The following is a 44,090-nucleotide window of genomic DNA, read 5'->3' on the forward strand; positions in this document are numbered from 1 at the left end:
TGGCGTTCGGTCCGACGCGTCTGCTGGACAGTAGGGACGGCAGCGGGACGCCGAAGGTCGGGGCCAACTCGACGACCCGGGTGCAGGTGGCGGGTGCGAACGGCGTTCCGGCGGGTGCGACGGCCGCGGTGCTGAACGTCACGGTGACGGACACCACCGGTGCCGGGCACGTGACGGTGTACGCGGACGGCTCGTCCTCGGTGCCGACCACGTCGAACGTCAACTACGTGGCGGGGCAGACGGTTCCGAACATGGTGGTGGCGCCGGTCGGCGCCGGCGGGTACGTGGACGTGGTCAACACCGGTCCTTCGCTGGACCTGGTGGTGGACATCACCGGGTACTTCGTGCGGTCGTCGGCCGCCGGGTACACGCCGCTGTCGCCCTCGCGTCTGGTGGACACCCGCTACGGCACGGGTGCGCCGCAGTCGCCGGTGGGTGCCGGGCAGTCGCTGCCGGTGCAGATCGCCGGTGCGGCGGGCGGTCAGCTGCCCGCCTCGGGCATCACGGCGGTGGCGCTGAACGTCACCGTGACCAACCCGGGCACCGCCGGTCACCTGACGGTGTACCCGGGCGGCCAGCAGGCGCCGAACGCGTCGAACCTGAACTTCACGGCGGGGCAGACGGTCGCCAACTCGGTCGTCGTCCCCGTCGGTTCGGACGGTACGGTCCAGGTGCTGAACGCGGCCGGGAGTTCGTCGGACGTGATCGTGGACGTGGTCGGCTACTACAGCCCCACCGGCAGGAGCGCCTACCTGCCGGTCACCCCGACGCGCCTGCTGGACACCCGTGACACCACCAAGTGGCAGTACGGCCCGCTCAACCCCTGGAGCTACGTCTACATGCCGGTGTCGTCGGGCCAGCCCGACATCACCGCGTTCGCGCTGAACGCGACGATGACCGACACCACGTCGGACGGCCACCTGAGCGTCGCCCCCGACCCGAACACCCTGGCCGCCTACCAGGGGAACTACGCCTCGAAGCTGTCGCCGCCGCCGGTGTCCTCGCTGAACTGGACGGCCGGGGGGACGGTTCCGAACCTGGTCCAGGCGCCGACGGGTGCCAACGGCATCATCGATTTCTGGAACGCGGCCGGCGGCACCAGCGACTTGATCGTCGACATGTTCGGCTTCTACCAGAACGACTGAGCAGGGTCGGGGACTGGAACGGTGGCTACCGCTCCGTTTCCAGTCCCCGCCTCTTCGGACCGGCCGTGCAGTCCTCCCGCACGCGGCTTTCCGACATCGTTCACCGGCTGGCATGCGCCGTCGCCCAGTGCACGTTCCCGACCAGGCGGTAGGGCCCGAGCCGGCTGATCCGATCGCGGACCGCCTGGGCCGGAACCCGTGGCTCGCCTCGGTGCACTGCGCCTCGAAGACCGGCTCCAGGACCGGCCCGGGCGTCCGGCCCTACCCGGCGAAGATACCGAGAGCGTTGGGGATCCGTCGTTCCTGGCCGTGGTCGAGGTGGTTGCGCACCGTGAGGTCGCCGGTGGCGGGGTCGCGGGCGACCAGTGTGGCGGAGGCGCCGCCGTCCAGGTAGACCCCGTCCGAGCAACCGAGATCGCTCACCACTCGGGCGAGTTCCGTCAGCGTCAGGCCGGTGGAGGCGCCCTCGCGCCCGTCCGTGGACAGCAGCGTCAGCGTGCGGCCGCCGTCCGCGAGACCGATCGCGCTGCGCGGCTCGATGTCGGTGGAGTCCAACCCCGCCAGCGCGCCTCCGCCTCGCAGCAGGGGGTTGTGAACTGCTGTGGCTTGAGGTCGTTTTGGTGCCCATAGGTGTCCATGAGTTTGTTGTCGATGACGGATTGTTGAATCGGTGGGACGACTGTCGGTGGTGTGTGTGAGGGTGGTGGCACTGACGGGGAGGGGGATGACGTGACCGGGCCGAAGAGGAAGCTCCGGCGGATCGACGCGCCGTTCGTTTCCCTTGGCCCGTCGGGTGTGACGGCCCGTGACCGTCTCAAGGGCCTCACGCCCGAGGATGAGGAGGTGCTGCGGCTGGTCGGCGGGCACATGGGGGCTCTGGCGTCGAGGGACCTGAAGGCGCGCTGCGCGGACGGCCTGGAGCACGGTAAGGAGACGTGGGCCGCGCGCAAACGTGACCTGACCGTGGAGTCATCGTCGCGCTGGGCCGGGAGCGTCACCAAGGCCACGCATGACCAGTGGGCGCTGGCCCGGCGTGGGCAGGCCGCGTACCTGGACTCGTTGGACACGGGCATCCGAATGCTGCGCCACCGGCTGTCGCTGCCGGTCGGGGAGAAGGGTACCAAGCGCGCACCCGGCGGCTACCGTTCCACGCACGAGTGGTTCGTCAAGTCCCGGCGGCTCGCAACGCTGGAGGAGCGGTCCCCCGTGTCGGCTCCGGTCTTCTTGTCGGCCTTGATCACGAGACTACGGGCGGCCGGCCCGGCAGGCCTGAGCACGGATACTCAGATCCGGGCCCAGGCGGTGCGCGGCTCCCCCACCGGGCAGTTGCCCCGGCTACCGGCGGCGTGGGCCTGGCAGGGCACTGCGGTCTTCTTCGTCGTCATGGCGCCACCCTGGCCGAGGCCTGCTGTGGACGGCCGGCGCTGTCGACAGGGCAGCGGCCCAGCCGGTGACCTCCGGGTTCGGGCTTCGAGTCCGCCTAGGAGCATCGGCCCAAGAACTCAGCGCATGGACATCGCGTCCACGTAGACGGACGACTGGCCGTTCGCCCCGGCGGCCGGGACGAAGTCGACGCCGAGTTCGCAGACCTTGGTGAGGTCGGGGATGCGGGCCAGGTTGAAGTACAGCTGGGTGCCGTTGGCGTCGACCGGGTAGGTGCCGCTGTCGTACCAGTCGCAGTTGGCACCGGCCTTCACGTACAGCTTCGCCTTGGTGCCCGCGGCCTGGTTGCCCCAGGGGGCGGTGCGGGCGGTCGCGGTGAGGGTCAGGTTGCCGGTCAGGTCGACCGGGGTGGCGTAGTGGCGCAGCAGGAAGGCCTCGCCGCTCTCCAACTGGACGTCGGCCTTGAGGGAGTGGGTGCCCTGGGCGGCCCACTCGGTGACCGACCAGGGGCCGTTCTTGATCTGCCAGCCGCCCCAGCCGTCCGGTCCGGTCTCGAAGTCGCCGAGCGTGCTCGCAGGGGTGGTGGCGGTCAGGTTGTCGACGTACACCGAGCTCTGGCCGGAGGCACCCGGCGCGGGGGCGAAGCGGACCCCGATCTCCTCGACGTCGGTGAGGTCGGCCACGCCCGCGAGCGACATGGTCAGCACGGCGCCGTCCGGGCCGACCACGGTGGAACCGCTGTCGTACCAGGTCTTGTTGGCGCCGCTCCGCAGGTAGAGCTTGGCGGTCGTGCCGGCGGCCTGGTTGCCCCAAGGGGCAGTGCGGGCGTCGACGGAGAGCGTGCTGTAGGCGCTGAGGTCCTGCCGCGCGACCTTGTTGAGATAGATCTCCGGCTGGGTCAGGTCGACATCGGCCTTGAGCGAGTAACTCTGCTGGGAGGCCCACTCGTTCACCGTCCATGGGCCGTTCGAGGTCTGCCAGCCGCCCCAGCCGTCCAGCCCGTTCTCGAAGCCCTCGAGCACCGTGCCCGGCGCCGGCGGGCGCGGCGGCCCGGCCGGGTCGGTCTTGGCGGCCAGGTCGATCCTGCCCAGGTCGACCGTCCACCGGTCGTTCATCAGCGCCGAGGCGCCGAGTTGCACCGTGGGGCTCCACTTGTCGTTCCAGGCCAGGAAATACGTGGTGGCCGGGAACCGGGTGCGGATCGCGTCGGCCCAGCGGCCGTAGTCGTAACTGGCGGGCGCGGGCACGTTGGTGGTGGGGTCGTTCGGCGGGCCGATCTCGGCGAAGGCGAACGGCTTGTGCAGCGCGGTCAGTTCGCCGTACCCCTGCGCGGCGGCCGGGTCGGTCGGGTAGCAGTCGAGGCCTACCACGTCGGTGTACGCGTCGCCGGGGTAGTACGCGGTGCGGTCGCCGGTGCCGCAGAGCGGGGAGTAGACCCAGAGCAGGTTGTGCAGGCCCTTGGTCTGGGTGAGGTAGCGGTAGGTGTACTGCCAGACGGAGATGTACGTGGCCCGGTCCTGGCCGCTCCACCAGAAGGCGCCCGCACCGGAGGTGTTCATCTCGTGGAACGGGCGGAACAGGACGGGGACACCGGCGCCGTTCAGGTCGGCCAGGCCCGTGGCGATCTGGTCGAGGGTCTGTTGCCAGGCGGCGCCGACGGTGGTGGTCGGGTCGGTGAGCTGCTGGAAGTTGTCCAGGTGGGTGTAGAGGCCTTGGAGTCCTGGCTGAGCCGGGTTCGGCATGTGGGCGCTGACGGAGACCAGGCCGCCCTTGGCCGACCAGTTCTTCAGGTCGGCGTTGCAGGAGGAGTCGATGGTCGAGCTGCCCCTCGAGCCGTAGTCGCAGGCGATCAGCCCGGGGTACTGGCCGGTCTGGGTCTTCAGGTCCTCGGTCTGGGCGAGCGAGAAGGCGGACCCGCTGTAGCCGCCGAACAGGCCGGAGACCACCCGGTTGCCGGCCCGCCCCGGCAGGTGCGACAGCCAGTCGAACACCCGGCCGGTGGCCGCAGTGGCCTGCGGATCGGATGGAGCGGCGGTGGCCGCCGAGGCGGCCGGGGCGGCTACGACCAGGGGAGCCAGCAGGAGTGCCGATATCAGTGCGGCGCGAGCTTTCTGAAACATGATCAGACCGTAACGTGCTCTGCTGTCGCGGGCGCCGAGGCCCCGGCGGAGCCCCGCAGCACCGTCTGCCAGGCTCGCCGGGGCCGGGAGGGACGCCGGGGCTCCCGGGACGGCACCGGGTTCCTGGAAACACGGCTCGGGATCGGAGTGGGCTCGTGCCCACAAGGCCCGGGTCCGCGCCGGGGATGGTGGAGGCGTCCTGGTCTCTCACGAGCCGCTGCGCTGCCGGTCGGGAGTCCCGCTGGTGCGGGCTTGTCGGGCCGGCCGTGCGAAAGGGCCGGTGGTGCGGTCCACCGGCCCTCTGTGATGCCAGGTCAGTCCGTTGTCACCCGGTCTGCGCCAGTTCGCGCACGTCGTGCCAGTCACGTTCGATTGCCGCCACCCGTTCGTCCCTCCACGTGGACGGGGGCACCGCACGGTGGTTGCGGAGTTCCCGTACGAGCAGCATGGCCCGGTTCACAGTGAAGGCGGCGCGGACGGACGGGGGTCCGGCGGCCACGAGTTCCTCGATCTGTGGACGGGCTTCCGGGGTGGCCGCGAGGACGATCCAGAGCACCGCCAGGTCGTGTCCTGGGAGGTAGTGGCCCGCGTGCTCCCAGTCGATCACTGTGACCCGTCCGTCGGGCCCGACCACGAAGTTGGTCGGCAGGGGGTCTCCGTGGCCTGGTACGAGGACGGTGCCGGCCCGGTGGAACAGGTCGGTCAGGGCCTGGTGTTCCTGCGGGGTGGTCAGGCCCTGGCGGTGGTCCCGGTCCAGGCGTGCGAGGTAGTCGAGGGTGCGGGTGAACGCCCCTGCGGGGGGACTCCATCGGCCGAGGTCGGTCATGGCCGTCAGCATGGCGGTGACGTGTGCGGGGTCCAGCGCTTGTGGCGGGAACCGGTCGCGGCCCGGGGCGGGCGAACGGCCTCGGACGTGCTCGACGACCAGCACGTGGTGCCGGTCGTCCACGGCGATGAGGCCGGGGACCGGCACTGGCGGTGGTGTCTCGGCGAAGGTCCGGTAGGCCTCGATCTCCGCGCTGAACTTCTCGGCCCAGAGTGGTTCTCGGGCGGTCAGCAGCTTCGCGACGGCCGGTCCGTCCTCGCAGTCCCCCGCGATGAGCAGGGACTTGTCGGTTCGGGACAGGAATGCCGTGGGGCGGAAGTCCGGTCGTAGCCGGATGATCGGTGCGGCGGCGCCGGTGAGTTCGTCGGGCACGGAGCTCCTTGCTGTTCCAGGCGCGGAGCCGCCGGGTGTTCCGGGCCGGTTCCACGCGCAGCGGGGCGGTTTCCCCGGTGCGCTCCGAGAACGCCCCGGCCGTGCCGCCTGGTGCCCGTGCCTGCTGCTGGATCGAGCGGGGCGCCGGTGCTCCGAGGAGGGAGCAAGCGAACGCCGTACCGCCACCTGCCGCGCCAACGCCCGTTCCCGCGACGGGGACACGAGCGCTTCCACATCGGTCACGGATGCCGAGGAAGCTCACGTGTTGGACAGCCGGTTCCGGAAGCCCGAACAAAACCCCTTGCACAATGGTCAAGAAGTGTTGACCATTAGGGGCATGGCTACCGATGATCTTCCCGAGACGTTCCACGTCACCACTGACGAGCAGCTACGCGCCGTCTCCAATCTCACGCGTCACCGGATCATGGCCGTGCTCCGCTTCGAGCCCGCGACGATCACGCAGATCGCCGAGCGAGTGGGCCTTGCGAAGGGGAGTTCCAGCTACCACGTACGGCTGCTCGAACGGGCCGGCCTGGTGAAGGTGGTGCGAACGCGGAAGGTACGGGGAGTCAACGAGCGGTACTACGCGATGGCCGCGCGGGCGATCACGCTGCCGGATCCGGGCGAGGGCGGGCCGGATGTGCTGATGCGGCACGCGGTGGCGGACCTGGAGGCGTCGCCGGTGGATGGCGAGCGGCACGTGCGGATGGCGCATCTGCGGCTCACCGAGGAGCAGTTCGCGGAGCTGGGGGCGCGGCTGCAGGCACTGGCGGACGAGTACCGGGAGCTGTCCGATCCGTCGCTGCCGGACGCGTCACTCGTCTTCGCACTGTTCCACCCGGCAACGCGCGGGCAGGCCGCAGGGGGCGCCAAGTGACCTCGGACGTTCGGAAGTTGCCGACCGGGTTCGGACGGCTGTGGACCGCGCAGACGGTGTCCTCGCTCGGTGACGGGGTGTCGCATGCCGCGCTGCCGCTGCTCGCGTTGACGTTGACGCGGGATCCGATGGCGCTCGCTGTCGTCACGGCCACCGGAACGCTGCCGTGGCTGCTCTTCGGGGTGCTCGGCGGTGCGCTGGTGGACCGCTGGGACCGTCGGCGCACGATGTGGGTCACGGACGCGGCGCGTGCGGTGCTGCTCGCGATACCGGCGGCAGCGGCCGCGCTCGACGTGCTGAGCATTCCCCTGCTCGCGGCCGTCGCCTTCCTGCTCGGCCTCGGCGGACTCTTCTTCGACACGGCCGCCACGGCCTATCTGCCGGATCTGCTCGGCCGCGACCCCGCACGCCTGGAGCGCGCCAACTCCCGCCTGCGCGGCACCCAGACCGCCGCGTCCGGCTTCGCGGGGCCGCCTGCGGGCAGTGCCCTGCTCGCGCTCGGGCGGGCGTTTCCGCTTCTCGCCGACGCGGTGTCGTTCGCGCTCTCCGCACTGCTCGTACGGTCGCTGCCCGCCATGCCCCGGCCCGTACCGGAGGTCCGTGAGTCGCTGCTGCGGCAGGCGCGGACCGGCGCCTCGTACGTCTTCCGGGACCGGTTGCTGCTCGGGCTCGCGCTGCGCCCGGCGGTCGGGAACATCGCCTTCCTCGCCGTGGAGACCGTCCTCGCCCTCTTCACGCACGACCGCCTCGGCATCGGCACCTTCGGCTTCGGCCTGCTCCTCACGGTGGAGGCCACCGGCGGTCTGCTCGGCGCGGGCATCGCCTCCTTCCTCGGCCGACGACTCGGCACCGGCACCGCGCTGACCTGCACGGCCGCAGTCGAGGGACTCGCCATCCTGGGCCTGGCCGGCGCCCCGAACCCGTACGTCGCCGGCCTCGCGCTCGCCGTCTGCGGAGTGGGCATGGGCGCCACGATGGTGCTCAGCCCCTCCCTCCGACAGGCGATCGTCCCCGCCCGCCTGATGGGCCGGGTCGCCTCCACCTCCCGCATGCTCGCCATGTGCGCCGCCCCGTTCGGCGCCTTCCTCGGCGGCTGGCTGGCCACCGCCTACGACGTTCGCACCCCGCTCTACACCGCTGCCGGCCTCCTCCTCACCATGACCGCCGTCACGTCGACCATGACCAGCAACCGCCGGGTCGAGGCGGCGTTGCGTGCCGCCGCCCCGGCCGGTGATCCGGACCACCCGGAATCCGGGGATCTCGTTCAGGAGGGTGCCTCCGTCATCGGCGTGGGATGAGTACGCCTGCGCAGCGGAGTCCGGCCTCGGTGAGCGCGGCCAGGCGGGCCGAGACCGGGGCCTGGTCCCCGCGGTGGTCGCTGATCAGCCGGTACTGGGCGGAGGCCTTGGTCCAGGCCCGCCGGCCGGCGGGGTTTCCCAGCAGCGCGGGGTTGGCGAGGTGGTGGTCCGCCATGGCGGTCGCGAGCTCCTCGATCCTCGGGTTGTCCCGCTCCCGGGCCTCGGCCTCCTGGCCGCGCTCGGCCGGATCGATGAACTCGGGCTCCTCGAGCCGGAGTTCGAGCTGGGCCAGGAAGCCGTCGAAGCCCTCCGGTACCAACACCCGGGCGTTCAGCCCGTCGGCTGCGCCGGATCGGCCTGCCCGCCGCCGAACACCTCGCTGACGAGCCGTTGTTGGGCGGCCTGGAAGGCCGGTGCTATGGACATGTCGGCGTCGTCCACGTAGGTCAGCCCGGCGGTCATGGTCGTGCGGCCGTCGGGCGTGCCGTACATCAGCGCCGCCGAGCCGATGGTGGCTCCGTTGTGGTGGAAGACGGTGCCGCCGCCCGGGCCCAGGTCCTGGGCGAACACCCCCAGGCCGTAGCCGATCGTGGCCTCCGGGGTACGCATCTCGGCCAGCAGTCCGGCCGGCAGGAGCCTGCCGCCCATCAGCGCGGAGAAGTACGTGTGCAGGTCCTTGGTGGTCGAGATCATGTCGCCGCCGGCCGACACCCAGGAGGGGTTGTGGCGGGTGACATCGACCGTCCTCTCCTGCCCGGCGTCCTCGTAGCGGTAGTAGCCGTGGTTGTGAGGTGCGGGGACCTCCGGCGAGTCGCCCGGCGCCACGGTGCCGGTCATCCCCAGCGGCCCCAGGATCAGCCGCCGCAGCTCCTCGGCGAACGAACGGCCGGTGACGCTCTCGATCACCAGCCGGGCCAGCACGTAGTTGGTGTTGGAGTAGCTCCAGCCCGCCCCCGGCGCGAACCGCGCCGGCCTGGACAGCGACAGCCGCACCAGCTCCTCGGGCGGGTAGGTGTGGAATCGCTTGTCCACCCACTCCTTGCCCCGCCAGGGGACGCCGAGCGCGACCGTCCCGTCCTCGTAGAGCTCGCCGGTGTGGCTGAAGATCCCGCTGGTGTGTTGCAGAAGCATGCGCACCGTGATCCGCCGGTCCAGTCCGAACTCGGGCAGGTGGTCATCGGCCGGGGTGTCCAGGCCGATCCTGCCCTCGGCCACCAGCGCGAGCACCGCGGTCGCGACGAAGCTCTTGGTGCTGCTGCCGATGCGGAAGTGTCCGTCGGTCAGCGGTTCGGCGCCGCGGCCGAGCTCGCGCGCCCCGGCGCTGCCGACCCACTCGCCGTGCTCGTCGTTCACCCGCAGCTGCACGCCGAGAACACCGGACTCGACGATCTCCTCGATCGCCTTCCGCAGCTCCGGGCGATTCTGCTCCTGACCGGCAAGGGTGATGGACATGTCTGCTCCTTCAGATCTGCTGTGCCCGCATCGGCGTCGGGCCGTTGCGACGAGCTTTCAGCCTGACCCAAGGTCAACCTCAACCGTGTTCCAGCTCACAGCGTGACGGCGGCCGCGAAGACGCCTCACTCTTGATCTGCGGTGTCCGGATCGCGCGGGGGCCGCAGTCCCCCGGGCACCACCGGCCGCCCCGGGCCCGAACCGACAGGTCCCCGATGGCCTGCCGGCGGTTCGCCGGCGCGGTGGGTCCGGCGTCGGTGACGACCGGGGCGACCGGCGGGTGTCCGGCGCGGGTGTGACCCAGGTAGGCGCGGCGCCACCGGTGCACCGTCCGGTCGGCGGCTTCCTCGCCCGAGGTTGGCCGGCTTCGCCGCGAGCTTGTCCGCCCGCGCGCGATGCGGAACACGGTGCTGTCCTTCCCCGCGTGGGGGGCTTGTCCTGGCAGCCTGTCAGGACAAGGCCCCGTCGACGGCGCTTGGTCGGAGCGACCGGTACCGCCGATGGCCGGCACCACCGCGATCGGGGCGGTCGTGCACCCGCCGGCCACCGCCATCGAGGAGGGCCCGGGCCTGTCCTCGATGAGCGGCGTGCCGGCCGGTACCGCCTACCCTCCACTGGTCTGGCGGCGGGGGCGCCCCGCGACTAGCGCAGATGCCGGGCGAAGAACCCGGCCGCGTCCTCCCCCGCGAACTGCGGGACGCCCGTGTGCCCGCCCATATTGGCGTGCAGCGTCTTCTCCTGGGAGCCGAAGGCGTCGAACAGATCCAGGGCCGCCTGCCGGTCGTTCCCTTCGTCGTCCCACTGCAGCAGGACGTGCAGCGGAATGGTGACCCGGCGGGCCTCCTCGAACATGACGGCGGGCACGAAGCTCCCGGCGAAGAAGCCGGCGGCCACGATACGGGGATCGACCACCGCCAACCGGATGCCGATGGAGATCACTCCCCCCGAGTACCCGACCGGGCCGCCGATCTCGGGCAGCGACAGGAGGGCGTCCAGGGCCGCCTGCCATTCCGGGACCGACTTTTCGACGAGCGGGAGGATGAGGGCGTCGATGATCTCGTCGCCGACCGGCTCGCCGGCCTCCATGGCCCGGCGCAGGTCGGCGCGGGCCTGTTCGGCGGCGGCCCAACGGGGCCGGTCACCGTTCCCGGGGAGCTCGATGGTGGCCGCGGCGAAGCCGTCCGCCGTGCAGCGTCGGGCCCGGGCGACCAGCCGGGGGTACGTCTTGCGCAGTCCGAGCGGGGGGTGGCCGAGCAGGATCAGCGGCACCGGTGCGGACGCGGATGCGGATTCAGGCGTCCACAGGATGCCGGGGATCTCGCCGAGGGTGAACTCGCGCTCGAGGACGTCGTCGTCGAGGCGCTGTTCAGAAGTGAATTGCATGGTCGTGCCTTTCGGGAGTGCACTGGAACGGCGCTCCCGGACGACGACCTATCGCCCGACCGTGACCCCGGAGGAGAGCACCCATGTCGATACGTTCACGGGTACCACCTCCTCGTTCTCTCGCACGGCCTCTGGAAGGCTAGCAGACCGGCCTTCGATGACACAGGCTTGCGTCCGCCAAGGCTCGGTGGCACCGGACAACCGGTGTCCTGTGTCATGAGATCTCGGCCGTTGCGATCTTGACCGCAGGTTTCGATCTCATCCGGTCGAGACTTCTGCTTCGCCGCGCCCGGTCGCCGGGCCTTGGGTCTCGCCGAACCTCGTCGGTGCGGTGAACGTCGGATCGTTGCCGGTCAGATCGCAGCTGGCCGCCCAGAGACGTGCCGCGGTCGTGGTGTCGGCCAGGTGGTTCCAGAGGGGTTCGATCCTGGGCGAACCGCGCAGTCCGAACGCTCGGGGACCCAGCAGCTGGCCGCCGCGCACCCCTGGGTCGAGCACGGCCCGGACCGCGGGCCACGCGGCAGCGTCCTTGCCCTGGACGACAAGGCCGAGCGGCAGGCGGCTCAGCCGCTCGCCGGTGGTCCGGACGTGGAACGGCGGACGCGAAGGGGTGAGGGAGTCGAGCGCGCCACCGGGGTGGACGAGCACGCTCAGCGTCGTGCTGCCGGCGGCACGCAGGCGGCGGTCGAGTTCGAGAGCGAAGAGCATCTGGGCCAGCTTGGAGCGCGAATAGGCGCGCTTGGGCCGGTAGTCGTGCACGCTCTGGAGATCGTCGAGGTCCAGGCGTTCGGACTTGGCCGCGAAGCTGCCAGTGGTGACGATCCGGCTCCCCGGGGTCGCCATGAGCAGAGGGGCCAGGTGGTGGGTCAGCGCGAAGTGCCCAAGGTGGTTGGTCGCGAACATCAGCTCGTGGCCGTCCCTGGTCTGACGGCGCGGCGGGTGGTCGAGCGCCACCCCGGCGTTGTGGACAACCGCGTCGAGGCGGTCCAGCCCGAGCGCGTCCACGGACGCCTTGAGCGAGGCGGGATCGGCCAGGTCCAGGGGCACGTGCTTCACCCTGGCACCGGGCACGCGCGAGCCGATGGAGCCGATCGCGGCCTCGGCCTTCGCCCGGTCGCGGCTGCCGAGAACGACCGTGGCCCCGGTGCCGGCCAGCTGCTCGGCGACGAAATACCCGATGCCCGCGTTGCCGCCGGTGACCAGGAAACTCTTTCCCCGGGCATGAGGCAGCCGGTGAACGTCCCATTGCGAGGCCTGGGGTGCGGAGGGCATGGCGGGCTCCCGGAAGCTCGGAGTGGTCTCAAGGAGAGCGGGCCCGCACATTCACGGTCGGCCACGCCCGGTTCCTACGGTTCCGGGAGCCACTCACATCCCGCCGACAGGTCGCTGTCCCCACTGGCAGCCGACTGACATCGCGCGGGCCCAGCGTGGCAACAGCCGCAGCTTCCCCCCCGCCGCCGACCGGTTCGGCGCCGGCCTGGCAGCGCTCGCGATCTTCGTCGAACGCGAAGGGCACGTCCGGGTTCCGCGCACTCACAAGGAGGGCGAGGAGGCGCTCGCCGGTCGGCTACGACTCGGCAGGAGCGCTGTCGCCCCCGCCCCGGACCACAGCACCGAATCGCCACGACTCGATGTCGCGGTAACGGATCGGCCCAGGGCCACGGCCGATGTTGCTGCCGACCAGGTGGAGACGCTCGGCCAGCCACGGTCGGCCCACGAACCCGATGAGCCCGGCCACGGCCTGCGGCACGCTGGTGGGATCGTCGCGACGGGACCGTGCCAGAGTCAGATGGGGCCGCAGCGGGCGGTCGCTGAACTCGATCCCGCAGGACCTGACCAGCTCCCGGACGTCGGCGGCGAGCAGGTGCAGTCCCTCCAGGTCCCCGTCGATCCCGCTCCACAGCAGTCGCTCGTCGAAGTGGCCTCCACCACGCAGGCCCAGGCGCAGGGCGGGGTGCGATGCCGCCCGACCGGCCAGCACCGACCGCAGCAACGGCACTGCCGTGGAGGGCAGTTCACCGAGGAAAGCCAGGGTGATGTGCCAGTCCTCGATCCGGTTCCACCGCAGCCGCGGGTACATGGCGTAAGCGGGCTGCAGGGCCCGGGCCAGCTCGGCCTTGGCGTCGTCGGGCGGAGCCAGCGCCACGAAGACACGCAGGGTCGAGGGCTCAGGGTGATCGTCCACGAGGGATTTCTAGCACCCCACCAGAACCAGCACCACGGCGCAGTCGACCTGCCAAAGCCGCCGCCCCAGCCACTCGCGGCCTTGTTGAAGCGCGGTGAGACTGCCAGCGTTGTCGCCGCACAACCATCAACCAGCCAGGGAAGGACCCGGGTTGGGACGGCAGATGGGAGTTCGACATGAGGTTTCTCCGCTCACGCGTCGCGGCGGTCGCCGTCGCGGCGACGATCGGCCTCGGTGCACTCGCCTCGGGCGCCGCACAGGCGGTGGCCGCGCCCGCCCCGGCCGCGCGGACCGTGGCCGCCACGGCTGCGGCTGACAACGGCGCCACCATCATTCAGGGCAACTCGGTTCTGCCGAAGGGCAGTTCATGGGTCTCTCCGGACGGCCAGACCGGTGTGGCCATGCAGGGAGACGGTCATGTCGTCCTCTACCACAACGGCGTCGCGACCTGGGCCGCGAACTGGACCATCAACCGCGGCGACCACTTCGTGATGCAGGGCGACGGCAACCTGGTGGCCTACGACGCCTCCAACGCGCCGGTCTGGTGGAGCGGCACCGACGGACACCCTGGCGCCTACCTCGCGGTCCAGGACGACGGCAACCTGGTGGTCTACCAGGGCACCACGCCGCTCTGGTACCCGGCCCTGAACGCCGGCTACCCCCAGCCGTCCACTCCTCCGGTCCACTTCCCCCCGAACTGCCCGACCCCGGGGCTGCCGCTCGCCCAGCCCGGCTGGACCTACAGCCCGTCCTGCCTCGGCTACCCGTTCACCACCTGGCCCTACTAAGCGCCCGGTGACCCCGGTCCGGCTTTGACGGCGGGCCCTGCCAGGGCAGGGCCCGCCGTCCTCACTCGTCCATGCGCCGGACGAGGACCTCGGTGCTCGGTTGCCGTTCGGAGAAGCGGTCCGGGGACCGCCGGCCGGTCCGCACGACGTTGGCACCGGCTTTCGTCACTCCTGTCGGAAGTGGTCGGCAGCGGACGTCAGCAGGAGCGGGGAAGGCGACCGGGGACCGGATGGGCCCGACGACTACGCGCGATCACCGGCCGGGTCGTACGGGGCGGACCAGCCGGCGAGCAGGCGCAGGGCGTGGTCGGAGGGGCTGTCGGGTTCTGCGGTGTAGAGGTAGAGGGCTTGGTCGGGGTCGTCGGGGAGGGTGAGTGACTCGTAGGCGAGGGTGAGTTCGCCGACGAGAGGGTGGCGGTAGAGCTTGATGCCGTGGGTGTACTGGAGGACGTCGTGGTCGGCCCACCACTGGCGGAAGTCCTCGTCCCGCATGGAGAGTTCGCCGACCAGTTCGTTCAGGCGCGGGTCGTCAGGTGGCGGCCGGCGTAGAGGCGCAGGGCGGCCACGGTGCCGCGGGCGGCGGTCTCCCAGTCGGCGAGGAGGTCGTGGGCGGTGGGGTCGAGGAAGATGAAGCGGGCGAGGTTGCGCTCGCGGTGGGGCAGGGCGTCGAAGTCGGTGTAGAGGGCTTTGGCGAGCGGGTTGGCGGCGAGGACGTCCAGGCGGTGTCCGAGGATCATCGCCGGGGTGTTGGTCAGGGTGTCCAGGACCCGCAGCAGTCCGGGCCGTACCCGTTGGGGTGGTGCGGGGCGTCGGCCGGTGGAGCCGGGCTTGGGTTTGGCCAGGTCGAACAGGTGGGCCCGCTCCGCGGGGTCGAGGCGCAAGGCGCGGGCCACGGCATCCAGGACGGCGGTGGAGGCGTTCGGGGTGCGGCCGCGTTCCAGACGGACGTAGTAGTCGACGCTGACTCCGGCCAGCTGGGCGACCTCCTCGCGGCGCAGGCCGGGCACCCGGCGGCGGCCGGCGTGCGAGCCCAGGCCCGCCTCGTCGGGTCGGATCCGTGCCCTGCGGGAGCGCAGGAAGTCCCGCAGTTCCAGGTTGGGTCCGCGCTCCGGTGACGTGCTCATTCCTTCAGGCTAAGACGGCGTACGGGGCCGCGGGCCACGTGAGAGGGGGTCTGCGGGACCCCCGGTGGACCCGGGCTCCTGTGCCGGCACGCACGGGGCCCGGGGCGGTGATCTCCTGGAATACGGCACGACCCAACCGCTTCGAGAGGCATCTCCATGACCAAGCCCCTGATCGTCATCACCGGCGCCAGTTCCGGCATCGGCGCCGCGACCGCGCGCCTGCTGTCCGCGCAGGGGCACCCGTTGCTGCTGCTCGCCCGCAGGCTGGAGAAGCTGGAGGGGCTCGCCTTGCCGGACACGCTGTGCCGCAAGGTGGACGTCACCGACCGCGACGCCGTCGAGAATGCCGTGCGCGAGGCGGAGGATCGGTTCGGCCCCGCGGACGCGATCGTCAACAACGCCGGCGTGATGCTGCTGGGCCGCATCGGCGACCAGCCGGTCGACGAGTGGGACCGGATGATCGACCTCAACATCAAGGGCGTGCTGTACGGCACCCGAGCGGTGCTGCCCGGCATGCTCGCCCGCGGCACCGGTACGGTCATCAACGTGAGCTCCATCGCGGGCCGCAAGACCTTCCCCAACCACGCCGCCTACGTCGCCACCAAGTTCGCCGTGCACGCCCTGTCGGAGAACCTGCGCGAGGAGGTCGCCGCGACCGGCGTCCGCGTGGTGACCATCGCCCCCGGCGCCGTGGAGACCGAACTGCTCTCCCACACCAGCGACGAGAAGATCAAGAGCGACTACGAGGCCTGGAAGGAGTCCGCGGGCGGCGCCCTGGAGCCGCAGGTCGTCGCCGCGGCCATCGCCTACGCCTACAACCAGCCGCAGAACGTCACCATCCGCGAGATCGTCCTCGCCGCCACCGGCCAGGAGGCCTGATCCGGGCCGAGCCGGACCGCCGGGCACGACACTTTCAGTCACTGCCAGTTCGTGGTCAACCCACCTGCATCACATGAAGCTGCCCGAACCCGATCCCTCGCCCTGCCGCCGCCGCTCGCGCTCCTCGAACCAGCGCTCGAGGTCATCGTTCCAGCGAGCCGCGTTGCTGCCGTCCAGCTGACCGGCGAAGGCCCGGTAGGCGGCCGGCAGCAGAGCCTCACGGTCGGCGGGCTCCGCCGAGGCGATCGCCCAGAGCGCCTCGGCGGTGTCGTCGTCCAGCCCGGTGCAGGAGTGCGGTCCCCCGCCGGCGAGCACGCGCTCCAGTTCCTCATGGAAGATCTGCCGCAGCTCCTGGTCGGTCGGCCACCCGTGGCGCATCCCAGCCCCTCATCGACGTCGAACTCGAACTCCCGCCCTCCGGAAGAGACTCGGTTGCCCGGGCGTCTGGTTCCACATGTCCGGAGGGGGCCGGTGGCGGCGCGGTCGAGCTGGGCGGGCTCGGTCGACTGCCCGCCCCGTGGAACCGCGGCGTCGACTCGGTCTGGTGTCAGCGCTTCGGAAGCGGAGCAGGCCCGAGCGGGTGTCCGGCTAGAGGTGGGAGGCCATCGGGTCGTGGTCCACCGTCAGGGTGCCGCGGTCCAGTGCGGGCAGCCCCAGGTGGTCGCAGATCAGCTTGGTGAGCTGCTGCTCGAAGTCCCTGCTCTCGTGGTCCAGTCCGGCCGCCGTGATGAGGGGGGCCAGCTCGTTGGGCCAGTACTCCCCCACGTGTTCGGGTCCCTCGTAGTCGATGCAGGACGAGATCCGGCCGTCCTTGTAGTGGTAGGCCTTGGGTCCGTGGGCCTTGGCGACGCACGGGTTGGGGACAAACACCACCAGCTCGGCGCCTTGGGGGCACAGCTTGCGGTAGTCGATGTCGTCGTAGTCGTCACGCGCCGCGTTGACCAGGTTGTGCACGATCACACCCCAGTCGCCGGGTGCCGCGTCGCTGCCGTGGGCGAGCGGCGGCCGGTGCAACGCGACCAGTCCTTCTGCCATGGAGGCCAGGCTGGTTCCCCTGAAGTACACCAGGACGGATTCGTCGTCCCCGTAACGGTCTTCGCCCAGCCACGCGATGACGCCGCACTGGATCCAATCGGTCATGCCCGGCACCGTAGCCCGAGCCACCGACACACCCGGCTGCCTGTCGGCATCGTCGGTACGGTGGCGGCGGCGCGGCGGCGGGCGGCTCGACCAGGGCACTCACGTACGGCCCGGCGGCCCAGCGGGCCGTCGCGGCGCACGGGCCGACGGGTGGTCACCAGGGGATCGGGCGGCCCTGGCGGAAGAAGCCACCGGTGGGGCCGGAGTCGGGGAGGGTGGCGGCCCACAGGACACTGGCGGCGCCGGTGGAGACGGGGGCACCGCCGGCGCCGCCCATGTCGGTGGCGATCCAGCCCGGGCAGACCGCGTTGACCAGCACGCCGTCGGAGCGGAGTTCGCCGGCCAGGGTGCGGGTGAGGGCGTTGAGCGCGGCCTTGGAGACGCCGTACGCCGGGGTGCCGCCGCCCATGGACGCGAGGGAGCCGCCCTCGCTGGAGACGTTGACGATCCGCGGGTGGGCGGAGCGCCGGAGCAGCGGGACGAAGGCCTGGGCGACCTGCCAGGCGCCGAAGAGGTTGGTCTCCATGGTGCGGCGCACCTCGTCGAGGTCGACGTCGACGGCCCGGCGGCCCGTGTCGTAGTTGATCGCCGCGTTGTTGATCAGGACGTCGAGGCGGCCGAACTCGGCGTCGACCGAGCGCGCGAGCTCCAGGGCACCGGCGGCGTCGGTGACGTCGAGGGTGCGGGGCAGGAGGGTGCCGCGCAGGCCGCGGCTGCGGGAGAGGTCGGCGGCGGCGTTCTTGGCGGCCTGCGGGTCGCGGGCGCAGAGCAGCACGGTGTGGCCGAGTTCGGCGAGTTGGCGTGCGGTTTCGCGGCCGATGCCGCGGTTGGCGCCGGTGACGAGGGAGATCGGTGCGGAGGTGTCCATGGCCGGTCCCCTTCCCCGGTCGTCCACGGATCATCCCGGCGGCCTCGGAGAGTACGGACGGGAAGTTCGGCGGGTGGGTCAGGCGAGGGCTTTGTAGCAGAAGGTGCGGGAGGCGAGGGCGCCGTCGGGGTCCGCGGCCATGGCGTACGACTCGACGGCAACCAAAGAGCGGATCCTCACGGCAGCGGCCGGCGAATTCGCCGTCCACGGCGTCGCCGGTGCCCGCGTGGACCGCATCGCCGCCCAGGCCCAGGCCAACAAGCGGGCGATCTACGACTACTTCGGTGACAAGAACAAGCTCTTCACCGCTGTCCTCGAACGCCTCATGGCCGACCTCGCCCAGGCCGTCCCGCCCGGCGACGACGACCTGTCCGCCTACGCCGAGCGCCTCTTCGACTACCACCGCGCCCATCCCGAGGCTCTGCGGCTGCTCATGCGGGAAGCCCTCGGACTCGGTGACCAGCCCGTGCCGGGCGACGAGACCCGAACGCGCCACTACCAGGACAAGCTCCAGGCCGCACAAGCCGCCGACGACAAGGGCGCCCCTCGGACGCGCCTGTTCCTCACCCTCGGCCTGGTCGGCTGGAGCCTGGCCATGCCCCAGGTCCGCCGCATGGTCCTCGGCACCGACCACAGCACCGACCACAGCCTCGACCGGCTCCGCTCCGACATCGCCGGAGCCGTCCGGGCACTGCCCACCGGAGACGGGCTTCCCGAGCCCCGCGCCGGCGCAACACCAACGCCCGCCACCCCGACGTCCTGGCCGCCCGGCACAAGGAGCGCGCCCGCATCCGCAGCGAGAGGGGCATCCGCTGGGGCGGCAGACCCGCCCTTGCCAGGTGAGCAAGCAACCCGGCTGAACCGGGCGACGGCCGGACCCGGCACCAGGGCCGGGCGGTGAGCAGGAGTCCGCCGACCTCGGCAGGCCCGCTACTCGCCCCCTCCCGCCCCATTGGCGGGTGCGGCGTTGGTGGCGGCCACCGCACGGTGCAGGGCCCGTGCAATCTTCACGGCGTCGCCGACGGCCCAGACGTGGATGAAGAACATGCGGGGCGAGTCGACCAAGCCGTGATTGTGCAGTTCGACGATCCCGATCCCGTCGCGCTGGAGCACGCCCAGCACATGCTGCGCCTCCCCCGCCAGTACGGCGACATCCCCGCTGAGCGCAGCGCGGCCTCCCCCCACCGGCTGGAAGCTGAAGGCCGTGGTCGCCCCGGAACCGGGCGGCAGGAGGTAGCCGCCGTCGGTGATCGTCTCCCGGCGCAGGAAGGCGGACTTGTAGACACTGCCGTAGACGGTGCCTGTGGTGCCCAGGGCTGCGTCGATGCCCGCCGTGTCCAGCTTCAGCTTCTTCGGGGGAGTCGTCGAGGACTTGGCGGGCGGCGTGCCCGTGTGGGCGAACGCGGCGCGCAGGCCGCGGGCCAGGGCCACGGCGTTCGGACCGTGTCCGTGCGTATGGATCCACACGAGACGGGGAGTGTGAGCGGGCAGGTGGTTGTGAATGGCCACCTGCTCGATGCCGTGTGACTGCAGCGCGCCGATCACCTTGGGCAGTTCCGCCTCGGTGACGGCCAGTTCTCCCATGGTCAGGGTGGTGTTGTCGGCATAGCGGATGAAGGACACGTGCGAGCCGACGGCGAGTTCCGACGACACGGTGACGCCGTGGGAGACGACATGCAGGTCGGTACGCGGGAAAGCCGTCCGGTAGATCAGCTTGCCCAGCATGCTGCCCTTGCGGCCCAGCTCCGCCGCGACCTGGGTCCAGTCCCCCGCGGCGCTCTCGGCCGGACGCACCGGCGCGCCGGCCTCCCCGCCGTCGGCGCCCGCCTCGCCTCCGCGGGCGTGATCCGTGCCGCCGTACGCCCCTTCGTGCGAGGCGTCCTGCCCGGCGCCGACGGCCCGTCCCGGCAGTGCCGCGAATGCCGATCCCAGCACGGCCGTGGTCAGGACACGGCGCCGCGATGCCCCTGCGCCTGTTCCGGTCGGTCCCGGCCTCGCTTCAGTAGCCACGTGTTCGCCTCCCGACGTGCCGCGTCGTGAAATCAAAACACCGTTCGTCGTGCGGACGACGATTCGACACACGCGGACCGACCGGTCCACCCCCGGACGTGATCGGCGCCGCGCCGGTCCTGGTCGCCGTCCGCCACCTGGGAAAGCTGCTCAAACTGCTCGTGGCCGGCAGGCGCCTCTTCGGCTGACCGCCCCGACCCGACGGGTGCCACGGGCCGCGGCAGGACCCTGCCCACTGAGCTTCCCCCGCTGCGCGGGAGGTGCGGTCGGTGCGGTCGGCGCGGGCAGGCCAGGGCAAAAGCTGTTGTTTCGTCCGCTGGAACCGGCCCGGCCTGCGCTCGGGTGACTCCCGCCTCCGCTGCGCGCATTGCGCTTATCCGCTGGGACACCTACCGGTGAACATGTGTCACGTGAACACTGACCCCGCTCCCGGGAAGGCCCTCATGCCCGCTGACGACGAACTCCACCGTTTCCTCGCCGCCCTCAGCCCCGCCAGCCGCGAGAAGGTGCAGGCGCAGCCACGCGAGCGGCAGGAGCAACTGGCTGCGGCCTGGGAGACCGAACTCAGCGAGGACACCGATCTGGACACGCTCGATGAGCTGTCGCCTGAAGCGGCCGCGGACGAGGCGGCCGAGCGGGTGGTACGGGACTTCTTCGAGCAGTGACCCGAGGGGCTGACCGCCCCTTGGGGAGGATCGGAGCTCACCACCGGGTCCCGTCGGTGGGCGGCCACGGCGGCACGGGCGAGTACTTCGTCTCCGTCTGCGACGTCCACTTCAACTGACCCACCCACCCTGCGGCGCCGCACCAACGGTGGCGCCACAGGGTGAGCGTGCGGGACGACCCGACGTCCGGGCCACCCTCTATCGGCCCGCGCCGGGCGCCGCAGCAAGCGACGGGGCGCAGCCCGGCGCGTCGTAGCGGCGCGCCGGGGTGTGGGCGGCGTGTCATACGTCGATCTGCTCGAAGATGTGCGGGTACGACACGATGTCGTCGGGGGACTCTGCCGCCATGCGCTGGAACTCCGGGTTGCCGAACGCCGTGGCGAGCGCCTCGGTCGACTCCCAGACCGCGACGTTCATCAGAAGCCGGCTGTCCGCCGTTCCCTTGTGCATCTGCAGGGAGACGAATCCCGGCTGGGCCTTCATGAACTCGGCCTGCCTCCGAAAGAGGGCCAGGAACGATTCAGTCCTCTCCTGCGGGACGAAGAAGGTGTTGGCCAGGACGATGGGCCCGGTCTTCTCCTTGAACTGCGCGAACACCGTCGTGTGCGGGTCGAGACCCTGCAGCTTGGCCATTTTCGGTACTTCCTCTCGCTATCGGTCGGTGGGTGTCGCCGGGGCCCGTGTCCTGGGGATACCGGCGGAGTTCGAGACGTTTGCCGAGGAACCGCACTTCGGGTGCACGGCCGAGCGGTTACGGCTGACGACCGGGCGCCTGGGCCCGCGGGCTCAGGCGAGGGCGGAGACCAGCAGGGCGAAGGCGGCGATGATGACGGCGACGCGGACGTAGTGGAAGCGGTCCCAGCGGTTCATCTGCTCCTTCCAGTCCTCGGGCCGGTTCTCGGGGGTCCAGTTCTTGTTCCGGTTGTTGATCGGGACGAGCAGCAGGATCGACATGATCACGCTGACGATCAGCAGCGCGGCGGCGGTGACGACGAGGCCGGTGCCGTGGTGGTGCCATCCGGCGACGGCCCAGATGCCGGCGAGGACGAGTGAGCCGATGTACCAGAACGGCATCACGGCGCCGAGCATCCGGCCCCCGTGAGCGTGGGCCAGCTGGTTGCTGTCCTCCGGGAGGGCGTTGAAGATCGGGTTCATGACGAAGGCGACGGAGAACTCCACCCCCACCATCACGCCGACGACCACGGTGGTGATGACCTCGAGTGCGCTGAGCATGGTGCCCCTCCCTGGATCTAGCGCTGCTAGCTGATGTGGTCAACGCTAGTACTGCTTCCGCTTGATTGTCTAGCGGTGCTAGGATTCGAGTCATGTCGGTACAGGAACGCAAGGCACGCGAACGGGCGGTCCGCGAGCGCCTCATCGTGGCGACGGCCCGTGAACTCGCCGAGCAGCAGGGCTGGGACGCGGTCACCACGCGCCGGCTGGCGGAGCGCATCGAGTACAGCCAGCCCGTCCTCTACAGCCACTTCCGCGGCAAGCGGGAGATCATCGGCGCCGTCGCCCTGGAGGGCGCCGCCGAGATGGCCGCGGCGGTGCGGGCCGCGACCTCCGCCGCGGACGGCCCGCGCGCCCGGGTCGTCGCCCTCGCGCGCGCCTATCTCGACTTCGCCGCGCGCAACTCGGCGGTCTACGACGCCTTGTTCCAGCTCGACGGCGGCCTGGCGTACGCGCAGGAGGACACCCCGGAGCCGCTGAAGGACGCCTTCGCCGCGCTGATGGAGAGCCTCGGCGAGGTCGCCGGGGACGGCGTCGACCCGGGGCTGTTCACCGAGGTGTTCTGGGCGTGCCTGCACGGCATCGCGACCCTGACCCGGGCGGGACGGCTGCCGCCGGAGTACGCCGAGCAGAGGGTGGAACTCCTGGTGGACCGGCTCGCCGTGCTCTGACACACCGTCCCGGCCGGGCGGCGGCGGGGCCCTCGGAGCCGCGGTGCTCATCGATCACGACCCGAGACGCGCCCCGGAGCCTGTCCGGCAAGTGACCACCTGCCCGGTTCGCGGAGCCGGAGGATCAGGCCGGCGACGAGCGGCACCGGCTGCGGGCCTTCATCGAACGTCACCGCCCGGGCACCGGCGCCGAACAGAGCGCGACGCAGCCGGCGGCCCGCACCCTCGCGTGTGCCCGCTCACGGGCCATGGGGAAGCCGCCCGCCGCGCCTCGGCGTCAGGACTGGAGGGTCTCCAGCAGGTGGCGGGCGCGGGCGACCAGGTCGGCCGCGCGGGTCGGGTCGGGGGCCACCGAGTGGAAGACCAGGGCCAGCATCACGGCGGTGTCGAGCCGGTGCAGGAGGGCGGCTCTGGAGTGCAGGTCGGGCAGGTCCGCGGAGTCGGCGTAGCCGGCCATGATGCCGTCCGCGTCGATGCCGTTGTCCGCCAGCCTGGCGTACTCGGCGACCCGGGCCAGCTCCATCAGCACCGGGCCGACCAGGGCGTTGGACCAGTCGACGACGGCGGCGAGCCCGCCCCCGGTGCCCAGCAGGTTCTGTCGACGGACGTCCAGGTGCAGCAGGCGCGGCTCGTCCGGCTCGGCTTCGAGCACGGCGCGGATCCCGTCTGGGTCGGGCAGCTCGGGCAGGTCGGCGGCGAAGCCGCGCAGGGCCGCATGACGGGTCGTCAGTCGCTTGGCGAGGAAGGACGGGAAGTCCCCGGGCTCCTGGTAGGCGAGCTTGATCGACGGCGGCTCCAGCCGGTGGAGGGCCGCCAGGAAGCCGCCGACCTCCTTCGGGGAGACGGGGAGCCCGTCGTGCTGCACGTAGCCCGCGAGGGAGACGACGAGACCGTCCGCCGTGGTGATCAGCTCGATCGCGGTGGCGGCGGGAAGGCCCTGGCGGGTGAGGAGCCCGGCGATCTCGTGCTCCTGGCGGACCAGGTCACCGGCGTCCACCTGCCCGTAGGGCGCGGAGTAGACCCGGTGCCGGGGGATGCGCAGGGCGACCTCGCCGTGGGTGGCGCAGCGAGCGCGGTAGACGGCGAAGTCCACGCCCTCCCCGGCGAGGCCGAGGAGTTCGAGCCCTCGTTCCTCGGCCACCCGGACGGCCACCTCACGGGTGTCCAGCTCTCCGTGCTGGGGATCGGTCGTCACCGGGCGGTCCTTCCTGCGGGGATCGGGACCCGGGCGGCCAGGGCGGCGAAGCCGTCCAGGGTGGTGACGCGCGGGCCCGTGAAGTCGGGGAAGCGAGCGTAGCGGTCGAGCAGGACGGGGTGCAGACCCGCCTGTTGGGCTCCCTCGACGTCGATGACGACGGAGTCCCCGGCGAAGACGCACTCCCGCGGCGGGCGGCCGAGCCGTTCGCAGGCGAGGGCGAAGATCTCCGGCTCGGGTTTTTCCAGCCCGACTTCGCTGCTGATGACGACGGTGTCGAAGAGCCCCGAGAGGCCGGTGCCGTCGAGGACGTCGCGCAGCCACCGGTCGAAGTTGGAGACCAGGGCGAGTTGATGGCCGGCGGCGCGCAGGGCCCGCAGGCACGGTACGGCGTCGGGGTAGGCGCGGTAGCGCGCCGGATCGAGGATGTGCCGGGCCGCGCGGTCGGCCGCCTCGGCCGAGGCGCTGCCTCCGGCCCTGCGCAGTGCCTCGCGGCAGAACCGGCTCCAGGCGGCCAGCCGCCGCCCGGGGTCGGGTTCGTCGTCGGGCCGGTTCCCTTCGGAGCCGATGGCCCACAGCGCCTGGCGAACGGCGGCCGCGTCGGGGGCCCCGGCCTCGCCGAGCCAGGCGGTGGAGAGGAGTTCGGGTATCGCGGGCACGAGCTCGATGAGGGTGTCGGCGGCGTCGAAGAGGACGGCGGGCACGGCGGGGCCTGGTGTCGGCGCGGAGGTCATCGCAGCCCCTCGTCGGTGATGAGCATGGTGCACAGGCCGCCCCGGGTGGCTTCGGCGGCGCGGCGGGCCGCTTCGGCGTCGGGCCGGTTCAGGACGAGGGTGTTCTCCGAGCCGGAGAAGTAGTCGCTCATCAGCACGGCGGTGGCCGGACGTCCGCTCAGCCGGGCGGCGCGCAGGGCGAGTTCGACGTCCCCCTTGTACATCTCGACCAGCACGCAGGTGATTCCGGCGGCGAGGTAGCAGGTGAGCTCGCCGAGGAACTGCTCGGCGGGGAGCTTGTGCCGGCTGTGCAGGCTGGAGAAGTAGGCGAAGGAGCGCGCGAACGGGTCGGTGCGGAAGCGGTCGGCGTTGCGGGAGGCGGCGAGCAGGCCGATCGGCACGCCGGGGGTGACCCGGATCTCCCGGTTGGTGACGGGCAGGCCGTCCAGGACGTCGTAGGTGTCCGGGTTCCCCTCGATGAGCAGGCCGACCCGGTCGACGCCCTTCTCGTGGAGGCCGCCCAGCGCGTCGTCGACGTGGTGGATGTTGGCGTCGAAGTCGCCGAACTCGTACGGGAGGACGTGTGCGGTCAGCCGGTCGCGGTTCGGCAGCAGTGGAAAGGTGTTGGCGTGCGTCCAGTCCGACATGACGATGTCCTCGACGCCCTCCAGCGCCCGGACGGCCTCTCCGGGGGCGGCGACGGTCCAGGGGCCGACACCGACGGCGTGGACGGCCTGGACGGCGCCCCGCTGCCTCCCGCGACATCGCTCCAGTCGGCGTTCGATGGCTGCCTTCCTGCGGGCGAGGAACGCATCGGGTATCACGAAGGACACCTCCGTCGGGCCGGCCCCGGGGGACGCCTCCAGCAGGGCCGACTCGGTGGCTGCGGCGGCGAACCCGGCCGGCCCCCACCGGTCCCCGACGAAGGCCACCGGACCTGTGGTCGCCGCCGGGTCAGGGATGCGGGACCGGTGCCTCGTGCCACGGTGCCGCACGCCCCCGGCGGAAGACCTCGAGCCGGTAGCTCCGTACAGTTCCCCCCGGATTCGTACTCGGTGGATCGTACTCGGCTTGACCGCGTCCTTCCAAGATCTGGTCGCGTGTGATTGTCGTCAGATGTCGCGGGCCGGGGCTGCGGTGACGCAGACTCGACCGCCGCAGCGCCTCGTCGGGCGCAGCGGGCGCTGATGGCTGTACAGGCCGAGCGCCGCTGCTGCCGGGCGAGCGCCACGATCGCCACACCGGCCGGTGCGCGCGGATCGGCACGGAAGCGCTGCGCAGCGGGTTCAAGTCCGCGGTCCGTCTCTGTCCTCCGACGTGGGAGGGCCGGCTGACGCCGCACGGGATGCGGCACTCTCGGCGGTGGCCCAGGTGCCCGGCCGGCCTGCCCGGCCGAGGGATCGTTCCCCGGCCAGGCCGTGCGCCGTACGCCGTCAGGCCGGAGCGTGTCCCTCCGACGCGGCGTCACGCGGCACCTCGGCGGGCGCGGGCGCGGCCGCAGCGGCCGGAGCCGACACCAGGGCCTGGACCCGCGCTTCCTGGGCGGTCCTGGCCGCGATCGGGTTGACGTCGACCCGGCGCGCCTGCTGCATGGCGGTCAGCCGGTTGACCACCACGATCGCCGCGACCGCCGCCACCAGCCGCAGTGCCGATCCGGAGGCCTCCACCCGGATGGCGTTGCGCAGGTGCTCGAGGTCACCGGGGACCAACGGGTGCACAGGACCCACCATGATGCCTGCGATCCGGCCGACGATCAGCGAGCCGATCCAGGTGGGCCACCACAGGGCGAGGATCTTCTCCGACGGCGTGCTTCGCCTTCCCTCCGCGTCCAGCGGCGCGCTCGCCCTCCAGCAGTCCACCATCAGCTGCCAGGGGAACCAGAGCTGGGCGATCGGGGTGAACCAGGCCCCGATGGTCCAGCCGCGTCCCAGGCGGTGCCCGTTCGGCACCAGCAGGTCGGCGTTCTGGCGGATGCGGTAGAACCAGACGATGAACACCACGGCGGTGGCCATAGCCAACGGGATGAACACCCCGTTCACCGCGTGCGCCACGGAGTCCATGGCGTCGAAATCGTCGAAGTCGACGTCACCCAACCCGTCGACCACCCGGCCCAGGAGCAGATCCGACCAGATATCGACCGCGACCGCCGCCGCCGCCACCACGGCGTTCAGCCCCAGCAGGACGTAGACCGCCACGGCAAGGCCGTTCGCCGGGCGCAGCGCCGCCGCCCATCCGGGAGCCGCCTCCGCGCAGCCGAAGCAGCGGCCGCTGTCCGTCCCCACCGGGCGTGCCCCGCACGCCACACACACCATCAGATCGTCAACTCCTGGAATCGCCGCGTGCTCGACCACGCACGCCGGTACGCCATCACCCCGACCGGGGTGGGCGCGCCGACTCTAGGGGATCCGCGGCCTCGGCTGCCAGAGGAAATTCGCAGCTCAGCGCGGTATCGCCAGATAACCGACAGATCGCTCCGACGCCCGGGCCCAGGAACCGGATCCGGTACGGCACCCCTGTCCGGCGCCGGCCCCGTCCGCTCTGCTTGTGCGCTTGACGAGTGCTCCTTGGGAAGGATGCGTGAGTGCGGAGAGACCCCGCCCACACGTCGGCCGGCAGGGAGGGCCTCCCCCGGCCGGCCAATCCCCCGTTCGGCGAAGGCCCGCATCATCCCGGGCACGTTGCGCCCGGCCCGGGCGGGGAGCTGCGACTCGGGCCCTGCCCTACGGCATCCGGATCCGGCGTCGGGGTCCGCGTACCTCGTCGGCGGCCGAGGACTCGCCGGTGTCGGCGGCAGGGCCGGGTACGGGAGCGACCCACCTACGGTCGGCGCTCCCGAACGTCGGTCCCGCCGGGTCGGTCCGCCGAGTCCGCGGCCTGCGCGCCGTACCTCACCCCGTGCCCCCTCGCGCGCACTCGCCGTCGGATCGGTGGCACACCTTGTCCGGCGGCGCCGACACCGCCGGCCCTCGCCGTGCCCCGGGGCTTCGGCCGCCCGGGCCCCGGGAGGCCGGTGAAGTCGGCCTCCCGGGGTGGTTCTCAGCCCGCGTGCGTGCAGAGGTGGAGCTGCTGGCCGGTGATGCCGCCGTCATCGGCCCGGCCGGCGCCGGCCGGCGCCGTGCCGAGCACGTCGGTGGTCGGCACCTGGGTGCAGGCGCTCCGCACCCAGGACTGGATTTGCGCCGTCGTCGTCACTCCCTCCGGCTCGCCGCCACCGCCGCCGCCACGCCGGTCGGTGCCGAGCAGGACGTAGCGCAACTCGCCCTTCCCGACGAGCTGTTGGAACTCCGCCAGGGTCGGTGAGGGCGCCGAGCCGCTGAAGCCGCCCATCGGCAGGACCTCCTCGCCCGTCGCCAGGATGAACGGCGATGCGGCGCTCCAGCTGGAGGCGGCGAACAGGTAGCGGGTGCCGCCCCGGTGGGCCTGCAGGTAGTCGAACAGGGCCTGCTCGGGCGCCGTCAGGTGCTCCGAGGAGCCGCCGAACCCGCCGCCTCCCCCGCCGTACTGCGCGCGCAGCGCGGCCGTGGCGGCAGTGGACCCCTTCGGCGACGCGTGCCGCCCTCCCCCGCCGTGCCCGCCACCGGAGGGGCCGACGGTGCCCATGCCCGAGTTGCCGTACGCCGAGCTCAGCACCGACGACGCCCAGGCGCCCGGCGCGACCAGCATCGCCGCGACGCCCGCCAGCAGCCCCGCCAGCGCGAACCCCCGCCCGGTGACGCGCTTGAGCGCGACCGCCGCGAGCAGCGCCAGCGCCACGACGCCCAGACCGATCACGGTCGGCGCCAGCCACGGCAGGAAGGTCGGGAACTCCCGGGCCAGGTAGGCCGACCAGGCGACCGTCCCGGCGATCGCGGCGGGAAGCGCCCACGCCCGGGCGCCGCCCTCGCGGAAGCCCCGCCACAGCAGGACCGTCCCCGCGCCGCCCAGGACCGCCAGGGGAACGGCGATCACACCCATGTAGTAGCTGTGGCCACCGACGCTGCCCGCGCTGAAGACCAGGAAGAACACGCCCAGCCAGGCGCCCCACAGGACGTAGCCGGCCCGCAGCACGTCGGTGCGCGGCTCGCGCCGCCGCCAGGCCAGCCCGCACACCAGCGCGACGGCGGCGAGCGGGTAGAGCCAGCCGGTCTGCGGAGCGAACTGCGAGCCGAACATCTTCGTCCAGCCGCCGTCGTTCGCGCCGCCGCCCTGACCACCCCAGCCGCCGGGGCCCTGGCCCTGGGACGAGGCCTGCGCCTGCGAACCCCGAGAGCCCTGCGAACCCCGAGAGCCCTGCGTGCCCTGCGTGCCCTGACCGCCGTGCGAGCCCTTACCGGCACCCGCACCGCCATCCGCACCGGCTCCGCCGGCGTGGCCCCCGCCCCCGCCGCCGCCCCGGACCGCCTGCACGCTGCCCGTCTGCGCCGCGCTCATCCCCAGCGAGGAGAACCGGTTCAGGAAGTTGTAGCCGACCACCATGCTGAACGCCGAGTTGTCCGTCGTGCCGTCCACGTACGGACGGTCCTGCGCCGGGGTCACCGTGACCGCCAGCATCCACGAGGCCGACACCACCACCGTCACCAGCCCGGCCAGCGCGACGTGCCCGACCCGCCGCCGAAGACTGGTCGGCGCCGCGAGCAGGTACACCGCCGCGAGCGCGGGCAGCACCGCCCACGCCTCCAGCATCTTGGTCTGGAACGCCAGCCCCACCCACACCCCGGCCAGCAGCAGCGGACGCAGCCGCGCCGTGTGGGCGGCCCGCTGCGCCGCGTCCGCCGCGAGCAGGAGCAGCAGCGTGAAGGCGGCGTCCTCGACCGCGGTGCGGAACAGCCCCGCGGCCACCGGCGTCAGCGTGAAGGCCGCGGCCGCGAGCAGCCCCGCGTTGGCCCCCGCCCACCGCCGCACCACCCGGTACAGCACCAGGACGGACAGCACGCCCTCGACCACCTGTGGCAGGGTCAGCGCCCACGGATGGAACCCGAAGACGCGCGCCGACAGCGCCTGCGGCCACAGGAACCCGGGCAGCTTGTCCAGCGTGATCGTGCCCGCCGGATCGAACGACCCGAACACGAACGCCTTCCAGCTCTCCGTCATGCTGCGCACGGCGTCGGCGTAGAAGCTGTGGTACTGGCTGTGGTTGATGTTCCACGCGTACAGCACGGCGGCGACGGCCGCGATCCCGAGCAGCACGGGCCGTGCGTAGCCCGGCTGGCCGTCGGGTGACGTCCACGGGGCTCGGCGGCCACGCGGCGGGAGGGACGGACTCTCCCTGGGGGCGGTGAGGACATTGATAGCCATGGTCGGCACCTTCGGATGCGTCCATGAGAGATCCCTTGGAAAGCGCCCCGGTTTGGTCATTTTTATACCTACGGCGCACCGATCGGCCCACCCCGGCCCCGATATCAGCCCGACCTGTGAAAAATCGGTGCACCTCCCGGCCGGGACCCTCACCCCACTCGCCCGCGCGCCGCCGCCCGGGCCCGGGCGGCGGCCGGCGCCCCCCAGCCGGCGGCGACTCAGGCCTGAGGCGCCTGCACCTGGGTCTGCTGCGCGGTCGGCTGGTCGCCCGCCTTGTCGACGATCGCGCGCTTCACCACGGCGGCCCGGCCGAAGACCGTGCCGGGAGCGCCGAAGTCGCTGCCCTGGTCAACGACTTCGGCGCGCTGGCCGAGGAACGCGTAGCTGTCCCTGTCGAAGATCCATTCCATCCGGGCGCCGTCGGCGACCCGCGCCACCGCGATGCCGTGCCGCCCGGTGATGTCCACCACGTCGTTCTCCAGGGTGACGCCCGGGATCTTCGACGCGGCCTGGTAGAGAGCGGCGGTGACGGCCGGCGGCGCGATCTGCTCCTTCAGCAGCTCGTTGATGGCCTTGAACGCCCGCTCCTCCTTCGGGCGCTTGCCGACGGTCTCGTCGTAGAGCTTCTGGAGCAGCGCGTCCGGGTCGGTCGGGAGGGTGGCCAGGTACTCGTACGTCGGGCTCTCCAGGCCGGCCTGGCGGGGCGCCGCCAACTCGGTGTCGCGGCCCGGCAGGCTCGGACTGGCCGCCTCGACGAGCCGGCCGTTCTGCTTGCCGTCCACCGAGAGCCAGATCTCCCGCTTGTGCGGCGTGCTGTCGATCTCGGGCTTGCCGGAGGCGGTGAGCACGTTGTTGGTCACCATGGACTCGATGTAGACGAACTGACCGGGCTTCACGTCGCCGGCCGGCCGGCTCGCCGCGACCTGGGCGACGTGGTCCAGCAGCTCCACCGCGCTGGCCGGCGCCACCTGAGCCTTCCCGCCGGACGGCGCCGGCGCCGCGATCGGCGCCTGCGCGGGCTTCACCGGAGGGGTGCCGCCCCCGCTGCTCAACACGACCGCCAGCGCCAGGCCACCGGCCAGGGCCGGCACGGCCACCCAGCCGAGCCGACGCCGTTTCGGACGGACGGTTGCGGTGGTGTTCTCCCGGCTGATCTCGCTCATCAGATGTCCCCTCAACAGCTGGTGGCGGTCGGGGGGGAGCACCGGCTCCCCATGGTCTGGCATTCGGTTCATCGGCTGTTCCCCTCTGTCGACCGGACCGCTCCGACGCGGTCATTGCGTACCTGTCCGCCGCCGCTGAAGGGTTCCGTACGTTTTTCCGCCGCGAGTTCCGCGTCCACCAGGATGCGCAGCCGGGCGCGGGCGCGGGACAGCCGGGAACGCACCGTGCCGACCGGCACGCCCAGCGCCTCGGCGGCCGCGGCATAGTCAAGCCCGGCCCAGACGCACAGGCTGAAGACCTCCCGGTCGCCGCGGCGCAGCTGTGCCAGCGCCCGTCGCGCGGCGGCCAGTCGGCTGCTGTCCTCCAGCCGCCCGACCAGCTCGTCGGCGAAGTCCGGTACCGTGTCGCGTTCCGGCAGCCGCTCCATCGCGGCGCGGTGCCGACGTGCCGTCCGGGCGGTGTTGCGCAGCACGTTGGTGGCGATGCCGAACAGCCAGGGCCGGACGCTCTCGCCGTCCTCGTGCAGCTTGCCGCGCAGCCGCCAGGCCTCCAGATAGGTCAGCGAGACGACGTCCTCTGCCGCCGCCCAGTCCCCCAGTCGCCGTACCGCGTATCCGTAGACCGCTTGTGCGTGCTCATCGAAGATCTCCCCGTACGCGTGTTGGTCGCCGGCGCGAAGGCGCGCCCGCAGTGACAGTTCCACACCTCTCCCTGTCCGCCCGCCCCGGCCGGTTCCCGGTGATCCGCGTCACATGTCTCCGCATGACCGGGGATGGCCCTTGCAGGGGCCTGCTGGGCGCTCCGCTGACGGCGGCGCATCCTGGGACGGACGGGCGAGGCCTGCTCGGCGATTCCGACCTCCCCGCCTACATCGCCGGCCCGGGCCGTGGGATCACATGCCCAGGGGTGCGGGCGCGGAGCTGGTAGTGGAGGTCGTCGAGGCGGCCCGCGCCGCGGCTGCTGCGGTTCTTGATGCCGCGGCGGATCTCGTCGAGGACCGGCGTGCCGCGTTCGTCGCCGCACAGGGCCAGGGCGGCGGCGGCTTCGAGGCGGGCGTCGAAGTGGGGGTCGGTGAGGTGGGCCGCCAGCACGCCGCGCAGGGCAGGGGTGTCGACTTCGGAGCGGGTGAGGGCCTGGAGCGCGCTGGTCCGGACGACGGGGGCGGGGTCGTCAGCCAGGCGCAGGAGGACGGCGAGGGCGTCGGGGCGGTCGGTCAGGAGGGCGGGGAACGCCAGGGCGGCACAGTGGCGGACACCCGGGTCGGGGTGGTCGGCATGGGCCAGGACGGCCGGGAGCTCCTCGCGGGAGCAGTAGCCGATGAAGGCCACGACGACGGTGCGCAGGGCGTACGGGTCCTGCTCGGTGTCCAGCCGGGGCCGGAGGAACTCGGCGGCCTCCCGGTTGAACGGCGGCTCGTCGTTGCCGTTGTCGGGGTTGAAGCCGAAGCCGAGGAAGTTGATCGCGTCGAGCGCGAAGCGCCGGCGGTCGAGCGAGCCGGCCTCCCCGGCGCCCTCGGCCACCGCGCGGGCCCAGTCGAACCTCTCCTGGCTCTCCGGCTCGGCGATCCGGAGCAGTGCCGCGAACCAGTCGTCGTGCTCGGGGTCGGCATGGACCAGGGCGCGGGCCATCAGCTCGTCCGGCGTGCGGTGGACCCCGAGTTTCGCCTCCAGGTCGGTGATGACCGCAAGGTGGGCCGGGGGCGGCACGGACCCGGCACCGGCTCCGGACTCCAGGGCCGCCCACGCCACCCGCAGCGCGCGGCGGTGCCAACTGTCGGCGCGCAGCGGGTCGCGGTCGGGGGACAGCAGCGCGTTCAGGACCCAGTAGGCGCCGTTCTCAGCGGCCCAGGTGACCGGGTCGACGCCGCCGGCCCAGGGGCGGGTCGGGTCGACGTCCCACCCGACCAAGCGGTCGACGACTTCGTGGCGCCCGGCGTACGCGGCGGCGGCCAGCAGGGTGCTGCCGTCGTCGCCGGTGAGTTCGTCGTTCGCCACGTCCTCCAGGAACTCGAAGACCGTGGTGTCGTCGCCGCGTTCGATGGCGGCCAGCAGGGCAGGCAGATCCACCGGCCGATCATGCCCGCCGCCCGAACGCCGGGGCGAACGGTTTTCCGCCGACCGGGGCCGGACGCACGACGGCCGCCCCCGGCGATCGCTCAACCGGGAGACGGCCCTCGGCGGTCAGCCCACACCGGCCGGCGGGGCGAGGACGATTCTCAGCAGGTCACCAGCGCGCGCACGTTCGGGTCGCCCATGACGATGTTGTAGTAGGTCGTGTCAACGCTGGAGTTCGGGGCGATGGTCAGGCACTCGCTCGGGGGGCTGTACGTCAGGTACGTGACCTGGACCCGGACGGTGGCGGCACAACCGTTGGTCACCGTGACCTTCGTGAAGCCACCGAACATCCCGTCGTAGTGGTCGACGTAGCTGACACAGCTCGGCGCAGGCTGGCCGGTGGTCGTGGTGGCGGCCTGGGCCGACCCCTGGACCGCTCCGATCAGGGCGATCGAGCCCACCACCGGGGCGACGATCTTCGCGATCTTCCTCAAGTTTCTCTCCCTCGGATCCTTATGGCACAGGACTGCACAGCGGCAGAAAGGGATTCACGCACCATCGGGAAAGGAGCCCCCAGGTGAATCCGACAGCCACGCTAGTGCGGACATGTCAGTCCGGACAGCGCGCTTCGAAATTCTCTATTGAGAGGTTTGCTGACGAATTTCCGTCACCCCGGGATTCACAGCACCGCGTCCAGGCGCACGTTGCGCTTCCCGCCCGGGAGCGCAAACTCGACCTCGGTCGCCCAGGACGTCACGGACCCGAACTCGCTCACCGAACCGTTCCGGTGAGAACCAGCACGACGGGCGGGCAGCCCCGCGGGGATCGTAGGCGGCGCGCCAGGTGGATCGGGAGTGAGCTGCGCGACCGTCACCTGGTCAGCCGTCCGGGCTTCTCCAATACAGGTGATTTGCATGCGCTTTATTGGCGATGGCTCCACCTGGTCGCGGAGGCCTCCGCGTGACTGGAGAATCGTTGGCCGAAGGAGAGACGTTCGTTACTCGTTCGGTCCCCCTCGCATCTCTTCGGAGCCGGCGGACCGTCGCCCGGCCCGCCGCAAGGGAGATGCGGCGGGCCGGGCATTCTGTTGCGCGAGGTGTGACGGGCCGACCCGGCCGGCCGCGATCGACATCGCCGAGGACCAGGAGCCGGCCGCCGCCGGGGTGTCACCCGTGGCGGTGATGGTCGCAGCAGTCGGAGAGCTGGAAGGAGGCGATACGGGTGTTCCAGTTTCCGGTGCCGTCGGCCGGTTGGTACTGGTTGGTGTACCAGAACGTGCACTCGTCCACCGGGTCGATCGCCATGGAGGTGTAGTCACCCCAGCGGTTGCTCCCGGTCTGGGAGCCCGCGCCGGTCCACACGGTGGTCTCTCGGAACGTCATCAGGTTCGGCGGGTCGTGCGCCAGGCGTCCGGTGACGCGGATCGAGGGATGGTCCTGGGCGGACGACGCCGAGTATCCCAGGGCGATGTCGCCGTCCTTGTCCTGGGCCGCGGAGCCCATCCACCGGTACGTGGGCCCCGGAGCGTAGGTGCTCTGCTGGTGAACGACCGGTCGGCCGTGCTTCAGCCGCAGTTCGTACCAGCGCACCCCCACGCCGCCGGGCGCGTCGACCGCGTGGTTGACGACCAGGGACTGGTGGTCGCCGAAGTTGCGGTAGGCGAGCCGGTACATGGCGGAGTAGGAGAGCGAGTCCAGTTTCTGGGTGGTTCCGGCCTGGGGGACGCACTGGGTGGGATCGGTGTTCTGGCAGGCCGGGGTGTAGGGGGCCACCGGCAGCTCCCCCGGGCCCGTGACGGTGGTGCGGGTCTGGTCCGCCCAGTCGACGTGGAAGCGCCAGTACTGCAGGCTGTTGTCGGCGGGGTTGAGGGCCATCAGCAGGTTGGGCTCGCCCTGTGGGGGCGGGGTCGTGCCGTCGAGGTCCGAGCCGAGCGGGATGGTCGGTGACGGGATGGTGTAGCACTGCTGGTCGGCGTCGGCTCCGCGCAGCATCCTGTTCCGGTCCCAGGCGCACGCCTCGAAGTACGCCCCGCCGGTGAAAGCCGCGTAGTAGGCATCCGGCCACACCGAGACCTTCGGGTGGTCGATGAAGTGCTGATACCCGAAGTCGTACCGGTAGTACTCGCCGGTGGCGTCTTCGGTGGTGGACACGCCCACGCACAGTCGATTCGTGTTGCCCGTCTCGTCGAGGGCGAACTGGTTGATGATCCAGCGGCGGGCCAGGGAGTCCCAGCGGACCACGGGATCCCCGATGTCGACGTTCTGAGACGTCTCGCACGGTCCGCCGAACCCGCTGAACAGGGCTTGGGTCCTCAGCGGCCCCAGCAGCGTGGCACCGGTCTTGGAGTACACCGCGAGGTCGTAGTTGGTGATCTCCACGATCTGACTGGAGCCCACCGAGGCGTTGGGGTCAGGGGGGACGCCCCCGGCTTCCCGGATGCCGTCGAAACTGACGCCCACCTGGATCGGGTCCCGGTTGCCGTCGTGGTCCTGCACCACCTGATCCGGATGGGAGTCCCCGATGAGGGACGGGTGCGACTTTCCGGGGGACATGACGCCGGGGGTGGACCGGCGCTCCCCTGATCTCTGCCCCAGTTCACGCAACGGTGGCGAGGTGTCATGGTGCAGCGCGGGTCCGGAGTCAGGAGACCGAGAAGCCTGCGAGTGGCCGGCCGGCTCGAGTACGGCGCCGGCGGCAGGCGTGGCGGACCACGCCGGGGCGGCCACCAGCGCGGCTCCCATCGAGGCGACGGCGACGATCGAACGCAAGGCACGGGATACGTGCATCAATCCTCCGAGCGGGTCGGTGAGCCAACCCGCTCGGCCGTCTGGTGACGGCATCGTCCGAGCAACCCCCCATCCGCGTACGGCGGCTGTCGCGACCTCCCAGCGCCTCGGGCACGCCGGGCACGTTTCCAGGCCGCAGCACGAGGGCGGACGACTCATCTGCGGGTGTGGCGAAGCCCAGTTATCCACCTCATCCGCCGGACGCCGGGGCGATCGGTGCCGTGTCGGGTGCGGCTCAGCCTTATGGCGCTGCCTGCATGACGGCCATTCGGGAACTCACCGCCGCGTCCTGTGGTGGGCCCGGATTTCGCATTCGTGCGTACAAAACGCGTCACAATCTCATCAACTTCTTAAGGAAATATTCAGAATCTGGACTGATTTGCCCCGAATTATCGCGATCACCGCCCTTGGTGATCTTGCCTATGCTCCGGATCGCTTCGACCAAGAGCGAGTCAAGGAGCCCCCATGCATGTTCCAAGACGGACCCTCGCCGGTCCGCTGTCCCTCGCGGTGGCGCTGTCGCTGTCGCTGGCCGGCGGAGCGCCGATCGCGTTCGCGGCCAAGCCGCAGCCCAAGCCCTCCCCCGGCAAGCCGCCGACGGCGGCCGCCATCGACCCGACCGGCAGCATCGCCGCCGCCCGGGTCGCCGCGCGCACCACCGGCCAGCGCGTCGAGGCGGTGTCCGAGCGCAGCGAGGTGTCCACCACCTGGGTCAACCCGGACGGCACGCTCACCACCGAGCTTGCCGCCGGACCGGTGCGCTTCCTGCGCGACGGCACATGGACCGACGTCGACCTGACTCTCAAGCGGGCGCCCGACGGCTCGGTGGCCCCCGCCGCGCACCCGCACGCGATGAAGCTGGCCGGCCCCGGCGGCAAGCGGCCCCGCACCCTCGCCGAGTCACAGGCCATCACCGCGCCCGCCGCCGCGGAGCCCGCCCGCACCCTGGTGTCGCTCGGCTCCGGCGACGACGAGCTGGCGCTGGAGTGGAAGGGCGGCCTGCCCGCACCCGAGCTGGACGGCCCGCGCGCCGTCTACCGGGACGCCGTCGGCGACGGCGACGGTGACCTCGTCGTCGAGGCCAACCGCAACGGCTTCGAGCAGTTCGTCACGCTCAAGAAGCGCCCGGCGAACGGGAGTTACTCGTACACCATGCCGTTCCGGGCCAAGGGCCTGAAGGCCGTGGCCCAGCCGGACGGCGGCGTGCTGTTCACCGACCGGAAGAACGGGCGGAAGCGCGCCGTGCTGCCCGCGCCGGTGATGTGGGACGCCACCACCGTGACCGGGTCGAGCGAGCACCCCCGGCAGGCGAAGGTGGACCTCAAGGTCGTCCAGCACGGTGACGACGTCGACCTGGTCTTCACCCCCGACGCCGCCTTCCTGGCCGACCCGGCCACCACCTACCCGGTGACCGTCGACCCGTCCACCACCGGGCTCGGCAACGCCCTCGACACCCGGGTCCAGAAGGGCGAGACGGTCGACTGGTCGGCCGACGTCGAGCTGTACTGGGGCAACCCCGGCACCAAGAACGCCGACGGCAGCTCGCGCGAGGCCCGTTCGCTGATCAACTGGAACACCTCCTCGATCGCGGACGCGCTGGTCCAGAACGCCACGCTGTCGCTGTACAACATCCACTCCGGCAACACCGACTGTCTGCCCTACACCTGGGAGGTGTGGGACACCGGGCTCGCCTCCACCGCCTCGCGCTGGACCAACCAGCCGGCCTGGAACGCCAAGAAGGCCAGTTCCACCGAGACCAAGGGCCGCGACACCTGCGGCGGCGACGGCTGGATCACCGCCAACGTCACCGACCTCGTCCAGACCTGGGCCTCGGCGAAGAACCAGGTCTCCGGAATGGGCCTGCGGGCGCCCGACGAGGTCAGCACCAAATACTGGAAGGAGGTGAACTCCGCCAACGCCGCCACCAACGTGCCCAAGCTGACGGTCAACTACAACTACCGTCCGCGCACAGGCACCAAGCAGGAGGCCGGTCCGCCGTTCCTCCAGGACGGCACCGGCACCTGGCGGGTCGACACCACCACCCCGGTGCTCCGGGACACCTTCGTCGACCCCGACGGCGACAAGGTGACCGGCACCTTCCAGCTGGTCGACGCCATCTCCGGCGCCCAGGTCGGCAACGTCAACGTCTCCGGCTACGTGGCCAGCGGCACCCCCGCCGAGGTCACCGTGCCGGCGGGCCTGCTCCAGTACGGCCACACCTACCGGTTCCGTACCTCGCCCTACGACGGCCTGCACTACAACCTGGGCTGGTCCGCCTGGGCCACCTTCAGTGTCAGCCCGCTGCCGGACGTGCCGAGCCAGCTGCAGACCGGCGCCCAGCAGACCCTCACTCCGGTGCTCTCCACCCTGGTCACCAACCCCAACCAGGGCCGGATCCGGACCGAGTTCGTGCTCAAGGGCCGCAACGGCCAGCCGCTGCCGACCTCGATCGCCCCGGTGTGGGCGGAGAGCGGCACCCGGGCCTCCGTCCAGCTGCCGGACGGCGCGGTGACCGACGGCGGCGACTACACCTGGACCGCGCGCGCCTGCGCCGCCGTCGGCTGCTCCGCGTGGACCCCCGACCAGCCGCTGGCCGTCCGCGTCCAGGCCCCGCCGGTCCCGCCCGCGCCGACCACCGTGGTCCTCACCGGCCCCGCCCTCGCGGACGCCTCGGCGGCCACCGCCGGCGGCGGCTGCGACACCGGCACGTGCCCGGCCGCCGACCCGGCCGAGCTGCGGATCGGCACCACGCCCGACGGCAGCAGCTGGACCAGCTGGCTCAAGCCCGACCTGTCGGCCGTCCCGGCCGGCTCCCGGGTGATCGGCGGCAAGCTCGCCCTGACCCGCTCGGACTGCGCGGCCGGTAGCGCCGGCTGCGACGAGACCGCCGTGGACGTCTTCCAGCTCGGCAGCGCCTGGGCTCCCGGCCAGGGCGGTGCGGCGCTGACCACGGCCGCCGGCGCCGAGAGCTACGCCTCCGCCGCCAAGCCGTCGGAGACCGACCTGTCCGCGCTGGTCGGCTCGTGGATCGAGAAGGGCGAGGCCTACGGCCTGGCGCTGCGTCCGCCGGCAGGCTGGAGCGGCGCGGCCCGCTACTTCTCGGCCACCGCCGCCGACCCGGCGCGGCGGCCCAAGCTGACCCTCGACTACCTGGCGCCGACCGCACCGGGCGCGGCCGAACAGGTCACCGCCGTCGGTGGCGACGCCGCTCTGGTCGTCACCTGGAACGCCCCGGCCGACCGCGGTTCGGTCGGTGACGTCGGCTACACCGTCCGGGTCGAGACCTCGGCCGGCGTCCCGGTCCAGGAGGTCACCACCGGCGACCTGCGGGCCACGTTCACCGGCCTGGACAACGCCCGCTCCTACCGCGCGGTGGTCACCGCCAGGAACAGCTACGGCGCCGCCGCCCCGGTCGCCTCGACGGTGGTCCAGGGCACCCCGACGGCCGGCGGCCCGAACCAGTACCGCGGCTACGTGCAGGAGTACCTGGACGCCCGCAACAAGATCAAGATGAAGGCCGGGTTCACCGCGCCGGACGCCGCCGCCGAGGCCGCGCACGGCACCGTCTTCGTCGACCTGCTGGCCACCCAGGAGGCCTCGCTGGTCGCCAACCGCGAGGCGCTGGCGACCCAGAACCAGCTGTACACGGCTGCGGCGGTCACCCTGACCGACGTGGTGGTCGACCAGCAGACGGCCGGCAAGGTCGTCGTACGGGCCACCGTCAAGGACTCGGTGATGATCCGGTCGGGCGGCGTGGACTCGCCGAGCGAGAGCGTGGGCGCGAAGCGGTTCGAGTTCCCCGTCGGCACCGCCGCGGTCCTCGTCTCCGAGGCCGACGACCTCGCGGCCCAGCAGCAGCTGTCCTCCTCCGCGGCCGCGCAGGCCCAGGTCGAGGTGGCCGACGCCGCGCAGCCCGACCCGGCGGACGCCCAGAAGGCGGTGCCCCTGGACGCCAACGGCTTCCCGCTCCAGCCGGCGCAGCCGGCCGCCGGCGCCGTCCAGACCGGGTACAACTACAACGGCACCGCCGACTGGGCCCGCCGCAACGTCAACATCGGCTGGGACTTCCCCCAGGACTGCACCAACTTCGTCTCCAAGGCCCTGTACTACGGTGGCGGTATGCGCACCCGGTACGGCTTCAAGACCTGGGACGGTGCCTGGTGGACCAACGACTACTGGTTGTTCGGCTGGCACAAGAACCGCAGCTACACGTGGGCCGGCGCGGCCAACCTGCACCGGCACCTGCTGAACTACCGGTACTCGACCTGGCTGCGCTGGACCTCCGAGGCCCGCCCGGGTGACGTGGTGTTCTTCAAGTGGCGCGACGAGCCGCGGATCAACCACGCCGCGGTCGTGGTCAGCTGGGGCGCCCAGATGGAACTGCGCCAGCACGGCCGGAAGGGCGTCACCACCCTGAACGAGGTGCTGTCCTACTACCGGCAGAAGGGCGAGCCGATCGAGTGGTTCGTCGTCGTCCGTCCGCTCGGGACCAACTGATGGCGGCGGGGCGGCCGGTGACGGCCGTACTGGCCGCCGCGCTCTCGGCCGCCCTCCTGTCCGGCTGTTCGAGCGGCGCCGAGGAGGCCCGGCTGGAGCACTCGGCCGACTACTCCACCCATCCGCACCTGAAGGTCACCGGCTACCCCGTGCCGGAGACGCTGGGCCTGGCACAGCAGGTGGTGTGGCGGCTGGCCGACGGCTCCGCGGACCGGCTGGTGAAGCTGGCCGCCGCGGAGGGCACGGCCGACGCGCGCCGGGCGGCGGCCGAGGAGTGGGTCCGCGCCTACGGGCCGGGAGCCGCCGGGGAGGTCACCGCCGACTTCGGCGACGACCCGGCGAACCGGCAGACCGTACGGCTCACCTTCCACGGGACCGGCCAGGCGAAGGAGCTGACGCTCCGCCTGGACGGTCGTGACGGCGGGGGCGGCTGGCGGGTTCTGCTGACCTGATCCCGCCGGGGCGGCCGGTCGTGGCCCGGACGCGGAAACCAACGGTCGGGCACTCCTGCACGGAGTGCCCGACCGTTCGGCGTCTCCCGGCCGGGACGAACCCGGCCAGGAGTCTGATGCAGATCTTGAAAACGCGCCCGGACCGCGCCCGTTCGACCCGATTGGCATGTGACAGCGATCCAGGGCCGGGGCCTCGGGCGCGAGCGGGGCGGCGGCCGCTACTGCAGGATGCCGACCGCCCTCGCCACCACCAGCACCACCGTGATCAGCGACACCGCCGACTGCGTCATCATCAGCAGCTTCGCCCAGACCGACAGCGGCATGGTGTCCGTCGGGCTGAAGGCGCAGGCATTGGTGAACGCCACGTACAAGTAGTCCGGGTAGGAGGGCTCCCAGCCCGGCTCCGCGATGCCCTCCTGCTGCATCTGGGGGAAGAGGAAGTCCGGGTACGACTTCACCCCCTGGGCGCGGGCCGCCGGGCCGCCTCGGTCCCACTCCCAGTACCAGAGCGAAAAGGCGATGATGTTGGTCGCCCAGACCGCGCCGCCGGTACCGAGCAGCGCCAGCGCGCCCGGTGAGGCAGAAGTGTGGATCAGGTCGCCCACCAGCTTCACCGCCGACCAGCCGTTGGCCAGGCTGATCACCGCTACCAGGGCCAGGCTCAGCGAGCGCAGCAACTGCGACGTCTGGTCGATGCGCTTGTGCGGGTTGAGGACCACCAGGGCCACCAGCAGCGCCAGCTCCAGGGTGGGCAGCATCCAATGCGGGTGGATGGTCAGGCGGGTCGGCAGGGCCAGCTGCAGTCCCACGGCAACCAGGATGGCCGCCGACGCCGCCCAGCGCTGCTCACCGAGTGTGACCGAGCGCCACGCCGGACGCTCCGGCTTCTCGGGCTCCAGGAGCCGCTCGATCCGCTCCAACCTGCGGTGCAGTACCTCGGAGAGCTGCGCCGAGGCATGATGTTCGTGCTCAGTCATGGCGCACAGTGTGTCAGGCGTCCACTTTCACGATCGCAGTGGTCTCGGGTGCACGGAAGGACCCGCCGAGACGCCTGCTCGGCGGGGCGGCTACCGGGTGTGGCCAGTGAAGACGAGACGGACAAGGTCACCCCGGCCGGCACCGTTGACGGCGGCCAGGCGGTCCGGGCCCTGGTCTTCAGGGGGCCGGGTCCGGCTGTCCGCCGGTGCGCCGGCTCAGCCGGCCAGGACCGCCGAGGTGGTGATTCGCCAGCCGTCCGGCGTGCGGGCGAGGAAGTAGAACACCCGGGGGCGCTGGAACTCGGCGCCCGAGCGGTCGTAGCGGGCCCAGCTCACCTCGATGGTGACCGCCCGTTCGTTCAGCTCCCGGACGGCCGGGTCCAGTGCCTGGCTGCCGCCGTAGTCGAGGTCGCGCAGGGCGGCCAGCTCGTGCGCGAGCCCGGCGGTCAGCTGCTCGGCCGAGGTGAGGACCGTGTGCGCGCTGCCAGTGGTCACGGTCAGGGGCACCGCGAAGTACTCCAGCAGCGGCGCCGGGTCGCTCCCGCCGGCCGCGGCGAGTTCGATGAAGGTGGCCGCATAGCGGTCGAACAACTGCTTCGCGTCCGTTTCGGCGCGCGACAGGTCAGCGGTGGACACGGGCGATCGCCTCCTCGTCGTTCAGCGGACCCAGGCGCGGGTGAGGTCCTGGACCGCGGAGCCGTCGAGGTCGGCGAGTGTGGTGGCGACGAAGTCGCGGGCCCACTGCGAGGTCTGGACGCGGAAGGCCGGACGGTCGGCGGTCAGGGCCTCGATGATCGGGGCGGCGGCCTCGGCCGGGGTCTGGGCGTTGCCGTAGGACTGCTGGACGCGGGCGATGTACGCCTGGAGGGCCGGAACGTAGGGTCCGGCGGCGGCGAGCAGGGCGGGGACGTCCAGGCCGATGTTGGCGACGAACTCGCTGGAAACCGCACCGGGTTCGACGACGGTGACGTCGACGCCGACGGTGGCGGCGACGGGAGCGAGGGACTGCATGAAGCCCTCGACGGCGAACTTGGCCGCGCAGTAGGCCTCGTTGAAGGGCTGGCCGACCACGCCGCCGATGCTGGTGACGGTGATCACCCGGCCCTGGGCGGCGCGCAGGTGGGGCAGGGCGGCGCGGGTGGTGGCCACCACGCCGAAGAAGTTGACCTCCATGGCGGAGCGGACCTCGTCGACGCTCATCAGTTCGACGGTGCCGACCTGGGCGGCGCCGGCGTTGTTGATCAGCGCGTCGAGGCGGCCGTGCTCGGCGATCACCTCGTCCAGGCAGGCGGCGATGCTCTCGGGGTCGACCACGTCCAGGCGCTTGACCTGGATGCGGTCGGCGACGTCGTGCTCGGCGGCGGCCTTCAGCAGCGCATCGGCCTTGCCCGTGTCGCGCATGGTCGCGATGGCCGTCCAGCCGGCCTGGGCGGCGCCGACGGCGGCGGCCAGGCCGATGCCGGAGGACGTGCCGGTGATCAGAACCGTCTTCGGGGAGGTCATGAGGGTCTTCCTTGCGTGTGGAGTGCAACGGAGCGGACAACGCCGCAAACGGGGAGTTCCCCGGTTAATTGCCAACGTAACCGGGGAACTCCCCGCTTGTCCAGATAGACTGATCCCGACGAAGGGAGACAGCCTTGACCACCCAGCCGAGCGCGCTGCGCGCCGATGCCCGCCGCAACCGGGAACGCATCCTCGAAGCGGCCGTGCGCGCCTTCTCCGAGAAGGGCGCGGACGTTGCGATCGACACGATCGCCAAGGCCGCGGGCGTCGGCTCGGCCACGCTCTACCGCCACTTCCCCACCCGCGAGGCGCTGGTCGAGGCCGCCTACCGCAACGAGCTCGCCCGCGTCTGCGACCGCGCCGCAGAGCTGCTGGCCGACAACCCGCCGGACCGGGCGATGCGCCTGTGGATGGACGACTTCATCGACTACCTGGCCGCCAAGCAGGGCATGGCGGACGCCCTGCGGGCCGCGGTCGCCTCCGGCGCGGACCCCTTCGCCGAAACCCTCGACAAGCTCGCCACCGCGATCACCACCCTGCTGCACGCCGGCGCCGACGCCGGCCTCCTACGCCCGGACATCGACCCCGTCGACGTCGGCTTCAGCCTCAGCGGCATAGCGCTGATCACCAGCGACCCCGCCCAACGCGAACGGGCCGGCCGCCTCCTCGACCTGCTCCTCGACGGCCTCCGCCACGGCACGAACCGATAGCCCATCCCCCGGGCGCGCCGCGCGACGGGCGGCCGGCACAAGCGGAGCGTCGGGCCACGCACGCCGCCCCGGCCTCGGATCCGGCCGCGGCGCGCCGCCGGCCCGGAGGGCGGGAGCTGTTCACTGCCGCGGGGCCCGGCCGGCGGGAGGCCGGGCGCGTCGAAGGCACGGCGTGATTGCGCTGGCCGGCGGCCCGGTGGTGCTGCGGTGGGCCGCCGTGACGGGAATGCTAGACCCGCGCGTCGACGGTGGCCAGGGCTTTGGCCTGCCATCTTTCGGCCGCGCCCCTGCCATCTGTGGCGGGTCTCGGATCGCCCGGCCCGGGTCCCGGTCGGCGTCCGAGGTG

General features: G+C 71.8%; 36 protein-coding genes and 5 pseudogenes. 13 read left to right on the forward strand and 28 right to left on the reverse strand.

The features are described from left to right. A pseudogene (locus ACFVWU_RS29590) lies at window positions 1-1,145 on the forward strand (hypothetical protein); the annotation flags it as partial. Window positions 1,146-1,406: 261 nt separating this feature from the next. Here ACFVWU_RS29590 and ACFVWU_RS29595 read toward each other — a convergent pair. Beyond that, window positions 1,407-1,982 (reverse strand): phosphodiester glycosidase family protein, encoded by a 576-nt coding sequence (locus ACFVWU_RS29595; protein ID WP_387626699.1) that lies wholly within the window; start codon window positions 1,980-1,982, stop codon window positions 1,407-1,409. Here ACFVWU_RS29595 and ACFVWU_RS29600 point away from each other — a divergent pair. Further along, window positions 1,875-2,345 (forward strand): annotated as a pseudogene (locus ACFVWU_RS29600) (IS200/IS605 family accessory protein TnpB-related protein); the annotation flags it as partial. The gene ACFVWU_RS29595 and the pseudogene ACFVWU_RS29600 overlap by 108 nt on opposite strands. Before the next feature lie 302 nt (window positions 2,346-2,647). Here the strand turns inward: ACFVWU_RS29600 and ACFVWU_RS29605 are convergent. Next, on the reverse strand, window positions 2,648-4,648 hold the full coding sequence (locus ACFVWU_RS29605) for a glycosyl hydrolase (RefSeq protein ID WP_387626633.1): 2,001 nt from the start codon (window positions 4,646-4,648) through the stop codon (window positions 2,648-2,650). A gap of 325 nt (window positions 4,649-4,973) precedes the next feature. After that, complete coding sequence (locus tag ACFVWU_RS29610) at window positions 4,974-5,846, reverse strand: phosphotransferase (RefSeq protein WP_387626635.1); 873 nt, start codon at window positions 5,844-5,846, stop codon at window positions 4,974-4,976. A 337-nt stretch (window positions 5,847-6,183) separates the two neighbouring features. Here ACFVWU_RS29610 and ACFVWU_RS29615 point away from each other — a divergent pair, with 337 nt between their 5' ends. After that, complete coding sequence (locus tag ACFVWU_RS29615; protein ID WP_387626701.1) at window positions 6,184-6,723, forward strand: ArsR/SmtB family transcription factor; 540 nt, start codon at window positions 6,184-6,186, stop codon at window positions 6,721-6,723. Beyond that, a complete protein-coding gene (locus ACFVWU_RS29620) occupies window positions 6,720-8,021 on the forward strand; it encodes an MFS transporter (RefSeq protein WP_387626637.1) in 1,302 nt (433 codons plus the stop codon). Before ACFVWU_RS29615 ends, ACFVWU_RS29620 begins: the two co-directional genes overlap by 4 nt. Here the strand turns inward: ACFVWU_RS29620 and ACFVWU_RS29625 are convergent. The 5 genes from ACFVWU_RS29625 to thpR form a co-directional block, all read right to left on the reverse strand. Then, on the reverse strand, window positions 8,005-8,343 hold the full coding sequence (locus ACFVWU_RS29625; RefSeq protein ID WP_387626639.1) for a hypothetical protein: 339 nt from the start codon (window positions 8,341-8,343) through the stop codon (window positions 8,005-8,007). The two genes, ACFVWU_RS29620 and ACFVWU_RS29625, sit on opposite strands and share 17 nt — an antisense overlap. Window positions 8,344-8,351: 8 nt before the next feature. Next, a complete protein-coding gene (locus ACFVWU_RS29630) occupies window positions 8,352-9,473 on the reverse strand; it encodes a serine hydrolase domain-containing protein (protein WP_387626641.1) in 1,122 nt (373 codons plus the stop codon). 642 nt (window positions 9,474-10,115) lie between these two features. Beyond that, window positions 10,116-10,856: an alpha/beta hydrolase gene (locus ACFVWU_RS29635; protein ID WP_387626643.1), complete on the reverse strand. Its 741-nt coding sequence runs from the start codon at window positions 10,854-10,856 to the stop codon at window positions 10,116-10,118. Window positions 10,857-11,114: 258 nt separating this feature from the next. Next, a complete protein-coding gene (locus ACFVWU_RS29640) occupies window positions 11,115-12,128 on the reverse strand; it encodes an SDR family NAD(P)-dependent oxidoreductase (RefSeq protein ID WP_387626645.1) in 1,014 nt (337 codons plus the stop codon). Between the two features lie 295 nt (window positions 12,129-12,423). Beyond that, window positions 12,424-13,041 carry an RNA 2',3'-cyclic phosphodiesterase gene (thpR, locus tag ACFVWU_RS29645; protein WP_387626647.1) on the reverse strand — a complete coding sequence of 206 codons (618 nt, stop codon included), beginning with the start codon at window positions 13,039-13,041 and terminating at the stop codon, window positions 12,424-12,426. 176 nt (window positions 13,042-13,217) lie between these two features. Between thpR and ACFVWU_RS29650 the strand changes: the two genes are divergently transcribed. Then, on the forward strand, window positions 13,218-13,829 hold the full coding sequence (locus ACFVWU_RS29650; RefSeq protein ID WP_387626649.1) for a hypothetical protein: 612 nt from the start codon (window positions 13,218-13,220) through the stop codon (window positions 13,827-13,829). A gap of 243 nt (window positions 13,830-14,072) precedes the next feature. Here ACFVWU_RS29650 and ACFVWU_RS29655 read toward each other — a convergent pair. After that, window positions 14,073-14,953: pseudogene (locus ACFVWU_RS29655) on the reverse strand (helix-turn-helix transcriptional regulator). A gap of 156 nt (window positions 14,954-15,109) precedes the next feature. On the opposite strand from ACFVWU_RS29655, the gene ACFVWU_RS29660 reads away from it, so the two are divergent. Continuing rightward, window positions 15,110-15,832 (forward strand): SDR family oxidoreductase, encoded by a 723-nt coding sequence (locus ACFVWU_RS29660; protein ID WP_387626651.1) that lies wholly within the window; start codon window positions 15,110-15,112, stop codon window positions 15,830-15,832. 69 nt (window positions 15,833-15,901) lie between these two features. Here the strand turns inward: ACFVWU_RS29660 and ACFVWU_RS29665 are convergent, their stop codons facing one another. The 3 genes from ACFVWU_RS29665 to ACFVWU_RS29675 all read right to left on the reverse strand — a co-directional run bounded on the left by ACFVWU_RS29665 (window position 15,902) and on the right by ACFVWU_RS29675 (window position 17,840). Next, window positions 15,902-16,210, reverse strand: coding sequence for a hypothetical protein (locus tag ACFVWU_RS29665; protein ID WP_387626653.1), 309 nt, complete (start codon window positions 16,208-16,210; stop codon window positions 15,902-15,904). A 210-nt stretch (window positions 16,211-16,420) separates the two neighbouring features. After that, window positions 16,421-16,972 (reverse strand): hypothetical protein, encoded by a 552-nt coding sequence (locus ACFVWU_RS29670; protein WP_387626655.1) that lies wholly within the window; start codon window positions 16,970-16,972, stop codon window positions 16,421-16,423. A 154-nt stretch (window positions 16,973-17,126) separates the two neighbouring features. Then, complete coding sequence (locus ACFVWU_RS29675; RefSeq protein ID WP_387626657.1) at window positions 17,127-17,840, reverse strand: SDR family oxidoreductase; 714 nt, start codon at window positions 17,838-17,840, stop codon at window positions 17,127-17,129. A gap of 139 nt (window positions 17,841-17,979) precedes the next feature. Between ACFVWU_RS29675 and ACFVWU_RS29680 the strand changes: the two are divergent. After that, a pseudogene (locus tag ACFVWU_RS29680) lies at window positions 17,980-18,468 on the forward strand (TetR family transcriptional regulator); the annotation flags it as partial. Window positions 18,469-18,563: 95 nt separating this feature from the next. Continuing rightward, window positions 18,564-18,683, forward strand: a pseudogene (locus ACFVWU_RS29685) (IS630 family transposase); the annotation flags it as partial. A gap of 87 nt (window positions 18,684-18,770) precedes the next feature. Here ACFVWU_RS29685 and ACFVWU_RS29690 read toward each other — a convergent pair. Further along, window positions 18,771-19,940, reverse strand: coding sequence for a DUF1259 domain-containing protein (locus ACFVWU_RS29690; protein WP_387626659.1), 1,170 nt, complete (start codon window positions 19,938-19,940; stop codon window positions 18,771-18,773). Window positions 19,941-20,293: 353 nt separating this feature from the next. Between ACFVWU_RS29690 and ACFVWU_RS29695 the strand changes: the two genes are divergently transcribed. Beyond that, on the forward strand, window positions 20,294-20,515 hold the full coding sequence (locus tag ACFVWU_RS29695) for a hypothetical protein (RefSeq protein ID WP_387626702.1): 222 nt from the start codon (window positions 20,294-20,296) through the stop codon (window positions 20,513-20,515). Between the two features lie 282 nt (window positions 20,516-20,797). Here ACFVWU_RS29695 and ACFVWU_RS29700 read toward each other — a convergent pair whose 3' ends face one another. Both ACFVWU_RS29700 and ACFVWU_RS29705 read right to left on the reverse strand, forming a co-directional pair. Continuing rightward, window positions 20,798-21,148, reverse strand: coding sequence for an antibiotic biosynthesis monooxygenase family protein (locus ACFVWU_RS29700; RefSeq protein WP_387626661.1), 351 nt, complete (start codon window positions 21,146-21,148; stop codon window positions 20,798-20,800). A gap of 153 nt (window positions 21,149-21,301) precedes the next feature. Further along, window positions 21,302-21,748, reverse strand: coding sequence for an anthrone oxygenase family protein (locus tag ACFVWU_RS29705; RefSeq protein WP_387626663.1), 447 nt, complete (start codon window positions 21,746-21,748; stop codon window positions 21,302-21,304). 92 nt (window positions 21,749-21,840) lie between these two features. On the opposite strand from ACFVWU_RS29705, the gene ACFVWU_RS29710 reads away from it, so the two are divergent. Beyond that, window positions 21,841-22,419, forward strand: coding sequence for a TetR/AcrR family transcriptional regulator (locus ACFVWU_RS29710; RefSeq protein WP_387626665.1), 579 nt, complete (start codon window positions 21,841-21,843; stop codon window positions 22,417-22,419). Between the two features lie 277 nt (window positions 22,420-22,696). On the opposite strand, the gene ACFVWU_RS29715 is transcribed toward ACFVWU_RS29710, so the two are convergent. The 10 genes from ACFVWU_RS29715 to ACFVWU_RS29760 all read right to left on the reverse strand — a co-directional run bounded on the left by ACFVWU_RS29715 (window position 22,697) and on the right by ACFVWU_RS29760 (window position 35,371). After that, a complete protein-coding gene (locus tag ACFVWU_RS29715; RefSeq protein WP_387626667.1) occupies window positions 22,697-23,614 on the reverse strand; it encodes a phosphotransferase family protein in 918 nt (305 codons plus the stop codon). Further along, window positions 23,611-24,348 (reverse strand): HAD family hydrolase, encoded by a 738-nt coding sequence (locus ACFVWU_RS29720; RefSeq protein ID WP_387626669.1) that lies wholly within the window; start codon window positions 24,346-24,348, stop codon window positions 23,611-23,613. The genes ACFVWU_RS29715 and ACFVWU_RS29720 overlap by 4 nt, the downstream gene beginning before the upstream one ends. After that, window positions 24,345-25,259, reverse strand: coding sequence for a hypothetical protein (locus ACFVWU_RS29725; RefSeq protein WP_387626671.1), 915 nt, complete (start codon window positions 25,257-25,259; stop codon window positions 24,345-24,347). Before ACFVWU_RS29725 ends, ACFVWU_RS29720 begins: the two co-directional genes overlap by 4 nt. A gap of 501 nt (window positions 25,260-25,760) precedes the next feature. Continuing rightward, window positions 25,761-26,639 carry a DUF4328 domain-containing protein gene (locus tag ACFVWU_RS29730; protein WP_387626673.1) on the reverse strand — a complete coding sequence of 293 codons (879 nt, stop codon included), beginning with the start codon at window positions 26,637-26,639 and terminating at the stop codon, window positions 25,761-25,763. Between the two features lie 724 nt (window positions 26,640-27,363). Beyond that, window positions 27,364-29,601: an ArnT family glycosyltransferase gene (locus ACFVWU_RS29735; RefSeq protein ID WP_387626675.1), complete on the reverse strand. Its 2,238-nt coding sequence runs from the start codon at window positions 29,599-29,601 to the stop codon at window positions 27,364-27,366. 218 nt (window positions 29,602-29,819) lie between these two features. Beyond that, entirely contained in the window at window positions 29,820-30,836 is a 1,017-nt protein-coding gene (locus tag ACFVWU_RS29740; RefSeq protein ID WP_387626677.1) for a CU044_5270 family protein, read from the reverse strand. Further along, window positions 30,833-31,468: an RNA polymerase sigma factor gene (locus tag ACFVWU_RS29745; RefSeq protein ID WP_387626679.1), complete on the reverse strand. Its 636-nt coding sequence runs from the start codon at window positions 31,466-31,468 to the stop codon at window positions 30,833-30,835. Before ACFVWU_RS29745 ends, ACFVWU_RS29740 begins: the two co-directional genes overlap by 4 nt. A gap of 163 nt (window positions 31,469-31,631) precedes the next feature. Continuing rightward, a complete protein-coding gene (locus ACFVWU_RS29750; protein ID WP_387626681.1) occupies window positions 31,632-32,831 on the reverse strand; it encodes a HEAT repeat domain-containing protein in 1,200 nt (399 codons plus the stop codon). Between the two features lie 149 nt (window positions 32,832-32,980). Then, window positions 32,981-33,313: a hypothetical protein gene (locus ACFVWU_RS29755; RefSeq protein ID WP_387626683.1), complete on the reverse strand. Its 333-nt coding sequence runs from the start codon at window positions 33,311-33,313 to the stop codon at window positions 32,981-32,983. Window positions 33,314-33,985: 672 nt separating this feature from the next. Continuing rightward, complete coding sequence (locus ACFVWU_RS29760; RefSeq protein ID WP_387626685.1) at window positions 33,986-35,371, reverse strand: hypothetical protein; 1,386 nt, start codon at window positions 35,369-35,371, stop codon at window positions 33,986-33,988. Window positions 35,372-36,070: 699 nt separating this feature from the next. Between ACFVWU_RS29760 and ACFVWU_RS29765 the strand changes: the two genes are divergently transcribed. Further along, on the forward strand, window positions 36,071-40,102 hold the full coding sequence (locus ACFVWU_RS29765) for a DNRLRE domain-containing protein (protein ID WP_387626687.1): 4,032 nt from the start codon (window positions 36,071-36,073) through the stop codon (window positions 40,100-40,102). Next, complete coding sequence (locus tag ACFVWU_RS29770) at window positions 40,102-40,554, forward strand: hypothetical protein (protein ID WP_387626689.1); 453 nt, start codon at window positions 40,102-40,104, stop codon at window positions 40,552-40,554. The genes ACFVWU_RS29765 and ACFVWU_RS29770 overlap by 1 nt, the downstream gene beginning before the upstream one ends. 218 nt (window positions 40,555-40,772) lie before the next feature. On the opposite strand, the gene ACFVWU_RS29775 is transcribed toward ACFVWU_RS29770, so the two are convergent. The 3 genes from ACFVWU_RS29775 to ACFVWU_RS29785 all read right to left on the reverse strand — a co-directional run bounded on the left by ACFVWU_RS29775 (window position 40,773) and on the right by ACFVWU_RS29785 (window position 43,034). Further along, a complete protein-coding gene (locus ACFVWU_RS29775; RefSeq protein WP_387626691.1) occupies window positions 40,773-41,531 on the reverse strand; it encodes a hypothetical protein in 759 nt (252 codons plus the stop codon). 216 nt (window positions 41,532-41,747) lie between these two features. Beyond that, a complete protein-coding gene (locus tag ACFVWU_RS29780; protein WP_387626693.1) occupies window positions 41,748-42,167 on the reverse strand; it encodes a hypothetical protein in 420 nt (139 codons plus the stop codon). A gap of 21 nt (window positions 42,168-42,188) precedes the next feature. Further along, complete coding sequence (locus ACFVWU_RS29785) at window positions 42,189-43,034, reverse strand: SDR family NAD(P)-dependent oxidoreductase (RefSeq protein WP_387626695.1); 846 nt, start codon at window positions 43,032-43,034, stop codon at window positions 42,189-42,191. A 134-nt stretch (window positions 43,035-43,168) separates the two neighbouring features. Between ACFVWU_RS29785 and ACFVWU_RS29790 the strand changes: the two genes are divergently transcribed. Continuing rightward, window positions 43,169-43,744, forward strand: a complete 576-nt coding sequence (locus ACFVWU_RS29790) for a TetR/AcrR family transcriptional regulator (protein ID WP_387626697.1) — start codon at window positions 43,169-43,171, stop codon at window positions 43,742-43,744. Window positions 43,745-44,090 lie beyond the last annotated feature (346 nt).

The organism is Kitasatospora sp. NPDC058190 (assembly GCF_042883685.1).
GTDB lineage: Bacteria > Actinomycetota > Actinomycetes > Streptomycetales > Streptomycetaceae > Kitasatospora.

Coding starts and splice junctions, on each gene's coding strand:
- ACFVWU_RS29665 (WP_387626653.1), bottom strand. CDS start 16,210: ATGCGCCACGGGTGGCCGACCGACCAGGAGCTGCGGCAGATCTTCCAT.
- ACFVWU_RS29605 (WP_387626633.1), bottom strand. CDS start 4,648: ATGTTTCAGAAAGCTCGCGCCGCACTGATATCGGCACTCCTGCTGGCT.
- ACFVWU_RS29730 (WP_387626673.1), bottom strand. CDS start 26,639: ATGGTGTGTGTGGCGTGCGGGGCACGCCCGGTGGGGACGGACAGCGGC.
- ACFVWU_RS29695 (WP_387626702.1), top strand. CDS start 20,294: ATGCCCGCTGACGACGAACTCCACCGTTTCCTCGCCGCCCTCAGCCCC.
- ACFVWU_RS29635 (WP_387626643.1), bottom strand. CDS start 10,856: ATGCAATTCACTTCTGAACAGCGCCTCGACGACGACGTCCTCGAGCGC.
- ACFVWU_RS29775 (WP_387626691.1), bottom strand. CDS start 41,531: ATGACTGAGCACGAACATCATGCCTCGGCGCAGCTCTCCGAGGTACTG.
- ACFVWU_RS29700 (WP_387626661.1), bottom strand. CDS start 21,148: ATGGCCAAGCTGCAGGGTCTCGACCCGCACACGACGGTGTTCGCGCAG.
- ACFVWU_RS29735 (WP_387626675.1), bottom strand. CDS start 29,601: ATGGCTATCAATGTCCTCACCGCCCCCAGGGAGAGTCCGTCCCTCCCG.
- ACFVWU_RS29640 (WP_387626645.1), bottom strand. CDS start 12,128: ATGCCCTCCGCACCCCAGGCCTCGCAATGGGACGTTCACCGGCTGCCT.
- ACFVWU_RS29630 (WP_387626641.1), bottom strand. CDS start 9,473: ATGTCCATCACCCTTGCCGGTCAGGAGCAGAATCGCCCGGAGCTGCGG.
- ACFVWU_RS29785 (WP_387626695.1), bottom strand. CDS start 43,034: ATGACCTCCCCGAAGACGGTTCTGATCACCGGCACGTCCTCCGGCATC.
- ACFVWU_RS29765 (WP_387626687.1), top strand. CDS start 36,071: ATGCATGTTCCAAGACGGACCCTCGCCGGTCCGCTGTCCCTCGCGGTG.
- ACFVWU_RS29740 (WP_387626677.1), bottom strand. CDS start 30,836: ATGAACCGAATGCCAGACCATGGGGAGCCGGTGCTCCCCCCCGACCGC.
- ACFVWU_RS29705 (WP_387626663.1), bottom strand. CDS start 21,748: ATGCTCAGCGCACTCGAGGTCATCACCACCGTGGTCGTCGGCGTGATG.
- ACFVWU_RS29615 (WP_387626701.1), top strand. CDS start 6,184: ATGGCTACCGATGATCTTCCCGAGACGTTCCACGTCACCACTGACGAG.
- ACFVWU_RS29660 (WP_387626651.1), top strand. CDS start 15,110: ATGACCAAGCCCCTGATCGTCATCACCGGCGCCAGTTCCGGCATCGGC.
- ACFVWU_RS29650 (WP_387626649.1), top strand. CDS start 13,218: ATGAGGTTTCTCCGCTCACGCGTCGCGGCGGTCGCCGTCGCGGCGACG.
- ACFVWU_RS29675 (WP_387626657.1), bottom strand. CDS start 17,840: ATGGACACCTCCGCACCGATCTCCCTCGTCACCGGCGCCAACCGCGGC.
- ACFVWU_RS29670 (WP_387626655.1), bottom strand. CDS start 16,972: ATGACCGATTGGATCCAGTGCGGCGTCATCGCGTGGCTGGGCGAAGAC.
- ACFVWU_RS29710 (WP_387626665.1), top strand. CDS start 21,841: ATGTCGGTACAGGAACGCAAGGCACGCGAACGGGCGGTCCGCGAGCGC.
- ACFVWU_RS29770 (WP_387626689.1), top strand. CDS start 40,102: ATGGCGGCGGGGCGGCCGGTGACGGCCGTACTGGCCGCCGCGCTCTCG.
- ACFVWU_RS29760 (WP_387626685.1), bottom strand. CDS start 35,371: ATGTCCCCCGGAAAGTCGCACCCGTCCCTCATCGGGGACTCCCATCCG.
- ACFVWU_RS29720 (WP_387626669.1), bottom strand. CDS start 24,348: ATGACCTCCGCGCCGACACCAGGCCCCGCCGTGCCCGCCGTCCTCTTC.